This window comes from Paraburkholderia sp. CNPSo 3076 (genome assembly GCF_026343935.1).
Lineage (GTDB): Bacteria > Pseudomonadota > Gammaproteobacteria > Burkholderiales > Burkholderiaceae > Paraburkholderia > Paraburkholderia nodosa.
This window is the reverse complement of the sequence record NZ_JAPMAL010000028.1, coordinates 1-56,713: the sequence shown is the minus strand read 5'-3', so window position 1 is coordinate 56,713 and position 56,713 is coordinate 1. Positions and strand designations below refer to the sequence as shown.

At 64.5% G+C, this 56,713-nt stretch carries 48 protein-coding genes, 1 tRNA gene and 2 pseudogenes (1 of these 51 cut by a window edge); 15 read left to right on the top strand and 36 right to left on the bottom strand.

Going from position 1 to position 56,713, the window contains the following annotated elements:
* From M3A49_RS29490 to M3A49_RS29475, 4 genes are all read right to left on the bottom strand, one after another.
* On the bottom strand, positions 1-417 hold the 5' end (the start) of the coding sequence (locus M3A49_RS29490; protein ID WP_266232201.1) for a branched-chain amino acid ABC transporter permease. The gene continues 858 nt to the left of window position 1, outside the view; the window shows 417 of its 1,275 coding nt (coding positions 1-417); it begins with the start codon at positions 415-417; its stop codon lies beyond the left edge, outside the window.
* A 39-nt stretch (positions 418-456) separates the two neighbouring features.
* Positions 457-1,404: a branched-chain amino acid ABC transporter permease gene (locus M3A49_RS29485; protein WP_254356402.1), complete on the bottom strand. Its 948-nt coding sequence runs from the start codon at positions 1,402-1,404 to the stop codon at positions 457-459.
* A 40-nt stretch (positions 1,405-1,444) separates the two neighbouring features.
* Positions 1,445-2,689: a branched-chain amino acid ABC transporter substrate-binding protein gene (locus tag M3A49_RS29480; RefSeq protein WP_266232157.1), complete on the bottom strand. Its 1,245-nt coding sequence runs from the start codon at positions 2,687-2,689 to the stop codon at positions 1,445-1,447.
* Positions 2,690-2,893: 204 nt separating this feature from the next.
* Positions 2,894-3,865 (bottom strand): AraC family transcriptional regulator, encoded by a 972-nt coding sequence (locus M3A49_RS29475; RefSeq protein ID WP_266232156.1) that lies wholly within the window; start codon positions 3,863-3,865, stop codon positions 2,894-2,896.
* A 99-nt stretch (positions 3,866-3,964) separates the two neighbouring features.
* Between M3A49_RS29475 and M3A49_RS29470 the strand changes: the two genes are divergently transcribed.
* On the top strand, positions 3,965-5,209 hold the full coding sequence (locus M3A49_RS29470) for a DUF1479 domain-containing protein (protein WP_266232155.1): 1,245 nt from the start codon (positions 3,965-3,967) through the stop codon (positions 5,207-5,209).
* Positions 5,210-5,216: 7 nt separating this feature from the next.
* On the opposite strand, the gene M3A49_RS29465 is transcribed toward M3A49_RS29470, so the two are convergent.
* Both M3A49_RS29465 and M3A49_RS42770 read right to left on the bottom strand, forming a co-directional pair.
* Entirely contained in the window at positions 5,217-6,953 is a 1,737-nt protein-coding gene (locus tag M3A49_RS29465; RefSeq protein WP_266232154.1) for an ATP-binding protein, read from the bottom strand.
* Between the two features lie 178 nt (positions 6,954-7,131).
* A complete protein-coding gene (locus M3A49_RS42770) occupies positions 7,132-7,482 on the bottom strand; it encodes a response regulator (protein ID WP_416339032.1) in 351 nt (116 codons plus the stop codon).
* A gap of 322 nt (positions 7,483-7,804) precedes the next feature.
* On the opposite strand from M3A49_RS42770, the gene M3A49_RS29455 reads away from it, so the two are divergent.
* Complete coding sequence (locus tag M3A49_RS29455) at positions 7,805-8,080, top strand: hypothetical protein (RefSeq protein ID WP_266232152.1); 276 nt, start codon at positions 7,805-7,807, stop codon at positions 8,078-8,080.
* Between the two features lie 6 nt (positions 8,081-8,086).
* On the opposite strand, the gene M3A49_RS29450 is transcribed toward M3A49_RS29455, so the two are convergent.
* Positions 8,087-11,137: an FAD-binding and (Fe-S)-binding domain-containing protein gene (locus tag M3A49_RS29450; RefSeq protein WP_266232151.1), complete on the bottom strand. Its 3,051-nt coding sequence runs from the start codon at positions 11,135-11,137 to the stop codon at positions 8,087-8,089.
* A 114-nt stretch (positions 11,138-11,251) separates the two neighbouring features.
* On the opposite strand from M3A49_RS29450, the gene M3A49_RS29445 reads away from it, so the two are divergent.
* The gene (locus M3A49_RS29445; protein WP_266232150.1) at positions 11,252-12,169 is read left to right on the top strand and encodes a LysR substrate-binding domain-containing protein; all 918 of its coding nucleotides are present in this window, start codon (positions 11,252-11,254) and stop codon (positions 12,167-12,169) included.
* Positions 12,170-12,288: 119 nt separating this feature from the next.
* Here the strand turns inward: M3A49_RS29445 and M3A49_RS29440 are convergent, their stop codons facing one another.
* The 8 genes from M3A49_RS29440 to M3A49_RS29405 all read right to left on the bottom strand — a co-directional run bounded on the left by M3A49_RS29440 (position 12,289) and on the right by M3A49_RS29405 (position 21,858).
* Positions 12,289-13,635: an MFS transporter gene (locus M3A49_RS29440; RefSeq protein WP_266232149.1), complete on the bottom strand. Its 1,347-nt coding sequence runs from the start codon at positions 13,633-13,635 to the stop codon at positions 12,289-12,291.
* Positions 13,636-13,974: 339 nt separating this feature from the next.
* The gene (locus M3A49_RS29435) at positions 13,975-14,844 is read right to left on the bottom strand and encodes an alpha/beta fold hydrolase (RefSeq protein WP_266232148.1); all 870 of its coding nucleotides are present in this window, start codon (positions 14,842-14,844) and stop codon (positions 13,975-13,977) included.
* A 65-nt stretch (positions 14,845-14,909) separates the two neighbouring features.
* Positions 14,910-16,157 carry a 3-(3-hydroxy-phenyl)propionate transporter MhpT gene (gene mhpT, locus M3A49_RS29430; protein ID WP_266232147.1) on the bottom strand — a complete coding sequence of 416 codons (1,248 nt, stop codon included), beginning with the start codon at positions 16,155-16,157 and terminating at the stop codon, positions 14,910-14,912.
* Between the two features lie 94 nt (positions 16,158-16,251).
* Positions 16,252-17,277 carry a 4-hydroxy-2-oxovalerate aldolase gene (dmpG, locus tag M3A49_RS29425; RefSeq protein ID WP_266232146.1) on the bottom strand — a complete coding sequence of 342 codons (1,026 nt, stop codon included), beginning with the start codon at positions 17,275-17,277 and terminating at the stop codon, positions 16,252-16,254.
* Between the two features lie 4 nt (positions 17,278-17,281).
* A complete protein-coding gene (locus tag M3A49_RS29420) occupies positions 17,282-18,229 on the bottom strand; it encodes an acetaldehyde dehydrogenase (acetylating) (protein WP_266232145.1) in 948 nt (315 codons plus the stop codon).
* A gap of 13 nt (positions 18,230-18,242) precedes the next feature.
* The gene (gene mhpD / locus M3A49_RS29415) at positions 18,243-19,031 is read right to left on the bottom strand and encodes a 2-keto-4-pentenoate hydratase (protein ID WP_266232144.1); all 789 of its coding nucleotides are present in this window, start codon (positions 19,029-19,031) and stop codon (positions 18,243-18,245) included.
* Positions 19,032-19,060: 29 nt separating this feature from the next.
* Complete coding sequence (locus M3A49_RS29410) at positions 19,061-20,005, bottom strand: 3-carboxyethylcatechol 2,3-dioxygenase (RefSeq protein WP_254358084.1); 945 nt, start codon at positions 20,003-20,005, stop codon at positions 19,061-19,063.
* Positions 20,006-20,007: 2 nt separating this feature from the next.
* Positions 20,008-21,858 (bottom strand): bifunctional 3-(3-hydroxy-phenyl)propionate/3-hydroxycinnamic acid hydroxylase, encoded by a 1,851-nt coding sequence (locus tag M3A49_RS29405; protein ID WP_266232143.1) that lies wholly within the window; start codon positions 21,856-21,858, stop codon positions 20,008-20,010.
* A gap of 191 nt (positions 21,859-22,049) precedes the next feature.
* Here M3A49_RS29405 and M3A49_RS29400 point away from each other — a divergent pair, with 191 nt between their 5' ends.
* Positions 22,050-22,853 carry a DNA-binding transcriptional regulator gene (locus tag M3A49_RS29400; protein WP_254337365.1) on the top strand — a complete coding sequence of 268 codons (804 nt, stop codon included), beginning with the start codon at positions 22,050-22,052 and terminating at the stop codon, positions 22,851-22,853.
* On the opposite strand, the gene hcaR is transcribed toward M3A49_RS29400, so the two are convergent.
* The gene (hcaR, locus tag M3A49_RS29395; RefSeq protein ID WP_266232142.1) at positions 22,850-23,728 is read right to left on the bottom strand and encodes a DNA-binding transcriptional regulator HcaR; all 879 of its coding nucleotides are present in this window, start codon (positions 23,726-23,728) and stop codon (positions 22,850-22,852) included. The genes M3A49_RS29400 and hcaR overlap by 4 nt on opposite strands.
* Positions 23,729-23,852: 124 nt before the next feature.
* On the opposite strand from hcaR, the gene hcaE reads away from it, so the two are divergent.
* The 7 genes from hcaE to M3A49_RS29360 all read left to right on the top strand — a co-directional run bounded on the left by hcaE (position 23,853) and on the right by M3A49_RS29360 (position 29,472).
* Positions 23,853-25,208, top strand: a complete 1,356-nt coding sequence (hcaE, locus tag M3A49_RS29390) for a 3-phenylpropionate/cinnamic acid dioxygenase subunit alpha (RefSeq protein ID WP_266232141.1) — start codon at positions 23,853-23,855, stop codon at positions 25,206-25,208.
* A complete protein-coding gene (gene hcaF, locus M3A49_RS29385) occupies positions 25,205-25,753 on the top strand; it encodes a 3-phenylpropionate/cinnamic acid dioxygenase subunit beta (RefSeq protein ID WP_266232140.1) in 549 nt (182 codons plus the stop codon). The genes hcaE and hcaF overlap by 4 nt, the downstream gene beginning before the upstream one ends.
* Before the next feature lie 2 nt (positions 25,754-25,755).
* The gene (gene hcaC / locus M3A49_RS29380) at positions 25,756-26,076 is read left to right on the top strand and encodes a 3-phenylpropionate/cinnamic acid dioxygenase ferredoxin subunit (protein ID WP_266232139.1); all 321 of its coding nucleotides are present in this window, start codon (positions 25,756-25,758) and stop codon (positions 26,074-26,076) included.
* A complete protein-coding gene (gene hcaB, locus M3A49_RS29375) occupies positions 26,076-26,891 on the top strand; it encodes a 3-phenylpropionate-dihydrodiol/cinnamic acid-dihydrodiol dehydrogenase (protein WP_266232138.1) in 816 nt (271 codons plus the stop codon). Before hcaC ends, hcaB begins: the two co-directional genes overlap by 1 nt.
* Before the next feature lie 13 nt (positions 26,892-26,904).
* On the top strand, positions 26,905-28,131 hold the full coding sequence (hcaD, locus tag M3A49_RS29370; protein ID WP_266232137.1) for a 3-phenylpropionate/cinnamic acid dioxygenase ferredoxin--NAD(+) reductase subunit: 1,227 nt from the start codon (positions 26,905-26,907) through the stop codon (positions 28,129-28,131).
* An 88-nt stretch (positions 28,132-28,219) separates the two neighbouring features.
* Positions 28,220-28,296 (top strand) — tRNA-Val (locus M3A49_RS29365).
* Between the two features lie 213 nt (positions 28,297-28,509).
* Positions 28,510-29,472: a TauD/TfdA dioxygenase family protein gene (locus M3A49_RS29360; RefSeq protein WP_266232136.1), complete on the top strand. Its 963-nt coding sequence runs from the start codon at positions 28,510-28,512 to the stop codon at positions 29,470-29,472.
* 28 nt (positions 29,473-29,500) lie between these two features.
* Here M3A49_RS29360 and M3A49_RS29355 read toward each other — a convergent pair whose 3' ends face one another.
* Positions 29,501-30,748 carry a D-amino acid dehydrogenase gene (locus M3A49_RS29355; RefSeq protein ID WP_254358087.1) on the bottom strand — a complete coding sequence of 416 codons (1,248 nt, stop codon included), beginning with the start codon at positions 30,746-30,748 and terminating at the stop codon, positions 29,501-29,503.
* A gap of 166 nt (positions 30,749-30,914) precedes the next feature.
* Positions 30,915-32,546: a methyl-accepting chemotaxis protein gene (locus M3A49_RS29350; protein ID WP_266232135.1), complete on the bottom strand. Its 1,632-nt coding sequence runs from the start codon at positions 32,544-32,546 to the stop codon at positions 30,915-30,917.
* A 330-nt stretch (positions 32,547-32,876) separates the two neighbouring features.
* Between M3A49_RS29350 and M3A49_RS29345 the strand changes: the two genes are divergently transcribed.
* The gene (locus M3A49_RS29345) at positions 32,877-34,100 is read left to right on the top strand and encodes a YeeE/YedE family protein (RefSeq protein WP_266232134.1); all 1,224 of its coding nucleotides are present in this window, start codon (positions 32,877-32,879) and stop codon (positions 34,098-34,100) included.
* A 109-nt stretch (positions 34,101-34,209) separates the two neighbouring features.
* On the opposite strand, the gene M3A49_RS29340 is transcribed toward M3A49_RS29345, so the two are convergent.
* The 7 genes from M3A49_RS29340 to M3A49_RS29310 form a co-directional block, all read right to left on the bottom strand.
* On the bottom strand, positions 34,210-34,797 hold the full coding sequence (locus M3A49_RS29340) for a YSC84-related protein (protein WP_266232133.1): 588 nt from the start codon (positions 34,795-34,797) through the stop codon (positions 34,210-34,212).
* A gap of 197 nt (positions 34,798-34,994) precedes the next feature.
* On the bottom strand, positions 34,995-35,939 hold the full coding sequence (locus M3A49_RS29335; RefSeq protein WP_266232132.1) for a DUF2950 domain-containing protein: 945 nt from the start codon (positions 35,937-35,939) through the stop codon (positions 34,995-34,997).
* A 26-nt stretch (positions 35,940-35,965) separates the two neighbouring features.
* Positions 35,966-37,309: a DUF3300 domain-containing protein gene (locus tag M3A49_RS29330; protein ID WP_266232131.1), complete on the bottom strand. Its 1,344-nt coding sequence runs from the start codon at positions 37,307-37,309 to the stop codon at positions 35,966-35,968.
* Between the two features lie 226 nt (positions 37,310-37,535).
* Positions 37,536-38,894, bottom strand: coding sequence for a TAXI family TRAP transporter solute-binding subunit (locus tag M3A49_RS29325; RefSeq protein WP_266232130.1), 1,359 nt, complete (start codon positions 38,892-38,894; stop codon positions 37,536-37,538).
* A 127-nt stretch (positions 38,895-39,021) separates the two neighbouring features.
* Positions 39,022-39,456, bottom strand: coding sequence for a MarR family winged helix-turn-helix transcriptional regulator (locus M3A49_RS29320; RefSeq protein WP_158760710.1), 435 nt, complete (start codon positions 39,454-39,456; stop codon positions 39,022-39,024).
* A 50-nt stretch (positions 39,457-39,506) separates the two neighbouring features.
* Positions 39,507-40,691: a thiolase family protein gene (locus tag M3A49_RS29315; RefSeq protein ID WP_266232128.1), complete on the bottom strand. Its 1,185-nt coding sequence runs from the start codon at positions 40,689-40,691 to the stop codon at positions 39,507-39,509.
* Between the two features lie 153 nt (positions 40,692-40,844).
* Entirely contained in the window at positions 40,845-41,381 is a 537-nt protein-coding gene (locus M3A49_RS29310; RefSeq protein ID WP_254358093.1) for a carboxymuconolactone decarboxylase family protein, read from the bottom strand.
* 155 nt (positions 41,382-41,536) lie between these two features.
* Between M3A49_RS29310 and M3A49_RS29305 the strand changes: the two genes are divergently transcribed.
* On the top strand, positions 41,537-42,472 hold the full coding sequence (locus tag M3A49_RS29305) for an AraC family transcriptional regulator (RefSeq protein WP_266232127.1): 936 nt from the start codon (positions 41,537-41,539) through the stop codon (positions 42,470-42,472).
* Between the two features lie 29 nt (positions 42,473-42,501).
* Here M3A49_RS29305 and M3A49_RS29300 read toward each other — a convergent pair whose 3' ends face one another.
* The 6 genes from M3A49_RS29300 to M3A49_RS29275 all read right to left on the bottom strand — a co-directional run bounded on the left by M3A49_RS29300 (position 42,502) and on the right by M3A49_RS29275 (position 50,002).
* The gene (locus M3A49_RS29300; RefSeq protein ID WP_416339034.1) at positions 42,502-43,935 is read right to left on the bottom strand and encodes an efflux transporter outer membrane subunit; all 1,434 of its coding nucleotides are present in this window, start codon (positions 43,933-43,935) and stop codon (positions 42,502-42,504) included.
* 38 nt (positions 43,936-43,973) lie between these two features.
* Positions 43,974-45,509: a DHA2 family efflux MFS transporter permease subunit gene (locus tag M3A49_RS29295; protein WP_254358099.1), complete on the bottom strand. Its 1,536-nt coding sequence runs from the start codon at positions 45,507-45,509 to the stop codon at positions 43,974-43,976.
* Positions 45,510-45,573: 64 nt separating this feature from the next.
* The gene (locus tag M3A49_RS29290; RefSeq protein WP_266232124.1) at positions 45,574-46,659 is read right to left on the bottom strand and encodes an HlyD family secretion protein; all 1,086 of its coding nucleotides are present in this window, start codon (positions 46,657-46,659) and stop codon (positions 45,574-45,576) included.
* Positions 46,660-46,750: 91 nt separating this feature from the next.
* On the bottom strand, positions 46,751-47,176 hold the full coding sequence (locus M3A49_RS29285; protein WP_254358100.1) for a MarR family winged helix-turn-helix transcriptional regulator: 426 nt from the start codon (positions 47,174-47,176) through the stop codon (positions 46,751-46,753).
* A 90-nt stretch (positions 47,177-47,266) separates the two neighbouring features.
* Positions 47,267-48,196: a LysR family transcriptional regulator gene (locus M3A49_RS29280; protein ID WP_266232200.1), complete on the bottom strand. Its 930-nt coding sequence runs from the start codon at positions 48,194-48,196 to the stop codon at positions 47,267-47,269.
* Between the two features lie 78 nt (positions 48,197-48,274).
* Complete coding sequence (locus M3A49_RS29275) at positions 48,275-50,002, bottom strand: ShlB/FhaC/HecB family hemolysin secretion/activation protein (RefSeq protein ID WP_266232123.1); 1,728 nt, start codon at positions 50,000-50,002, stop codon at positions 48,275-48,277.
* 14 nt (positions 50,003-50,016) lie between these two features.
* Here M3A49_RS29275 and M3A49_RS29270 point away from each other — a divergent pair, with 14 nt between their 5' ends.
* Positions 50,017-50,259, top strand: a complete 243-nt coding sequence (locus M3A49_RS29270; protein ID WP_266232122.1) for a hypothetical protein — start codon at positions 50,017-50,019, stop codon at positions 50,257-50,259.
* Positions 50,260-50,867: 608 nt separating this feature from the next.
* On the opposite strand, the gene M3A49_RS29265 is transcribed toward M3A49_RS29270, so the two are convergent.
* Both M3A49_RS29265 and M3A49_RS29260 read right to left on the bottom strand, forming a co-directional pair.
* On the bottom strand, positions 50,868-51,278 hold the full coding sequence (locus tag M3A49_RS29265) for a hypothetical protein (RefSeq protein WP_254358098.1): 411 nt from the start codon (positions 51,276-51,278) through the stop codon (positions 50,868-50,870).
* 106 nt (positions 51,279-51,384) lie between these two features.
* A complete protein-coding gene (locus tag M3A49_RS29260; protein ID WP_266232121.1) occupies positions 51,385-51,645 on the bottom strand; it encodes a hypothetical protein in 261 nt (86 codons plus the stop codon).
* A gap of 247 nt (positions 51,646-51,892) precedes the next feature.
* Here M3A49_RS29260 and M3A49_RS29255 point away from each other — a divergent pair, with 247 nt between their 5' ends.
* On the top strand, positions 51,893-52,069 hold the full coding sequence (locus tag M3A49_RS29255) for a hypothetical protein (RefSeq protein ID WP_266232120.1): 177 nt from the start codon (positions 51,893-51,895) through the stop codon (positions 52,067-52,069).
* A gap of 1,193 nt (positions 52,070-53,262) precedes the next feature.
* Here M3A49_RS29255 and M3A49_RS42765 read toward each other — a convergent pair.
* The 3 genes and pseudogenes from M3A49_RS42765 to M3A49_RS29240 all read right to left on the bottom strand — a co-directional run.
* Positions 53,263-54,945 (bottom strand): annotated as a pseudogene (locus M3A49_RS42765) (hemagglutinin repeat-containing protein); the annotation flags it as partial.
* A gap of 34 nt (positions 54,946-54,979) precedes the next feature.
* On the bottom strand, positions 54,980-55,378 hold the full coding sequence (locus M3A49_RS29245) for a hypothetical protein (protein ID WP_266232118.1): 399 nt from the start codon (positions 55,376-55,378) through the stop codon (positions 54,980-54,982).
* 10 nt (positions 55,379-55,388) lie between these two features.
* Positions 55,389-56,713 (bottom strand): annotated as a pseudogene (locus M3A49_RS29240) (cell surface protein); the annotation flags it as partial.

Below are 56,713 nucleotides of genomic sequence, written 5' to 3'. Positions count from 1 at the left end.
ACTCGCCGCCACCATTTCGCCAATGCCGAGCGTGATCATCGCAAAGGTGGTGCCCGACTTGCGCGTGGTCACGTAGCCGAACAGCACGCCGAACAGCATGCCCCCGAGCCCGCCGAACAGCGGCAACAACGAAACGGGCAACGGGAAATGGCTCGCGCCGATCTGGTTGAGCACATGCGCCGCGACGAATGCGCCGAGCCCGGAGTACACCGCGTGCCCGAACGAGAGCATGCCGGTCTGACCGAGCAGCATGTTGTACGAGAGCGCGAAGATGACCATGATGCCCATCTGCGACAGCAGCGCGATCGCGAAGCCGCTGGAAAACACGAGCGGCAGCACCAGCATCACGAGCACCGTGGCGCCCCAAATGATCCAGCGCAGCGAATGCGCAGATTGCAGCCATCCGCGGCGTTGCATGGCCGAACCGGCGCTGGCCTGAATGAGCGGTTTCATCGGTCAGCCCTCCCGCTTGCCGAGCAACCCGCGCGGTCGCAGGATCATCATGAGCACCATGAGCAGATAAGGCAGAATCGGCGCGACCTGCGAGACCGGCATGCGCCACAGCGACGAGAGCGTCGTGCCGTCCGTGACCGTCACGCCAACGAGTGAGAACAGATCGGAGAGCGAGGCATCGATCGTGACGGCGAAGGTCTGCATGATGCCGATCAGCAGCGACGCGATGAACGCGCCCGGCAGCGAACCCATGCCGCCCACCACGGCGATCACGAACACGATGGTGCCGACCGACTCGGCCATCGAAGGCGACGTGACGAACGCGTTGCCGCCAATCACGCCGGCGAGGCCCGCCAGCGCGGCGCCGCCGCCGAACACCAGCATGAACACGCGCTGCACGTTGTGCCCGAGCGCCTCGACCATTTCCGGGTGCGTGAGCGACGCCTGAATGACGAGACCGATGCGCGTGCGTGTCAACAGCAGATACAGCGCCGCGAGCATGGCGATCGAGATGAGCATCATGAAGGCGCGATACTTCGGAAACTCCGACGTGTACACCTTGAACAGCGCCCCGTTCAGTTCGGGCGGAATGGCGTACGGCACCGCCGCCAGTCCCCAGACCAGCTTGACGCCCTCCACGATCAGATATGACAGGCCGAAGGTGAACAGCAATTCCGCCACATGCCCATACTTGTGCACGGTGCGCAAGCCGAAACGTTCGACGAGCGCGCCGACACACGCCACGAGCGCCGGCGCCACCACGAGCGCCGGCCAGAAACCGATCTTGCTGGCAATGGTGTAGGCAAAGTAGGCCCCGAGCATGTAAAAGCTGGCGTGCGCGAAATTGAGCACGCCCATCATGCTGAAGATCAAGGTGAGGCCCGAGGAAAGCATGAACAGCAGCAGCCCGTAGCCGATGCCGTTCAACAGAGAGATGGTCAGGAATTCCACTGCCCGATGATCCTTGTGAAGTGTCGTAGCGAGAGCACGTTCAGCCCGGGCGCTTCATCTGGCAAGTGGTCGGCTGCGTTGCCGCGGTCGGCCCAAGCTGGACGTCGGTGCGCCAGCCATAGCCGGTGTTCTCCTGGTCGTACTTTACCGTTTTGCCGTCCGCCTTGGTCCATGTCGCGATCACGAGCGACTGTTGCGCCTGGTGATCGGCAGCGCGCATCGCCACCGGACCGTTCATGCCGTCGACCGTCATGCCCTCCATGGCCTTGGCCACCTTGACGGGATCGGTCGACTTCGTTGCGTTCATCGCCTTGCTCAGCATTTCGATGGCGGCATAGGCCGTCGCCAGGTAATAGTCGTCGTTGTACTTCTTCTTGTAGCCCTCGATGATCTGCCCAACCACGGGCGGGTTGTTCGCCGTGTTCGGGCCGAACACGCCCACGTACTTCACATGGTCGGCGCCAGACGCGCCCATGGCCGTCGGCACGCCGGTCGTGCCTGCGTAATAGGTGTAGAAGTTGGCCGTCACGCCCGCGTCCTTGCTCGCCTTCACGAGCAATGCGAGGTCGCTGCCCCAGTTGCCCGTGACCACCGTGTCGGCGCCGGACGCCTTGATCTTGGTGGTGTAGGGCGAGAAGTCCTTCACGCGCGCGAGCGGATGAAAATCGTCGCCGACGATCACGATATCCGGGCGCTTGCTTTTCAGGTCCTCGCGCGCCACGCGCGAAACGTCGTGTCCAAACGAGTAGTCCTGATTGATGAGGTAGACCTTCTTGATGTCCTTGTCGCGCGCGAGGAACGTGGTGAGCGCATCCATCTTCATGTCGGCGTTGGCGTCGAAGCGGAAGTGCCAGTAGTCGCACCGGGCGTTGGTCATGGCCGGGTCCACCGCGGCGTAGTTCAGGTAGACGATTTCCTTGCCCGGATTGCGCGAGTTGTACTTGGCGACCGCATCCTCCAGCGCGAGGCCGACCGACGAGCCGTTGCCCTGCACGATATAGCGAATGCCCTGGTCGGCAGCCTGGTTCAGCAGGGTCAGGCTTTCCTGCGGCGAAAGCTTGTTGTCGAATCCGACCACCTCGAACTTCGTGCCGTTTGCCCAGTTGTGCTCGTTGGCGTATTCGGCCGTGTATTGCCAGCTGTGCAGCTGATTTGTTCCGAGTGACGCCATCAAGCCGGACAGCGGATCGATAAAGGCAATCTTGACCGTCTGCGCTTGCGCGGCCCCTCCCGACAACGACGACGATACCACCGCACCAACCAGCAACGAGCGCAACATCCTCATGGACTGTCTCCTTTGTTTGGGCATTTCTTATCGAGCGTGAATTTTCTGTCCGACCGTGCGATTTTTCGCTATATCACCACATTCCTGGCGCTAATGACAGCACTCCAGGGAAATCGCTGACGCGAGCAGGCATAGCGAATCATTGCGACTGGCTTACGGTTAGCCTCGGTCCGTTTGCGATGGCTCAACCCCGCGTTCGGGACCTCAGGCCCGGCGCAACCGGGGCTTGACGCCCGCCATCCGCCGCGCAGGCTCGAGAGAAGGCGAGCGCTCGGTCAGGGACGGCGCAGCATGATCCTCGTCAAGCTTTGCACCCTTGAATTGTTGTCGGTAGGCCACCGGCGTCAACGCTTTCGTGGCCTTGAACTGCCGGTTGAAATTCGCGGCGTTGGGAAACCCCGAGCGGGTGGCGATCACGGAGATGGGCATCTGCGTGTCGGACAACAGCCGGCAGGCGTGGCCGATTCGCACCCGCGCGATGTACTGCCCCACGCTTTCGCCCGTGTGCTGCACGAAATGTCTCGTCAGCGTGCGTTCGGACAGACCCGCGGCCTTGGCGAGCGTCGAAAGCCGCAAGGGTTGCGAGAACTGCGTTTCGATCAGCGCAAGCACCCGGTTCAGTTGCTCGGGCTCGTAGCCCGAAGACGCGCCAACGCGGCCTTCGAACGCGCTGGGCGTCGCCAGCTGGGTAGCCGGTAAATCGGACAGCCAGGCGAGGATCTCCAGCACGGCAGCCAGACGCCCGCGCGGGTCCGCCGACAAAAGATGGTCGAGATAGCCGCGCATGTGCGCGCCGGCGCCCTCTTCGAAGACCAGTCCACAGGCCGCGCGACGCAGCAGGTTGCGCAGGTTCGCGTATTCCGGGCAAACGTCGGCGAGGCGCTGCACCCAGCTGCCTTCGAACCAGATGACGATGGCGACCTGCGAATCCGCCGGGTCGATCGAGCGATTGGACGACCACGTGTGCGGCATGTCCGGCGGGACCAGGACGAGATCGTCGGCGCCATAAACGTTGACCGAGTCGCCGATATAGCGCTTGCCCTGGCTGTTCATCGTCAGCGTGAGTTCGTATTCCGGGTGGTGATGCCACTCGAACGGAATGCGCGGCAAGCGCCGGTGGTAAACCCGCACCGAACACCTGCTGCCGAAGTCGACGTGCTCGTACGCTGCTTTCATGGCCGAAACTACAAAAAGATTGACTTGATAATATCACCGGCCAAGGCTGCGCCGGCGTACGCTCCCATCATTCGAAATCACCAAGGTGGAGACAACGACATGGCTTTGCATATCGACGACCTGCCCGCGGCTATCCGCCAGGCCAAGCAGGAACTGCGGGAAAAACTGCCCAACTACCAGGCCGTGTTCGCCGAGGTCGAATCGGCCATGCACGAACAGGCGCATCGCATTGCCCAGCTTCGCGACCGGGGTGAGCCGGTTATCCCCGAAATCGCCTTCGCGGACATCGTCGGCAACCGGGTGAGCGCGGAGCAGATCGCGCTCGTGAAGGCGCGCGGCGCCTGTGTCATCCGCAAGGTCTTCGACCGCTCGCTCGTGGAGCAGTGGGACAACGAGATTGCCGACTATGTCGAGCGCAACGATCTCGACCGCAAGCTGCTTCATCGCGCCGAAGACAAATACTTCGGCCAGCTGGCCTCGAGCAAGCCGCAGATCTACGGTGTCTACTGGTCGAAGCCGCAAGTGCTGGCGCGCCAGTCGCCGGAACTCACGCAGGCGCGCGTGTTCCTGAACCGGCTGTGGCGCACCGAGAGCGAAGGCCGCGTGCACTTCGACCCGGATCACGTGCCGGTTTATGCAGACCGGCTGCGCCGCCGGCCGCCAGGCTCCGAGTCGCTGGGGCTTTCCGCGCATTGCGACGGTGGTTCAGTCGAGCGCTGGATCGAAGCAAACTTCCGCAAGGTCTACCGCCACGTGTTCTCCGGAAACTGGCGCGACTATGACGCGTTCGATGCGGCGTGGCGCACCGCGGTCGAAGAGATTCCATCACCCGCTGTCTGCTCGATGTTCCGCACGTTTCAGGGCTGGACGGCGCTCACGCAGCAAGGCCCCGGCGACGGCACGCTGCAACTCGTGCCTATTGCGAACGCGATGGTCTACATCCTGCTGCGCGCGCTGCAGGACGACATTGCCGACGACGACCTGTGCGGCGCGATGCCGGGCCGGGCGCTCTCGATCAAGCCGGAGTATCACGCGCCGCTTTTCCACGCGCTTTCGTCGATCCCACTGATGCAACCGGGCGATACCGTCTTCTGGCACAGCGACGTCATTCATGCCGTGGAGGATGCGCATCGCGGCAAGGGCTACAGCAACGTGATGTACATCGCGTCGGCGCCGTCCTGCGCCAAGAACGACGCGTATCTCGCGCGGCAACTGCCGAGCTTCCTCGAGGGCAAGAGTCCGCCGGACTTCCCGACGGATCATTTCGAAGTCGATTTCCTCGGGCGCGCAACAGTCGATGACCTGACGCCACTCGGACGCATGCAGATCGGGCTGAAGACCTGAGCTTGCGTCAGTCGGTCTTGTTGAGCGCATTGCGCACCGCAACGGCAAGCTCGTCGTATCGATAAGGCTTGCTAATGAGCGCGACGCCTTCGTCGAGCTTGCCGTCGTGGAAAATGACGTCGCGCGTGTAGCCAGAGGCAAACAGGACCTCGGCGTAATACGGCGGCCCGCTCGCAATACGAGCCAGTTCGCTGCTTCTCACCGTGCCCGGCGTCACGACATCCGTGAACAAAAGGTGGAAACGCTGGCCGCTCTGGATCAGCTTGAGCGCGCTTTCGCCATCTTGCGCGGAGAGCACCTTGTAGCCGAGCTGGGCCAGCATTTCGATCGCGGCAATGCGCACGTCGGCATCGTCTTCGACCACGAGAATGGTCTCGCCGCCGCGCTCCTGTCTCGCAACGGTCGGCTTGTAAGCGTCGTATTCCGCCTCCAGGCTGCGCGGGAAATAGAGGTTGACGGTCGTGCCCTGGCCTTGCGCGCTTTCGATGACAACGTGGCCCGAACTCTGCGCCACGAACCCGTGCACCATGCTCAAGCCCAGTCCCGTCCCCTGGCCCTCGGCCTTGGTCGTGAAGAACGGCTCGAACACGCGCGCTTTCACGTGGTCGGGCATGCCGCTGCCCGAGTCCGAAACGCACAGACGCACATATTCGCCCGCTGGCACGCCGTCGCGGCGCGCCAGTTCGTCGTTGCCTGCATCGATGTTCGCGAGACAAACGCAGATGCGTCCCGGTCCGTCTATCGCGTCGCGCGAGTTGATGACCAGATTCAACAGCGCGCTTTCCAGTTGACTTCGGTCTGCACAGATATTCCAGCTCTCCTGCGCGGGCACGATGGCGAGTTCGATCGTCTCCGGCAAGGTCCGGTGAAGCATCTCGGCGATGCCTTCGACCAGCCGGAAGGGATTCAGAACGGCCGGCGCGAGCGGTTGCCTGCGTGCGAAGGCCAGCAATTGCGCGGCGAGTTTCGCGCCGCGCGACACCGCGTTGCTGACCGCCGCCACGCGCCGCTCGAGCGCGACGTTGCCTCGCGTGGAAAGCTCGATGAGTTGCAGGTTGGCGGAAATGACCTGCAAGACGTTGTTGAAGTCGTGCGCCACGCCGCCCGTGAGACTGCCGATCGCCTCCAGCTTTTGTGCCTGACGCAGCCGCTCCTCCATTGCCACGCGCGCGCCCACCTCCTCGGCGACGCGCTGCTCCAGTGTCTGGGTCAGTTGCAGCAGCGCGTCTTCGGCCACCTTGCGCTGCCTTTCCGCCTGCACCTTCGCGGTCGTTTCGAACACGATGGCGATGACGCCCGCCGGCCGCTCGTCGTCTTCGAAAACCGGGCTGTAGCTCAGGTCCAACCAGACGTCTTCGGCGTGACCTTCGCGATACAGCACGAGCTGCTTGTCCTGGAAGGCCAGCGTTCCACCGGCGAGGCACGTATCGACGACATTGCGGTTGAACGCCGCCACCTCTGGCCAGCCGGTTTCGACCGGTTTGCCGAGCAGGAACGGATGCCGGCCGCCCGCGAAAACCGCGTAGGCGTCGTTGTAGACCATCGTGCCTTCGTGTCCCCAAAGCATGACGAGCGGAGAAGGCGAGGCGAGGAGCATATTGATCGCGGCGACGAGGCTCGCCGACCACGTTTCGCGTGGGCCGAGCGCCGTGTCGCTCCAGTCGAATGCGGCGATGCGCTCCGCCATTTCGCCCGGCCAGCGGGTCAAGGGGCGCTCGATCGGCGGTGGAACTTCCTTGTTCATGACGCGACTCGGCTCCCGGGAGACGCTGCTGGATTTCGGAACGGCGATGTTCGTGGAGGATTCGACGCTGCGCACGAGCGAGGCAGGGTGCGCAATTCTCGTTCCAGCACCCGGCGCGAGCCGTCAAGATCGCCACGGAGGGCAACCGGTGCCGAAGCGGCAGCCGGTCAGACCGGCGTCACAGGCAGGCCAGCAGGTCTTCGAGCCGCACGGGTTTCGTCAGACATTTGTCGAAACCGGCTGCTGCAGCCTTGGCCGCGATGTCCGGGTCGGTGTGTCCCGACAGCAGAACGTACCGGGTATGCGACAGAGCGGGGTTGAGCCGAAGCTGGTCCACCAGTTCGCCGCCGCTCATGTCCGGAAGCCTCCAGTCCACGAAGGCAAGTTCGGGAAGGAACAATCCGGCAACGAGCAGGGCCTCATGTCCATTGGCGGCGCATCGGGCTTGATGACCGTCGAACTCGACGAGCGCCGCGAGCGCATCTGCGACGTCGCGGTTGTCGTCGACTAGCAGGATTCGTTTTGGCATCGGGTACAAAAAACTGGCTGGAGAGCGGGAGCGACACAGTCAGGACTCGACCGTGGGTCGCCTTCGAGTGTACCCGGATTCCGTCAATGGCAAACGCCCGCGCCGCCTCGCGCCGGGGGTCGGTGTGCAGCGTGCTCCATCATGCAGAATTCATCGATGTACTGAGCAATATGCAAAACGATTGGCGGAGTGGCAACGCAGCAGGCGCATAACTCGTTGTTACCAATCTCGCAGCGCCGTTGCACTTGTGTCCGGGGGCGGCGCCTACACTCGAAACCGTGCTCATCAAAAAAACGCACGCAGCGTGCGAAGGAGTTGCGATATGAAGAGGACGATTCTCGGCCTGGTCCTGGGCGCAACGGCGTTGGCGGCTTCGACCGCTGCATTGGCCCACGTGGATGTGGCCGTGGGCGTTGGCGTGCCAGGCGCGGCCTATGCGCCGGCTCCCGTCCAGACCGACTGGCGAGGCGACGACGACTGGCGCGCGCGGCGTTGGCGGGAACACGAATGGCGCGAGCACGAACGTCGTGAGCATGAATGGCGCGAGCGGCAGTGGCGCGAACGCGAATGGCACGACCGGGGCCGTTGGGACTACTGACCCGGGTCAGCGCAGGGCGTCCAGCAGCGCCTGAATGGGATGACGCAGCTGGCGCCCGCGCAAGCGCTTCACCTGGCAGCGGCACGAATAACCCGTGGCGAGCAGTTCTTGCGCCCCCTGCGTCGACGTCGATGCCGCATCGACATGTCGCGCCCAAGATTGCTCGAAGATCGTTTCCGAGGTCGCGCGATTGCGCGCCTCGTGGCCGTAAGTGCCCGACATGCCGCAGCAACCGCTGGCCGGCGTCGTGAGCGTGAGGCCAGCCGCCGCGAAGACGTCTTTCCACAGGAGCGTGGCAGCGCTCGCGTTGGTGCGCTCGGTGCAATGCGGTAGCAGACTGAACGAGCCAGACGCTCGCGGCGATGTTGCACGCGTGCGCAATGCGCCGATCAGCCATTCCTGTGGCAACTGAACCTCGGGTACCGTTTCGATGCCTTCCACCTTGCGGTATTCCTGGCGGTACACGAGCGTCATTGCCGGGTCGATGCCGACCAGCGGCACACCCGTTCTGGCAAGCACGGCCAGTTGCGCCGCATTGCGCCGCGCAGCCCGGCGAAACTGCGGCAGAAACCCCTGTACGTGCAGTGGCTTGCCGTTCGGCAGATAAGGCGCGACGAAGACCTTGAATCCGAGCCGCGCGGCGACTTCCAGAAACGCGGCGGCGACCGGCGTTTCGAAGTAGCGCGTGAACGCGTCCTGCACCACGATCACGCTGTGCTGGCGCTCGGCAACGCCGAGCATCGAGAGGCGTTCGGGCGTTGCGACCTCCGCTCCCGAGAGGCGCAGCGCATCACGCCACGACACCGGGCTCAACAATGGGCTATCGATAAGGCCCAGACAGCGCGCAAGCACCGATTTGACGAGACCCGCGCCCATCACCGCGTTGTAGACGCTTCTCGCTCCTGGCAGCGCCGCGACACGCGGCACGGAGAATTCAAGCGCGCCAATCAAATAGTCGCGCAGCGGCCGCAAATAGCGCGTGTGATACAGCTCCAGAAAGCGGGCGCGAAACTCTGGCACGCTCACTTTCACGGGGCACTGCCCCGCGCATGACTTGCACGAGAGGCAACCCGCCATGGCGTCGTACACCTCATGCGAGAAGTCTTGCTCGCCCTGGCGTTTGCGTATGCTATTGAAGATGCGCACCGGCAACGCCGCCGCGGCTGGCACAGCCGCGAGATCCGCTCCGGCATCCTGTTGCCGGCGCAACCATTCACGCATCAGCGAAGCCCGCCCCTTCGGCGAATGCACGCGCTCGCGCGTGGCTTTCCACGACGGACACATGGCGTCGTTTGGGTCGAAGTTGTAGCAGGCGCCGTTGCCGTTGCAGTGAACGGCGTCGGCATTGGCCTGCCAGACACGCTCGTCTATGCGCCGGTCCAGTTCGCCGCGCAGCGTCGTCGCGTCGATCTTCAACAGCGCCGCACGCGCCCCCGCCGGCGTGGCGATCTTGCCAGGATTGAGCTGATTGTGCGCATCGAATGCCGCCTTGAGCCGCTGCAGCGCGGGATACAAAGGCCCGAAATACTCCGGCACATACTCCGAGCGGACGCCCTTGCCATGCTCTCCCCACAGCAGGCCGCCATACTTCATCGTCAAGGCGGTCACGGCATCCGAAATGGGGCGCACGAGTGCGGCCTCGTCGGGATTGCGCATGTCTAGCGCGGGGCGCACGTGCAGCACGCCGGCGTCGACGTGGCCGAACATGCCGTAGCGCAAACCAAAACCATCGAGCAGCGCCCGAAACTCCGCAATATAGTCAGCGAGATTTTCGGGCGGTACGGCCGTGTCTTCCACGAAGGGCTGCGGCCGGCTCGCGCCGCGGGCGTTGCCCAGCAGGCCCACCGCACGCTTGCGCATCGCATAGACGCGATGGATCGCCGCCTCGCCGTCGGCGATCGTATGTCCCAGGCGCCTGACGCTCGCGTCGGCGCCCAGGTGCTCGGTGAACGCCGCCACGCGCGCGCGCACTTCGTCCGCATCGTCGCCGCTGAATTCGACCATGTTGATGCCGCTCGCACCGCCTTCGACGCCTTCGTCGTCGGGGAAATAGTCGGCCACGCTTTGCCAGACGCTATCCTCGCGCGCCAGCCGCAGCACCGTGGCGTCCACGGTTTCGATTGAGAGCGGACGATGGGCCATCAACGCCCGCGCGTCGCGCAGGGCATCCATGAAACCCTCATAGCGGATATTGACGAGCGCGGCGTGCTTCGGAACCGGCAGCACGTTCAGCGTCGCCTCGACGATAAAGCCGAGCGTGCCTTCCGAGCCGCACAGCACGCCATTGATGTCGAAGCGCCCTTCGCCGTCACGCAAATGCGCGAGATCGTAACCTGTCAGGCAGCGGTTCAGTTCGGGAAAGCGCTCGCGTATCAGGCCGGCTTCGCGCTCGCTGATGTCCCGCGCGGTGCGGAAAACTTCGCCGACCTTGTCCTTGCGCGCACAGAGCGCCGTAAGTGCGGCATGATCGACCGGCGCGCTCGACAGACACTCACCGCCGACCAGGACCGTTTCCAGCGCGAGCACATGGTCGCGTGTTTTCCCGTAGGTGCAACTGCCCTGCCCGCTCGCATCCGTGCTGATCATGCCGCCGATGGTCGCGCGGTTCGAAGTCGATAGTTCCGGCGCGAAAAAGAGTCCGTGCCGCTTCAGTTCGGCATTGAGCTGATCCTTGACGACACCCGCTTCCACTCTGGCGGTACGCGCGACGGGATCGATTTCGAGGATCCGGTTCATATGCCTCGACATATCGACCACGATGCCTTCGGTCAGCGACTGCCCGTTCGTGCCCGTGCCGCCGCCGCGCGCCGCCACCGCCACGCCGTGGAACGCCTCGCGCCCGAGCAGGCTCGCGAGGCATACGACGTCCTGCGCATGGCGCGGAAACACCACCGCTTTCGGATAGCGCTGATAGATCGAATTGTCCGTGGCCAGCACCGTGCGCGTCGCGTGAGTCGCATCCACCTCGCCTTCGAAGCCCGACGTCTTCAATTCATGCAAAAATTGACGGATCAGCGGGTTGCTGAATTCGCCGATGGCAAGCGGGGCAATTGTCATATCGTTCTCGAAGTCTCGCCTTGGGCGTACCATTCCCTTTCTGGCAAGGCATTGTCGCGTTCCCGCCGGCACCGGGCAAACGTATATTCGTTGGGTTGATCATGAGGTTTATGAATGAATTTCCGCAAGCTCACGCCTTCCATGTCGCTGCTGCTCGCGTTCGAAGCGTCCGCGCGGCATGAGAGCTTCACGCGTGCGGCTGAGGAGCTGTCGCTCACGCAGAGCGCCGTGAGCCGCCAGGTTCAGGCGCTCGAAGCGATGCTCGAGCTTGCGCTCTTCACGCGCGAGGGCAAGCGCATCATCCCGACGGATATCGGCCGCGCCTATATGGCCGAGATCTCGCACGCGCTCACGCTGATCCGCAGCGCGACGCTGCAGGCCCTCACCTCCAACGCGCCGAAAACGCAGCTGCGCGTCGCGACCCTGCCGACGTTCGGCGCCAAGTGGCTGCTGCCGCGCCTGCGCCGCTTCTATCAGGCGCACCCCGATTTGCAGATCGATCTCGATTCGCGCATCGAGGCCGCCGATTTTTCGACCCAGGACCTCGACGCTGCCATCGTGGTGGGCGACGGCCGCTGGCCGGATGTGACGGCGCACCGGCTCTACGCGGAAGAACTGGTGCTGGTCGGCAACCCTGCCGTGTTGCCCCTCGCGCGAAAATCGAGGCGCAGGGCCGCCGCGCCAACCATCGAATCCCTCGAAGGGCTCACGCTGCTGCGCGTGCGCAGCTTTCCCGACGCGTGGCGCGAATGGTGTGCGCACTTCGGTTTGCCTCACGACGCGCTGCGGCCGGGCCCGAGTTTCGAGTTGACCTCGCATTTGATCCAGGCAGTCTTGGCCGGTATCGGCGTAGGCCTCGTGCCGCGCATGCTGGTGGAAGACGAATTGAGGGAAACCCGGCTTCTGAGCCCATTCGAAGCGGTGCCAAGCTCGCGCTCGTATTACCTCGTCTACCCGGAGCGGGTTCAGCGCCATCCCGTGCTGGTTGCGTTTCGCGACTGGCTGCTCGAGGAGCTTGCGGGGCAGCAGTGACTTCAAGGTTGCATTCGCAAGGGGATGCGGAATGAAATTTGCTGCGCCACCACCATTGCGAATGTTCAGCAGGCGCTGGCCGAGCTGGCGCACGCTACTCATGCCTGCGTGAGGTGCGCTCAGCGGCCAGCCTTCACCGCCGGCACACCAACCACCAACGCCGCACCACTCACTACCAGCAATGCCGCGAGCAGATACAGCGCGTTATCCATGCTGCCCGTATGCGTCTTGATGAGCCCGATTGCCCACGGGCTCACAATGCCGCTCGTAATGCCGATACTGCTGATGAGCGCGATGCCCGCAGCGGCGGCCTTGCCCGAGAGATACGCCGAAGGCACCGCCCAGAAGATCGGCAACGCGGCGAAGATCAGCACCGCTGCGATCGAAAGAATCGCCATCATCGCGGCGAAGCTCGCGAGATGCAGCGTGAGCAGCGCCAATGCCATGCCGCCGCCTACCGTGCACGCCGCGAAATGCCAGCGCCGTTCGCCACGCCGGTCCGAGCGGCGCGCGATCCACATGAGGCCCGCCGCACCCACCGCATTTGGAATGACGGTGTAGAGGCTGATCGCCAGCACATCATGCACGCCGAAGTCGCGAATCATGAGCGGCATCCAGAAGTTCAGCGTGAGCGAGGCACAGGTCAGCGAGAAGTAGATGAACGCGAACAGATACACGCGCGGGTTGCGCAGCGCCGCCCCGAACGAACGCGTGGAATGCGCGTGATCGCCTTCGCCGTCGCGTTGCGCGAGGAGGTGGGCCTTTTCCGCATCGGTCAGCCAGCGCGCCTTTTCGGGGCCGTCCACGAGCCAGAACGCTGCCATGAGGCCGAGCAGCACGGCCGGCAGCCCTTCGATCAGGAACATCCAGCGCCAGCCGGCAAGTCCCGCCACGCCGGCCATGTCGCGCATGATCCAGCCCGAGATGAGGCCGCCCAGCACGCCCGCCACCGCCACGCCCGCGAAGAAGATCGAGAACACGGCCGCACGGCGGCGCGCCGGATACCAGTACGTGAGATAGAGCACGATACCGGGAAAGAAGCCCGCCTCGAACACGCCCAGCAAAAAGCGCAGTGCATAGAACTGCGTGGGGCTCGACACGAACATCATGCTGGTCGAGGCAATGCCCCATAGCAGCATGATGCGCATGAACGTGCGGCGCGCGCCGAAGCGCGCAAGCAGCATGTTGCTCGGCACTTCGCACAGCACGTAGCCCACGTAGAACACGGCGGCACCGAGGCCGTACATCGCGTCGCTGAAGCCCATGTCGTGCTTCATCTGCAACTGCGCGAAGCCGATGTTGATGCGGTCGAGGAACGAGACGACGTAACAAACGAACAGGAACGGGATGACGCGCGCGGAGACCTTGCGATAGAGCGCGTCTTCTTGCTGCGAGGAATGTTGCGCGGACGTAGCGTACGCGCGCGCGGCTTCGGACCGGCGGTCCGGGGCAATCGATTGGGGCATCTGCCTGTCTCCAAACATGACTCCGGTTCACCCAGGCGGGCCCGGGCAGACCGTTGATGCGCGGCGTCTTGTGCGCCTTGCGCGGCTCGCCGGGACGCGTACGGTTCACGCGTCTCCAGGCATTGAGGCCGATCATAGGTGGGGCAGGTTTAATTTGTCAATGGCGAATCGCTTTGCTTTACGCTAATTATGGTTTGTCTTTAGATGAACATGTCGACGGTACGTTGACCCACGGCTTCGTCACACAAAAGCCGGTTTGCAAACGCAATGCGCTCGCCCCAATAAAAAAGCGGCGCACCGCGAGGTGCGCCGCATCGTTACCGCGAGGGCTTTCGCGTCCTAGTGCTTCAGGAAGTCGATCACCATGCGGTTGAAGGCTTCCGCATGCTCCCATTGTGCCCAGTGGCCGCAACGGTTGAACACGTGCAGTTGCGCGTTCTGCATGCCCGCGAGCAAACGCAGGCCGATATCCATCGGCACGAAGCGGTCGTCGCGGCCCCAGATCACGAGCGTGGGCGCGGCGATTTCGCCAAGGCGCGGGCCATAGTCGCTGAACTGCTTCGGGAAGGCGGCGAGGCTCTTCACGAAGTTTTCCAGGTGGTCGCGGCGCGCGAGCATATTGTCGAGGCGCGTTTGCATCAACTCGTCGGTGAGCGCGCTCGCGTCGTACACGAACACGTTCATCATGCGCTTGAGGTTCTCGATCGTCGGATCGCGATAGAGACCTTGCAGCAGCTTGATGCCTTCGGTGGGCATCGGCACGAAGCTGCTCGGGCCGCCGGTGCCGCCGCCCATCAGCACGAGCTTGCCCACGCGTTGCGGGTTCGCCAGTGCGAACGCAACGGCGCTATGCCCGCCCATCGAATTGCCGAGAATATGCACGCGCTCGATGTCGAGCACGTCGAGCAGGCCCTTGAGCACGCGGCCGTTCAGGTCCGAGCGCGAGCTCGTGCAGACGAGCGGGTCGCTCTTGCTCCAGCCCGGGCAATCCATCAGGATCACGCGGTAGCCGGCCGCGACGAGCGGTTCGACGTTGCGGTTGAAGTTGGCCCAGCCGCTCGCGCCCGGACCCGAGCCGTGCAGCATCACAACGGTTTCGGCGCCAGCGCCTGCGTCGTTGTAGTGAATCTGGAACTCGACCTCGCCGTCCTTCACGCGCGCGAACCTGCTCGTCGAGGCTTCGGTGATTGCTTGTGCCGTACCCGTCATGATGACCACCCTTTAAAACGTATTAACCCATGCGGGAGAAGGCGCGTGCCTTCTCCCGTTCACATTCACGCGCCCTGTGCGCCCAGCGCGCTGCGCTGCCTGAATGCACCCACCACGCTGAGCGCGGCAAGGGCCGCGATCACGACGAGCGGAATGCTCGAACCCACCAGCATCGACGGGCTCTGGCCGAGTGCAAACAGCTGTCCCGCCACGAGCGGCCCGAGAATCGAGCCCAGACGCCCCACGGCCACTGCCGCGCCCACACCCGTGCCGCGTACTTCCGTGGGGTACGCATGGCCGGCGAGTGCATACAGCACCGACTGGCCGCCCACGATAAAGAAGCCGCACAGCAGGCCGCCCACGGCCGTCGAGCTTGCGCCGCCCGCGCTTGCGAGCACGGTGAGCGCCGCCACGATACCCACGTACATGCCGATCACCGTGCCGCGGCGCCCAAAGCGGTCCATGATCGTTGCGATCGCAACGGCGCCGATGCCACCGCCGATGTTGAACAGCATCAGCACGAGGTTCGACTGCACGCGCGTGAGGCCGCGCGCGAGCACCATCGAGGGCAGCCAGTTCATCAGGAAGTACAGCACGATCAAGGTGCCGAGGTAGCTGATCCACAGCGCAATCGTGGTCCGCGCGCGGCCCTCTTGCCAGAGCGCTTGCGTCACGCTCGGTGCGCTTTCCCTCGCGACCTTCGACGCTTGCGCGGCGACGAACTGCTGCGACTCGCGCAGGAACAGGCCAAGCAGCGGCACCATCACGATCGGGCCGAGTCCGCCGACGTAGAACACGTGGCGCCAACTCGCGTCGCCCGCGCCGAGCATGCCGATGACGGCGGCGATCGCCGCGCCGAATGGCATGCCGCAATACATCGCACCCACTGCCGTGCTGCGCTGCTGCTCACCCGCTGCCTCCGAGCACAGCGCGATCAGGTTCGGCATGGCCGCGCCGAGACCGAGACCCGTGAGCAGACGCGCGACGAGCAGGCTTTCGAAATTCCACACCATGGTCGTGGCGAGCGAGAAAAGGCCGAACAGCGCCACCGACCACATGAGCACGCGTTTGCGGCCAAAGCGGTCGGCAAGCCGCCCGCCCAGCGCCGCACCCGGCAGGAGGCCGATCGCGCCTGCGCTGAACGCCCAGCCCATTTGCGCGACGGCGAGATGAAACTCCTTCGCCATACGCGGTCCCGCTACGCCCGCCGATTGCAGGTCCAACCCTTCCAGCAGCGCAATCGCCAGACACAGGGCGATGGTTGCCTTGCTGCTCGTTCCACTTCCTCCAGCACTACGGTTTCGCGACGTCATAAAAAGTCTCCATGTATATATACGAGCCGCTCTTTCCGGCGGCTATAAGTGGCAACGCCGCGCACCACCCGAAGGCGATGCGCGGCGCGCTTGATCAGGACTGCAATCCTTGCTGGCGCTTTTTCAGATCGAGCGCCACGTCGACGATCATGTCTTCCTGACCCCCCACCATCCGGCGCTTGCCCAGTTCGACGAGAATGTCGACCGTCTTCAGGTCGTACTTCTTCGCAGCCACTTCGGAGTGGCGCAGGAAGCTCGAATACACGCCCGCATAGCCGAGCGCGAGCGTTTCGCGGTCCACGCGAACCGGGCGGTCCTGCAGCGGACGCACGATGTCATCGGCAGCGTCCATCAGCGTGTAGAGGTCGGTGCCGTGGTTCCAGCCCATGCGTTCCGCCGCGCCGATGAACACTTCGAGCGGCGCGTTGCCCGCGCCAGCCCCCATGCCGGCAAGCGACGCATCGACGCGGTCGCACCCTTCTTCCACTGCGACGATCGAGTTCGCCACGCCCAGCGAGAGGTTGTGGTGCGCGTGCATGCCCGTTTGCGTTTCGGGCTTGAGCACTTGTTTGACGGCACGGAAACGGTCGCGCACGTCGTTCATCGTGAGCGCGCCGCCCGAATCGACCACGTAGAGGCAGGTCGCGCCGTAGCTTTCCATCTTCTTCGCTTCGACGGCGAGGTTTTCCGGCGTGGTCATGTGGCTCATCATCAGGAAGCCCACGGTGTCCATGCCCAGCTCGCGTGCGTATTCGATGTGCTGCTTCGAAATGTCGGCCTCCGTGCAGTGCGTGGCGATACGCACCACGCGCGCGCCCGCGTTGTACGCGGCCTTCAGGTCGTGAATCGTGCCGATGCCGGGCAGGAGCAGCGTGGCGATCTGCGCATGCGTAACCACGTCGGCCACGGCTTCGATCCATTCCAGGTCGCTGTGCGCGCCGAAGCCGTAGTTGAAGCTCGAGCCCTGCAGGCCGTCGCCATGAGCAACTTCGATGCTGTCCACCTTCGCACGGTCCAGCGCACGGGCGATGTCCTGCACGTTCTGGATCGAGTACTGGTGGCGGATGGCGTGGCTGCCGTCGCGCAGCGTCACGTCGGAGATGTAGAGTTTCTTGCTCATGGTCTTATCCCTGCACGCTCAGAAGCGTCTGCGCCATGCGTTCGGCGGTGGCGAGCGCGGCGGAAGTCATGATGTCGAGATTGCCTGCGTAAGCGGGCAGATAATGCGCGGCGCCTTCCACTTCGAGGAACACCGAGGTCTTCAGGCCGCTGAACTTGCCGAGGCCCGGAATATTCAAGGGCGCGTTCGCGGGAATCTCGTCGAATTGCACCTTCTGCTTCAGGCGATAGCCCGGCACGTAGGCGTGCACCTTCGCGACCATCGCTTCGATGGACTGCTCGACCTTCTCGCGGTCAGCCATCTCGGAGAGCGTATAAACCGTGTCGCGCATCATGACCGGCGGCTCGGCCGGATTCAGCACGATGATGGCCTTGCCCTTCGCCGCACCGCCCACCACTTCGATCGCCTTCGACGTCGTTTCGGTGAACTCGTCGATGTTGGCGCGCGTGCCGGGGCCCGCCGATTTGCTGCTGATCGAGGCGACGATTTCGGCGTAGTGGACCTTCGCGACGCGCGACACAGCCGCGACCATCGGAATCGTGGCCTGGCCGCCGCACGTCACCATGTTGACGTTGGGCGCTTCGATGTGTGCGTCGAGGTTCACGACCGGCACACAGTACGGGCCGATGGCTGCGGGCGTGAGGTCGATCACGCGAATCGACGGCTTGAACGTGCGCAGCAGCGCGTCGTTCTTCACATGCGCGCCGGCCGACGTCGCGTCGAACACGAAGTCGATGTCGTTGAAGCACGGCAGGCGCGTGAGCCCTTCCGCACCCTCATGCGTGGTCGCGACGCCGAGGCGCGCGGCGCGCGCGAGACCGTCGGAGTTCGGGTCGATGCCGACCATCGCCGCCATCTCCAGATGCTTGCTGTGGCGCATGATCTTGATCATCAGATCCGTGCCGATGTTGCCGGAGCCGATGATCGCGGCCTTGAGTTTTTCGGAAGCCATATGAATTCCTGTATCAGGCTGAGAAAGTTGCGCGAACGCTGCCGAGGCCTTCGATCTGCGCGGTGTACGTGCCGGGTTCCTTCACGGCGACCATGGGCCCGAGCGCACCCGTGAGCACCACGTCGCCCGCACGCAGCGGCGTGCCGAGCTGGACCATGCGGTCGGCGAGCCACACGGCGGCGTTGAGCGGATTGCCCAGGCATGCGGCGCCATTGCCGCGCGAGAGCACTTCGCCGTCGCGCGAGAGTTCCATCGCGCAGGCGGTCAGGTCGATTTGCGGGAGCGGCACCGGGCGGCTGCCCACCACGAAGCGTGCGCTCGAGGCGTTGTCGGCCACCGTATCGACAAAGCGGATGTCCCAGTTCTGGATGCGGCTGTCCACCACTTCGATAGCCGCAAGCGCATACGCGCTGGCGCGCAGGATATCGACGAAGGTGTGCTTTTCGAACGTGAGGTCGTGCTCCAGCACGAGCGCGATTTCCGCTTCCACCTTCGGCTGGATCAGTTGCGAGAGCGGAATCGCTTGCGCATCGCCGTAAGCCATCGAAGCGAACAGCGCGCCGAAGTCAGGCTGATCGACGCCGAGCTGCTTTTGCACGGCGAGCGACGTGAGGCCGATCTTGCGGCCCACGATGCGCTCGCCGTTCGCCACGCGCAGATCGACGTTGGCTTGCTGAACGGCGTAAGCGGTGGCGATATCGTCCAAAGCGATCTCGCCACGCACTGGTTCGATCACGTTGCGAGAGGCTTCGGCTTCGTGCAGGCGCGCGGCCAGCGCCGCGACGAGTTTCGAATCTGACATGTTGATTCTCCGGAGTCCGTACTGTTCTATCAAGCTGCGTCGGGCATGCCATGCATGGTGGCGAAACCCGCAATCCACTCGGGAATTTCGCGGTAGTAATCGAGCGAAGCGCGATACGGGCCGTAAGCGGCCAGCACGCCGAATGCCGCGACCCACGTGCGGATCTCGTGCGCCGACTTGCCGCCGTCGCGCGTAATGGCCGCGTTGGTCATACCGTCCACGGAAGTCAATTCGCCCGACTCGAGGCGCGCGAGGAATGCGCGGTCCCACTCGGGGTTGAGCGGATGCAGATGGCTGTCGCCCGCCGTGAACGACTTCGCCGCGGCCACGGTGCGCGCCTGGCGCGCGGCGCGCGAATCCGCCGAGGGGTTGCGGCCCGCGATCAGGCGTTCGGCCACTTCCGGCGTCGCGCCTAACAGTTCCGGCACCGGCGGTTCGTGTGAAATGCCGCCCGAGCCCACCACGAGCACGCGCTTGTCGCTGCGCGAGAAGAAGCGGCCAATCGCATCGCCGAGCAGACGCGCGCGGCGCAGCGTCGCCATGGGCGGCGCCACGGAGTTGATGAACACCGGAATCACCGGGTAGCGGTCAAGGCCGCCCGTGAGCACTTCCAGCGCCTGCGCGCAGCCGTGATCGACCTGCATGCGGTACGAGAGCGCCACGTCGATATCGGCGTCGAGCACGTTTTCGGCGAGCTTGTGCGCAAGGGCTTCGGGCACCGGCAGCGTACCGGCCATGCTCTTGAAGTCGCCGATGGCCTCGGCACGCGCGCCGATGCAAAACGGCGGCATCACGTCATAGAAGAAACCGTTGAAGTGATCGGGGGCGAACGCCACGATCACATCGGGGTTGAAGGCCTCCACGCGCTCGCGCGCGGCGCGGCCGACCCGTTCGACTTCCGCCACCACGTCAGGCAGCGGATCAAAATAGCCATGCAACGGCGTATGCGACAGACATTCGAGGTGAATCGGCATGCTCATGCTCCTGCTGTGCGCGCAACGGCCACGCCGCGCACGGGACGGTGTTGCGGGGCAGCGGCGCTCGCCCCATGCAAGGCGGCGTCAGTCATGCCGAGCTTGCCCGCGAGTTCGACGATCGAGTCCGATACCTGTTGCGGCGTGCACACGCCCGCGACGAAGCGGTCCGGACGCAGCAGCAGGACGGATTCGGGCAGACGGCTGAACCACTCCTTCAGGCGGCCCTGCACGTCACCGAGCGCGAGCACGCCCTCGGGCACGTCGTCGGCGTAGTCGAGCTGCACATCGGGCTTCGCAAAGACGAAGCGCGCGCCAAGGCGCTCCCACAGCGCGCGAGCTTGCGGCGTGAGGCCGAAGGTCGGGTCCGCGCCCCAGGCGAGCACCGCGAAGCCGTTGCCGATCGCGTCGTCGAGGCGCACCACGCGGCCATCGGCAAGGCGCACGCGCGGCTGGATGAACATGCGGCCCACCGGCGAGGCCGCGAGCGGATCGCGACCGTACGCGAGGCGCCCGATCAGCGAGTCGCGCTTCTGGCTCATCAGGCCGAGCAGGCGGCCCGGCGCCGAGTTGCCCGAGCGCTCCAGCAGGCTTGCGAGCCAGCCGCCCGTCTTTTGCGGCGGCGGCAGCAGCACGACGCCCGCTTCATAGCGCGGCATCGGCTTGAAGCGCATTTCCACGAAGTAGCGCTTCACCGCGGGGAACACATTCATGTAACGCACGAACGTGTCGCGAAAGCGCGCGCCGAAGCACGTGGTGGGCGCGAAGATATCGCCTGCCACTTCGGAGAGGTGAATCATCGAGCGCGCGTGCGCGCGGCGCTCCACGGTATAGCTGTCGAGCAGGCGGCCATCGGCCTGGCCCTTCGCGACCATCGCGAGCTTCCAGCCCAGGTTATTCGCGTCGCGAATGCCGCTGTTGTAGCCCTGGCCCTGCCACACGGGCATGATGTGCGCGGCGTCGCCCGCGAGCAGAACGCGGTCCACGCGGAACGTTTCGGCGAGGCGCGCGTTGTGCGTGTACACACGCTTGCGGATGTAGTCGACCTTGTCGGGGTCCGCCACCACCTTGCGGATCAGCGCGGCCATGTTCTCGGGCTTCGAGAGTTCTTCCTCCGTCTCGCCCGGCATCACCATGAATTCGAAGCGGCGAATGCCGTGCGGCAGCGCAGCCGACACATACGGGCGCTGATGATCGCAATGCATGTAGATATGCGGCGAGCCGATCGGGTCGTTGCGCACGTCCACCACGATCCATTGATTCGGTTTCGTACGGCCTTCGAACGGCACGTTCAGCGCGCGGCGCACGAAGCTGTGGCCGCCGTCCGCACCCACGAGGTACGCTGCACGGATCGTGCGGCGCTCGCCGTTCGCGTCGCTCACGTCGACCGTCACGCCCTGCGCGTCCTGCTCGAATGCGTTGACCGCGTGGCCGAACAACACGTCCACATGCTCGAAGCGCGCGAGCCCTTCATACAGCACGCGGTCGGCGAGCGGCTGAATGAACGCGTTGCGGCGCGGCCAGCCGAATTCGTCGGTGCGCGGCTCGATCGAGGCGAAGCAATGGCCGTCTTTCGTGACGAAGCGCATCCAGTGGTCGGGCGTGGTGTGCGGCAGCAGCGCATCGGCAAGACCAATGGACTGAAACACGCGCAATGCTTCGTCATCCAGACCAATGGCGCGCGGGTAGTCGATGATCTGGTCGAGCTTCTCGACGAGCGTGACACGCACGCCTTGCAGGCCGAGAATATTGGCGATCATGAGGCCGACCGGACCCGCGCCGATGATGGCGACGTCGGTGGCGATCTGGCGAGGGCGGACGGTATCCGCCTCGTGGGCGAGGGGGGTGTTCATGTGTCTCCTTCTCGCGCGGCTTATGGAGCCGCTGCGGATGCTGACAGGGGTGCCTGAAAACGGATCACCGGGTTGGACGTTTTGTCACAGTGCGGTGAATGGAAGCGAGTCTAGGTTCCGCCCGATGCGCGCTCAACATTTTTAGAGAAATGTGCATAGAATGCACATAGTTGATTTTTAAGGAGTTTTTTATGACGAAGTATGCAAACGTGCGGGGGCTGGCGCGCGGCCTGCAGGTGCTCCAGGCGCTCAACGCCATGGAGAACGGGCGCGCCACGAGCCAGCAGCTGAGCGAAGCAACGGGCCTGCATCGCACGACCGTGAGGCGCCTGCTGGAAACCCTGGTCGAGGAGAAGTTCGTGCGCCGCAGCGCTTCCGACGACAGCTTTCGTCTGACGATGAACGTGCGCGGCCTGAGCGAAGGCTTCACCGACGACGAGCTGATCGCGACCATCGCGCCGCCGATCATGGCGCAAATGCTCCAGCGCACCGTGTGGCCTTCGGACCTCACGACACCCGATGGCGACTCCATGGTGATACGCGAGACCACGCACCGCTTCAGCCCGCTTTCGTTTCACCGCGCGATGGTGGGCCGCCGCCTGCCGATCCTGCTCACGGCGGCCGGCCGCGTGTACTTTGCGATGTGTCCCGAGGCGGAGCGCGAAGACATCCTGGAACTGTTACGCGCGGGTGCGGGCGGCGAGCAACAGCAAAAACTGGCCAGCGACACGGCCTATATCCGCAATCTCGTGCGCCAGACGCGCGCGGACGGCTTCGGCTCGAACCACGGCGACTGGGCGGACCAGCGCAAGATCGGTGCGCTCGCAACGGCCATCGAGGCGCATGGGCGCGTGCTCGCAAGCCTGAATGTGATCTACCTGGAGCAGGCCATCAATCCGGCGGAGGCCGTGCGCCGCTTCGTGCCCGAGTTGCAGCGCGCCGCGCAGGAAATGGTGACGGCGTTAGAGGCGCAGGAGGAAAATACGAAGCGTTAAGCTTCGTTCTCGCGCACGAGTTCGAACAACGCTTCCAGCTCCGCTGCATGCGGCTCTTTGCGCGACACCATCAGCAAGTCGATGGTGGGCGGCTCGCCTTCGAGCGGGCGCGTGCAGATCGCGCGACTCGTGAGCGACGAGACATACGCGGGCAGGAGCGCATAACCGAGCCCCATCCCCACGAGATTCAGATTGAGCAGAATATTGGTCGCGACCTGCGCCACCTTGCGCTCGATCCCGTGCGCCTCGCAATACGCCTCGACCACGCTGTGCACCTGCCCCGAAAACTGCGGATGCGTGCTGATGAACGGCTCGCCGCTTAGTTGCGCCGGTGCGATGCGCTTTTGCTTCGCGAGCGGATGACCGCTCGGCAGCACCACCACGAGCGGTTCGGTGAGCACGACTTCGCTGCGCAATTCAGGCGAAACAACGGGCCGGCGCATGAACGCCACGTCGATATCGCCGCGCAATAGCGCGTCTTCCTGCTCGGCCGTCGGCAGGCTGCGCAACTCGACATTCACCTCGGGAAAACGCAATCGCAAACGCGGCAAAATCACCGGGAAAACCCGGATCTCCGCTGCGGGCACGAAACCGATCGTCACCGTCGCGCGCCCCTGCCCCACCTGGCGCGCACGCGCCACCGCGCGGTCGGCCTGCGCCACCACGAGGCGCGCCTCGGCGAGAAACACCTTGCCCGCGTCGGTCAATTCCACCTTGCGGCGCGTGCGCTCGAAGAGCGGCGTGCCCACTTCGTCTTCGAGGTTGCGGATCTGCTGGCTCAGCGAGGGCTGCGCCGTATGCAGGCGCTGCGCCGCGCGTGTGAAGCTGAGTTCGTCGGCAACGGCAATGAAGTAGCGCAGGTGTCTCAGTTCCATGCTCGAGTTATCGTTTCGAAGTCTTAGTGGCAACAAACAAAATATTTCACAACGGCCAAGCGAGCAACGATCATCCGTCTGCGTTCTCCGCCAAAAGGGGAATGCTGCCACGGAGGAGACTCGCATGTCCGCAATCATCGACATCGATGCACTCGTAGACGCGCAAAATGGCCGCGTCACGTCGTCGATCTATACCGACCCCGACATTTACGCGCTCGAACTCGAGCGTATTTTCGGCCGCTGCTGGCTCTTTCTCGCCCACGTCAGTCAAATACCGAAAGCCGGCGACTTTTTCAATACCTACATGGGCGAAGACCCCATCGTCGTGGTGCGCCAGAAGGACGGCTCGATCAAGGCCTTCCTCAATCAGTGCCGCCATCGCTCGATGCGCGTGAGCCACGCCGATTGCGGCAACACGCGCGCGTTCACGTGCCCGTATCACGGCTGGTCGTACGGTGTGGACGGCGCGCTCATCGACGTGCCGCTCGAACCGCGCGCCTATCCGCAGGGCCTGTGCAAGGAGAAATGGGGCTTGCAGGAGGTCACGCGTGTGGCGGTGTACAAGGGCCTCGTGTTCGGCAACTGGGATGCAAGCGCGCCCGAGCTCGAAACCTATATGGGCGACATCGCCTGGTATCTGGACGGCGTGCTCGACCGCCGCGAAGGCGGAACCGAGATCGTGGGCGGCGTGCACAAGTGGGTGATCGACTGCAACTGGAAATTTCCAGCGGAGCAGTTCGCGAGCGATCAGTATCACGCGCTCTTCACGCATGCGTCCGCCATCGAAGTGCTCGGCGCGAAGGAAGGCGCAGCCGACAAGGCGCTGGGCACGGGTCAAACGGCGCGCCCGGTGTGGGAGACCGCGAAAGACGCGCTGCAGTATGGGCAGGCGGGCCATGGCAGCGGCTTCTTCTTCACCGAGCAGCCCGACGCGAACGTGTGGGTGGACGGCGAAGTCTCGCAGTACTTCCGCGACACCTATGCCGAAGCCGAAGCGCGCCTCGGCAAAGTGCGCGCGATGCGCCTCGCGGGCCACAACAACATGTTCCCGACGCTGTCGTGGCTCAACGGCACGGCCACGTTGCGTGTCTGGCATCCGCGCGGCCCCAACCAGGTGGAAGTGTGGGCGTTCTGTATCGCCGACAAGGCAGCGTCCGATGAAGTCAAGGCCGCCTTCGAGCGCAGCGCGACGCGCGCGTTCGGGCCAGCAGGCTTTCTCGAACAGGACGACTCGGAAAACTGGGCCGAAGTGCAGAAGGTGCTGCGCGGCAGCCGCGCGCGCAAAACGAAGCTTTGCCTCGAAATGGGTCTCGGCAACGAGCGCGTGCGCGAAGACGGCATACCTGGCATGACGAACTACATTTTCTCGGAGACGGCTGCGCGTGGCATGTACCGGCGCTGGGCAGACCTGCTGATTTCCGAAACGTGGGACGAGGTGAACGAACGTACCGCGCGCTACGAAGCGGAGGTGCTCAAATGAGCGAAGTCGCCGAACCGGTTTTCACGCCCGCGCGAGTGGGTCTCGAACTGCATCACGAAATCGAGCAATTCCTCTTCGAAGAGGCGGCGCTGCTCGACGGCTGGCGCTTTCGCGCATGGCTCGACCTCATGTCGAAGGACATTCGCTACACCATGCGCACGACCGTCAACGCGCAAACGCGCGACCGCCGGCGCGGCGTGCAGCCGCCCACCACGTGGATCTTCAACGACACGCATTTCCAGCTCGAACGCCGCGTGGCGCGCCTCGAAACCGGCATGGCGTGGGCAGAAGAACCGCCTTCGCGCACGCGCCATCTCGTGACGAACCTGCGGGCGTTCACCACCGAAACGCCCGGCGAATACGAGGCGCAGGTGAACTACGCGCTCTACCGCTCGCAGAAGGAACGCGACGAGACGTTCTACGTGGGCCGCCGCATCGACCGCGTGCGCCGCGTGGAGGGTGCGCCAGGCTGGCAGGTGTGCAACCGTGAGATCACGCTGGACCAGGCGGTGCTCACTTCCCATAACCTGAGTGTGCTTTTCTGATCATGGCCCGTATTTTTGTCTGCCAGGACGATGCGTTGTCCGATGGCGAAGCGATCAAGGTGGACGGCCCGTCCGCCGCGATCGCCGTATTCAAGGTGAACGGCGAACTGTTCGCGCTGAACGACCGCTGCTCGCACGGAAATGCTTCGATGTCCGAAGGGTATGTCGAAGACGATGGCACCGTCGAATGTCCGCTGCATGCCGCGCGTTTCTGTCTGAAGACAGGCACGGCGCTGTGCCAGCCTGCGACCGAAGCGCTCAAGACGTTCCCGGTCACGCGCGTTGACGGCGCAGTTTTTGTCGACGTAGCGGAGGCCGCGTAATGGGCTGGCTCGACAACGAAGTTGCGCTGATCACGGGCGGCGGCTCGGGACTCGGCCTCGCACTCGTCGAGCGCTTTCTCGACGAAGGCGCGCGCGTGACCGTGCTCGAACGCTCGGCAGGGAAAGTCGCGGCGCTGCAAGCGCGCTTCAGTGCGCAAAACGTCGTCGCCGTTCAGGGCGACGTGACCTCGTACGCCGACAACGAGCGCGCCGTGAGCGCCGCCGTCGATGCGTTCGGCAAGCTCGACGCCTTCATCGGCAACGCGGCGATCTGGGATCACGCTTCGAGCCTCGTCGATCTCTCGCCTGCGCAACTCGACAGCGGTTATGAAGAGCTTTTCTCGATCAACGTGAAGGGCTATCTGCTCGGCGCGAAAGCAGCGGCGCGCGCGCTCATCGCGAGCGAAGGCAGCATGATCTTCACGCTCTCGAACTCTTCGTTCTATCCGGGCGGCGGCGGCCCCTTGTACACGGCGAGCAAGCATGCGGCCGTGGGCATCGTCCGCCAGCTGGCCTATGAACTCGCGCCGAAGGTGCGCGTGAACGGCGTCGGCCCTTGCGGCATGGCGAGCGATTTGCGCGGCCCCGCTTCGCTCGGCCAGCAGGACCTGCGCATCATGGATTCGCGTTCGCCCGAAGCGATTGCGTGCATCCTGCCGCTGCAGTTCTTCCCGCAGCCTGCGGATTTCACCGGGCCTTACGTGATGCTCGCTTCGCGCGCGAACAATCGCGTGCTGAGCGGCGTGATGATCAATGCGGACGCCGGCCTCGGCATTCGCGGCATCCGTCACGCGGCGGGCGGCCTGCATCTGTAACGGGAAACGGATCATGAACGCTTCGACTTTCGTCATCGTCGGTGCGGGCCAGGCGGGCGCGCTCGCCGCCGCCGAATTGCGCCAGCAAGGCTATGCGGGGCGCGTCGTACTGATCGGCGAGGAAACGCACGCGCCTTATGAACGGCCGCCGCTTTCGAAGGACGTGCTGCTGCAACCGCAAACCGCGCGCTGCGCGATTCACGGCGAAGGCTACTACGCGGCGCAAAACATCGAGTTGAAGCTCGGCGTGGCCGTGACCGCGCTCGACGCACAGGCGCGGATCGTTACGCTGGCGAACGGAGAATCGATCGCTTTCGACGAACTGCTGCTCGCCACGGGCGCGCGCGTCCGGCGCTTGCCGATGCTCGACGCGCTCGGCGAGAGCGTCTACACGCTGCGCACGCTAGAGGACGCGCAACGCCTTCTGCCTGTGCTGCAACAAGGCAAACGCGTACTGCTGGTGGGCGCGGGCGTGATCGGTCTGGAACTCGCTTCGAGCGCGGTCGATCTCGGCGCGGAAGTCACCGTGATCGAACAGGCGCCGCGTGCGATGGCGCGTTGTGCTCCGCCGCTGCTCACCGAGCCTCTGTGCGATGTGCATCGCGCGCGGGGCGTGACGCTGCATCTGGGCTCACCGCTTGCGTCGGCCACGCGCGAAAACGGCGAACTCGTGCTGACGCTCGAAAACGGCACGCGCATTGCCGGCGACGCGGTGATCTACGGCATCGGCGTCGAACCCGAGACCTCGCTTGCACAGGCGGCGGGACTGCGCGTCGACAACGGCATCGTGATCGATGCACGGTGCCGCACCTCGCACGCGCACATCTACGCAGCCGGCGACGCCGCCAGCCAGTGGGACGAAGCAAGCGGCCGTCATCAGCGCCGCGAAACGTGGGAGAACGCGAACCGTCAGGCGCAGACGGCCGCGCGCGCGATGCTCGGCCTCGAACCCGAAGCCTGCGAAGCGGCCTGGTTCTGGACCGATCAATGCGGTCTCAACATCCAGTTCGCGGGCGACATGGCTGCGCCTGAATGGCTCACGCGAGGTTCGCTGGAAGCGCCGCCCTGCGTGCTGTTCGGCCTCGACGACGAAGGTGCGCTGGTTGGCGCGATCACCGTGAATCAGGGTCGCGACATGCGCAGCGCGAGGGCGTTGATCGGCAAACGCGCGCGCATCGCCCGCGAAACCCTCGCCGATCCTGCGCAAAACCTGCGCAATCTGGCGCGCGAGTTCGCGTAGAGGCACGCCCGAAAAACACGGCGTTTCGGCCGATTCGAGAAAAGCGCTTGCAAGCGCGCGCGAGTGTCTCTATAATTCGCGCCTCGACAGGCTCGTAGCTCAGTTGGTTAGAGCACCACCTTGACATGGTGGGGGTCGTTGGTTCGAATCCAATCGAGCCTACCAACGAACATGCAGTAAAGAAGCCGTACCTTGCAGCATCTTGTGAATGACGCATTCCCTCGCGGGTCTGCGTCATTTTCTTTTGGTGCGTGCTAATCACGCGCGCAGCTATCCATAGCGCGCCACCGCGCGCATAGCTTCGCAGAAATCGTCAGTTCTTCTCGCGGCGCAAGCCTGCTTGAATGGGCGTTCCACGTCCAGCCGAGGAGACTTTCGATGTCCGACGTTCACACGCAGCGCCCCGCCGTTTCCGTTCCGTCCGCACATTTGCATGCCGGCACAAAGCAACACGCCGATATCGCACTCGACCTCCATCAGGTCGCGGGCCGCATTGGCGCGCGCATCGACGGTGTGCGCCTTCACGCCGATCTCGACAGCGCCACGTTCGACGCGATCAACGCCGCCCTGCTGCGTCACAAAGTGCTGTTCTTCCGTGGCCAGCAGCATCTCGACGATACCGCACAGGAAGCCTTCGCGCGGCGCTTCGGCGAAACGGTCGCGCACCCCACGGTGCCCTCGGTGGAAGGCGGCAGCCTGCTGGAACTCGATTCGCTGCACGGCGCGCGCGCCAACTCGTGGCACACCGACGTCACCTTCGTCGACGCCTACCCGAAAGTCTCGATCCTGCGCGCCGTGGTGATACCGCCGTTTGGCGGCGACACGGTGTGGGCCAATACGGCCGCCGCGTACGCGCAACTGCCCGAGCCGCTGCGCGCGCTCGCCGACACGCTCTGGGCACTCCACACCAACGCCTACGACTACGCGTCCACGCATACGAACGCGGACAGCGCGCAGCTCAAGCGTTACCGCGAAGTCTTCACGTCGAAGCTCTACGAAACCGAACATCCCGTGGTACGCGTGCATCCGGAAACGGGCGAGCGCACGCTCGTGCTCGGCCACTTCGTGCAGCGGCTCAAGGGTCTATCGTCTTTCGATTCGGCGCACCTGCTGCAGGTGTTCCACGAGCATGTCACGCGGCTCGAAAACACAGTGCGCTGGAACTGGCAGGAAGGCGACGTCGCGATCTGGGACAACCGCGCCACGCAGCACTACGCGCTCAACGACTACGGCGACGCGCGACGCATCGTCCGGCGCGCGACCGTGCGCGGCGAAGTGCCGGTGAGCATCGACGGACGCACGAGCGTGGTCGTGCGCGAGGAAGGCGCGACGCTGCAGTAACGCCTCGTTGATAAATCAGTGAGCGAGGTCAGCGGCCCGGCGCGAAGGCGTCGCCGTTGATCGGCAACTCGCGCGCCGCCAGCAGATCGGCGAGCAGTTGCGCGCTGCCTGGCGCGAGCGTGAAGCCGAGCGCGCCGTGCCCCGTGTTGAGCCACAGGTTGCGAAAGTGCGTGGCTCCAATCACAGGCTTGCTGTCCGGCGTGGCGGGACGCATGCCGGTCCACGTCTGAATGGCTTCGTAGTCGCCGGCGTCGGGGAAGGTTTCGCGCGCCTGGCGCGTGAGCAGCGCGATGCGGGCATCGTCGGCGTGCGGGTTCATGCCCGTGAGATCGACCATGCCCGCAATGCGCAGGCGCTCGCCGAGCGGGGCATAGACGACCTTGTGATGCGCATCCGTGACCGAGACGCGCGGCGCGCCCTGCGCATTCGCGTTGGGGAGCGTGAGGCTGTAGCCCTTGAGCGGATACACGGGCACGTGCACGCCGAGCGAGGCGAGCATCGGCTGGCTCTGGAAACCGAGGCACACCACGAAGGCGTCGGCTTCGATGTCGCCCCGCGAGGTCTGCGCGGCGAGCACCCGCGGCCCTTTCGTTCGCAGTCCGGAAAACTCGGTGTCAAGTTGCAGAGTCACGCCGTCGCGCTGCGCCGCGCGTGCGAGGCCGCGCGTGAACTGATCGCAGTCGGCGGCCTCTTCGCCAGGCGTGTGAATGCCGCCCACGATCCCTGCGCCGATATGCGCGAGCGCAGGTTCGAGCGCGACGCACGCCGCGCCGTCGAGCGCGTGCTGCACGCAGCCCAGGTTCGCCTGGTATTGCGCCTGCCGGCGTGCGCCCGCAAAACCTTCCTCGTCGCGATACACCACGAGCTTGCCGTTGCGCACGTAGTCGAATGAAAGCGCTTCGCGCTCGACCACCTCGTGCATGAGACGCTGGCTCAAAAAGCCGAGGCCGAGCAGTTCGGCCGTGGTCGCGCGGCTGCGTGCGCGCGTGCACGCACGCAGGAATGCGGCGCACCAGCGCCATTGGTGCGGATCGAGCCGCGGCACGAAACGCAGCGCGGCGTCGCGCGAGAAGAGCCATTGCGGCAGCTTGGGCAGCACGGAGGGGTCCGCGAGCGGCGCGACGTAGCTGTAGCTGAGCTGGCCGCCATTGGCGTGGCTCGTTTCGCGCGCCACGTCGGCATGGCGTTCGACGAGCGTGACCTCGTGTCCATCGCGTGCGAGCGCGTACGCCGTGCTCACGCCAATCACCCCACCGCCCAAAACACAAACTCGCATGATCCGTTGTTCTCTTTCGCTGACGGCCAAACCCTGACGGCCTATGCCGCCAGTCTCGCCGGGAACGATGGGGAACTCAATTGCGAATTGCGCGCGGGGTATAACCTCAGGTTAAAACCGCCGAAAGTTGTCCTTGCAACAGCAAGGACAACCCGCAATGGCTGGCTCAGGCCAGCGCCCGCGCCCCCCCGCGGCCTGCGCGCGTGTCCGCCGCAGCGGCATGCGCCGGGCGCGCACCTGCCTGCCCCGCGCCACCCAGGTTGAACACCGCTACGGCCTCGCGCAGCAAATCGGCCTGCGATTCGAGCGACTGCGCGGCCGCCGCCGCCTCCTCCACGAGCGCCGCATTGCGCTGCGTGACCTCGTCGATCTGCGCAATCGCGCGGTTCACCTGCTCGATGCCATCGCTCTGCTCGTGCGTCGCGGTCTCGATCTCGGTCATGATCCTGCTCACGCGCGCCACCGCACTGCGCGCCTCGTCCATGGTGCGGCGCGCGTCTTCCACGAGGCGCGCGCCCGCACTGACAGTCGCCGCCGAGGCCGCGATCAGCTCCTTGATCTCCTTGGCCGCCGTGCCGGAGCGCTGCGCGAGACTGCGCACCTCGCTCGCCACGACCGCGAAGCCGCGGCCCTGCTCGCCCGCGCGCGCCGCCTCCACCGCCGCATTGAGCGCGAGGATGTTGGTCTGGAACGCAATGCCCTCGATGATGCCGGTGATCTCCTCCACCTTCTGCGACGAGGCCGTGATGTCGCTCATCGTCGCGTTCACGCGGGCCACCACGTCGGCGCCGCGCGTGACCGTTTCGAGCGCGCTCTGGGCGAGCCCGCTCGCCTCCTTCGCGCCGTCCGTGTTCTGGCGCACCGCCGCCGAAAGCTCCTCGATGCTCGCCGCCGTTTCTTCTAGCGCCGCCGCCTGCTGCGCGGTGCGGTCCGAGAGATCGACGTTGCCCGACGCGATCTGCTTCGCGCCCTGCGTGATTTCGTGCGTGCTGCCGCGCACGCGCGAGACGGTGCCCACGAGGCCGTCGCGCATGGTCTGCAGCGCGCCCAGCAGTTGGCCCATTTCGTTCTTCGAGCGCACCCGCACGTCCACCGTGAGGTCGCCCGCGGCGATGCGCTCGAAATGGCGAATCGCATGGTTCACCGGCTTGACTACGGCGGCGGCGAGCCCCACGCGCGCGAACACGCCAATCGCCACGCCCACCACGCCGATCAGACCGAACACGATGAGCGAAAGGCGAAAGCGCTGCGCGGCGGTGTCGGCGTCCTGCTGCTGGCGCGCGGCCTGCCAGCTCTCGAGCGCGTCGATCGCCTTCGCGTAGGCGCCGTAGTAGCGGTCGGCGGTTTCGCCCTGGATCGTGCGGAAGGTGTTGAAATCGTTGTCGACGAGCGACTTGTACTCGGGCTCGAGCGCCTGCGAGACGAGCGCCTCGCGCGCACTGCTTACGCCCTGGGCGAGGCGCGCCTCTTCGGGGTCGTCGAACGGACCGGCGCTGTAGAGCGCGAACTCCTTGTTCGAATTCACGAGCACCTGGTGCGCCTTGTCGAGCAAGCCGTCCGTGGCCTTGCCGACGCTGAAGAGCGTCTCGTAGCCGCCAAGCGCGAGGCGCACCTGGAGCAGGCGTTCCGAACTGGTCTTGAGGGCGTCGAGCGACTGCGCGCTGCGCTGGGCGTCGTGCAGGCTGTCGTTGGTGATCTTGAGCGCGCCATACGACACGCCGATCACCGTCAGCAGAAACGCGACGAAGATACCGATGACGAGCGTTAGCCCGCGGCGAATGGTGATGTTTCCCAGCATGAGGTCTCCGTTGCGTTTTTTATCTTCCAGCCAGTGCGAATCCGCGCGGCCCGACGCGCCTTCGCACCTCGTCTCGCGTAACGGCACACTGCGCGCGGCGCTAAATAGGGGAAATCCATGATGACCGCAGGGCTACGCGAGGGTTAGCGCCGGTTCGTCCCACTGTCTGGGAAAGCGCCGTCTGGACGGGGTTTGCGGCGATTTCTCATGGCCCCGCGCGAGTCGCGAAAAGCCGGCCCGGGGGCTCGGCCAGACCGATTTGCGATTCGTGCTATCGTTTTGCTTTCGCCGATTGTTTTTCCTGGCGGTCTTCCAGGCTGCCCCGCTCCCATGTCCGACCTCTCCACGCCGTTCGCGCGCGCGCCGCGCCGACTTGATTCCATTAATCCCAGGCCGCTAGGCATCGCGCTGTTGCTCGTCGCGCTCGGTGCGGTGTATCTCGCGCAGACCGTGAGCGGACGTCAGGCGGCGCTCTACGTGGTCGGCGCGCTGCTCGGTATGACGCTCTATCACGCGGCGTTCGGCTTCACCTCGGCGTGGCGCGTATTCATCGCCGACGGGCGCGGCGCCGGCCTGCGCGCGCAGATGGTCATGCTTGCGATCGGCGTGCTGCTGTTCTTCCCCGCCCTCGCGGCAGGTTCGCTGTTCGGCCATCCGGTCACGGGACTCGTTTCGCCTGCGGGCACGTCGGTCATCGTCGGCGCGTTCATGTTCGGCGTGGGCATGCAGTTGGGCGGCGGCTGCGCCTCGGGCACGCTCTATACCGTCGGTGGCGGCAGCACCCGCATGGTCGTGACGCTCATCGCCTTTATCGTGGGCTCCGTGGTCGCCACGGCGCACATGCCGTTCTGGACGTCGATGCCGCAATTGAAGCCGTTCTCGTTCGTGAACGCGCTCGGCGCCGCGCCCGCCATTGCGCTCAACCTCGTGGTGTTCGCGCTCATCGCCGCGCTCACCGTGGTCGTCGAGAAGCGCCGCCACGGCCGCCTCGTCAACGAGGCGCGCGCGCCGCACACCTCGCCGTGGCTGTATGGCCCGTGGCCACTGCTCGCTGGCGCGGTGGCGCTCGCGATCCTGAATTTCGCGACGCTCGCGCTCTCAGGCCGGCCCTGGGGCGTGACCTCGGCGTTCGCGCTGTGGGGCGCGAAAGGCTTCGCACCGCTTGGCATCGACGTGGCGAGCTGGAAGTACTGGATGGCCGGCCCGAACGCCGCCGCGCTCGCCGCGCCGGCGAGCCACGACGTCACCACGGTCATGGACATCGGCATCGTGTTTGGCGCCATGGCCGCGGCCTCGCTCGCGGGCCGCTACGCGCCGGTGTGGCGCATTCCGCTGCGCTCGCTCGTGGCGGCCCTGATCGGCGGGCTGCTGCTCGGCTATGGCGCGCGCCTCGCTTACGGCTGCAATATCGGCGCGTATTTCAGCGGCATCGTCTCAGGCAGCCTGCACGGCTGGCTCTGGCTCGTGTGCGCGTTCGCCGGCAATGTGCTCGGCACGAAGCTGCGCCCGTTGTTCGGCCTCGAAGTCGAGCGTGTGAAGAATACGGGCTGCTGAGGCCGTACGCGGCACCACCGGTTCGGGCCGCGCAGAAATGACGAAGGGCAAGGCTTGATCGCCTTGCCCTTTTTACATGATCCGGCGCTTTTTACCGGAGCGCGCCTTATCAGATGTTCAGACGCGTGACCTTGGTGCCCGCCAGCGAGACGTCGGCCATCAAGCCCGCGTTGGTCAGCACGAAGACTTCCACCGGGTGCGTGGCCGTGTTGGTGTCGACAACGCCGTTCGCGCCCACGGTCACGAGCGCGACCGAGGCGTCGGCGCCCGCCGCCCAGCCGTCCGTCGCGCGGAATTTGTCGAGCGAGTCCTGCGTCATGAAGGCGAAGATGAGCGCCTTCGACTGCGCGCCGGCCTGCAGGCCCAACGAGCCCGACACGGTGCTGTAGTAGCCGACCGAAGCGCCGCCCACGCGCAACGCGCCCTCGCCATACTGCGCGCCGACGATGAAGCCGGCCTGCAGCACTTCGGGGAACACCAGCACGCCGCGCGACTTCGCGAGCAGCTCATGCGAGCCTTTCACGGTCGAAAACAGCCGCGAGAGGGTGCCGTCCACGGACGCGTCGATCGACTGCCGCTTGGACATATTCTGCGACGCCGTGGAATTCGAATTCGTCGTGGTGGTGCAGCCCGCGAGCGTGAGACCGCCCGAGGCAAGGGTCACCGCCGCCGTTAGCATGAAGTTGCGTCGTTGCATTTGGTTATCTCCACACGAATGAGAGTGCGGGGAAGATTGAGCAAGCCACATGCCCGACCTCTCCGCTTCCGTTGGCCAAAGCCCGCATCGGGCGACAGCCACGTCGCCGTGGCTTGATTGTGCCCGAATTCAGTGTGAAGCGTCCGTCAGAGAGCGACATCAGCAGTCATGCCGTCCGACGGACGGCGGATCGCCGATCAGGGTTTGGTGGCCTGCCAGGACGAGTCGGGATCGAATGCCTTGATCGCCGCTGCCGTGTGCGCGCCGTTGGGCCCGAGGTTCTTCTGATAAAGCTGGCCGTCCTGATTGATGATGAAGCTCATCACACCGGTCTTGCCGTATTGCGCCGGCCAGGCCACGAGCGCAAAACCGCCGCTTAGGTCCCCGCTCTCGAGATAGCTGCGCGCACCACCGCTGGCATGCGGCCCCTGCGCGGTGAGAACGCGGAAGTGATAGCCGTGATACCCCTCGGTCGGCGTGATCTTCGCGTTGCCCGGCATGGCTGCCGCGAGCGGTCCGAGCGGACTTTCGGTCTCGCCCGGCTCGACCGGCCAGTACAAACCGTCGTGCGTGCCCGGCGTGCTTACGAGGCGCTGCGCATAGTGCTGCGTGAGCTTGCGATAGTCGTTCTGCGCGTCGACGTAGGCGAGCGAGGTGAGCATGGCAGCACGCTCGTTGCGGCCAATGCGGCGCGTGAGAATTTCGCTCGCGCCTTCACGCGGGTCGAAATGCCAGCCCTTGCCCGACTGCACGATGGGGATGGGCAGCGTCCAGCCGCTATCGCCCACCTCGACGTGAGCGCTGGCCTTGCCGGCAACTGGCGTGGCGTCGGGGACGACGCGATGACCCTTCGCCCAGGCGCCAAGGTAGTCGTCGATATCGTCCTGGCCGATGTTTTGCGTCGGGATGAACGCGGTGAAATCGTTGCCGAGCACATGCTTCATGGCGCCCTGGTCGTTGGTCGCGAGTGCGTCGGTGAATGCGTTCGCGGCGGCTTCGGGCGTGGCGAAGACGGCTTGCGCGTAGACGGTGGCACCGCCGAACTGGGCCGGCAGCAGCGCGGGCGCGCCAAAGAGCACGAGTGCCGTAGCGAGCGCGAGTGCGTAGTCGTGCGGCAGGCGGCGTGCGGAAATGCGGATCATTTTTAGACTCCTCATGATATTCAACGTTATCGACGGCCGATGTGACGTCCGCCACCCCCGCCGCCACCGCCGAACCCGCCGCCGCCACCACCATGGAAGCCGCCTCCGCCTCCGCCACCGCCGCCGTTGGCGCTGCCACGGGTCTGGAACGCTGCGCGGCTTTGCTGGCCGCGTTGTTGTTCGAGGCGCGCATTGGCGCCGTCGCCCGCGCCGCGTAACGCGTTGTCGCGATTCGTGCTCTGCGCCCGGTTGTTGAGATCGTTCCCGCGGTTTGCGTTTTGCGCGCCGTTTTGCGCGCGATTGTTGAGCTCGTTGCCGCGATTGCCGTTCGGCCCGTTGCCGCCGTTGGCATTCGGCCGCCCGCCTTCCTGGATGCCCTGGAGTCTCTGCTGGGCATTGCCGCTCATGTTCTGGCCAGTGCGATTCTGCAGGGTCTGCATGGCCTGCGTGCGCGACTGGTCGTAGCCCCGGTACTGGTTGCGCTGGCCGTTCAGGTTCGCGTTGTTGTAGTTCTGGCGGCGCTCGACATTGGCGTTGCGATTCCAGTTCGCCGTGCCGTTGGCCGAGTTGATGCGGTTGTTGACGTTGATGTTGTTGTAGCGATTGACGTTGATGTTCACGTCATGGTTGTTCCAGTTGAAGCCGCCCCACAACGAGTTCGCGACCGCGATGCCCGCGCCGAACGCGAGCCCGCCGACGAAACCCGACGCAATGGCGTAACCCGGAGGCGGCGGCATGTACACGGGCGGATAGGCCGGATACGGCCACACGCCATAAACCACCGTGGGGTTATAGGTCGGCACGTACACCACCTGCGGATTCGCAGGCTCGATTACGATGGTCTGCGTAGTCGAGGTGCTCGAGGCCGGCTGGACCACGACCTTCTGCTGCTCGTTGGACTTGAGGTTGCCCGCCTTCTGCGCCTGCACGCGCAGGCGCTGCACCGAGTCCATCACGTCGTTGGGCTGCGCGAGAAACGCGTTGCCGATCTGCTGGACCCAGTCGGGCTTCGAAGCCATGGTTTCGAGCACCTGCGGGAACGCCACGAGCGACTGCACGCTCGGGTCCCACGGCTGGGAGGCCACTGCCTTCACGGCGTCGTCGCCCTTGAGGTTCGGGTTGGACTTCGTCCACGCGGCAGCGGCGGACACGTCTTGCGGGAACGTGGCGGCCATGAGCACCTGCGCGAGCAACGCGTCGGGATAGAGCGCGATGGGCGCGGTGAGCGAATCGAGCTGCTGGTTCGAGAGATGCGCTGCGTTCTGCGCAAGCGCGGCAGTGGGCCCAAGCGGCCCCACGAAGAGCGGCGCGCCCGCAAGTGTGGCACACACGAGCCAGGCAAGGCGCTGGCTTGCACCGGATGTTTTCACGTTATGGTCCTCCCGGTTACAAACAATGGTTCTGATACGCGCAGGGATCGAACATTCGCAAACCTCAAGCGATCCTCACCGTCTCGAAGCCGCGACGGCGTGGCTACAAAAAATAAAGGGACGAGACTCGCAGTGTCAACCGAAGAAGTGTTGCAACACTGCGATTAAGCGACGTGCATCAACGAGACGGAAACTACGTTGAGCGTAACAATATCGTGAATACGAATTAGACCGCGCTGGAGTGCGATTGCGACTCGCCGGCATTCAAGTGCATACGCACGAAACCCACGTGTTCGCGCAACACGTAAAACGCATCGGCGAACGCGAGCGGCATGCGCAGGGTATTGAGCGAGCGCTCGATCTCGTCGAGTTCTTCGACCAGCGCGCGCCGCTGTTCTTCGTTCGTATGCTTGAGCGCGTCGCGCTCGATGGCGATGAGCGCGCCGTAATAGCGATAAATGCGCGAGCGCACGCGCCAGCGATACAGCGCCGGTATCGTGCGCAACGCGGGAATCACGAGCACGGCCAGAGGCAGCAGCAGCACGAGCAGGCGGTCCGTCACGCTCGCAAGCCAGAACGGCAGCGCGCGATAGAGAAAACTCTTGCCCGACTTGTAGTAGCGCGTGGCGTCCTCGCTCACGCGAAAGTCGTGCACCGCCGGGCTCGGAAACTGGCCCTCGCGCTGCAGGAGTCCGGGCGCGCCGTTCACCTCGCCCGCCGCTTCGATGAGCAGATCGGAGAGCGCGGGGTGCAGCGTATCGCGCGCGACGAGTTCGACGGTCGGGCCGATCAGGTGCACCGTTTCGCGTGGCTGGCGCCTGCGCAGATCGAGCACGCCCGGCGGCAGGTCGACGTTCTCCAGATACGGAAAGAGCCGCGTATAGGCGGCCGCTTCGTCGAAGCTCATGACCGAGATGCCGGGGATGTCGAGCAAACGCAGCATGAGCCCACGCGTGGTCGAGTCGCCGCTCAGCATCGCCGCCTCGACGCGGCCGGAGACGAGCGCCGTGGCCGCGTCCATGCCGTCGAGCGGCAGGAAAGTGGAGTCGCCGCCGGGGTCGATGCCGTTCGCGGAGAGCAGCTTGAGCGCAAGCTCGCGCGTGCCGCTGCCCACGCGGCCAATGGCGATGCGCTTGCCGTCGAGTTCGGTGAGCCGCGTGAGGCCCGAGCCGCGATAGAAAACGACGATGGGCAAATAGGCCACGCTGCCGAGCGACATGAGCGAGCGTGTGTCTTCGCCGTCGGCGACGCCGCCCTGCACGAATGCGAGGTCCACACGTTGCTTCGGATCGAGCAGGCGCTGCAGGTTCTGCACCGAGCCGTCCGATTCGAGGATTTTGAGCTTCACGCCGTTGCGCGCGAGGATCGTGCGGTAGGCTTGCGCCATCTGCATGAAGGAGCTGTCGGCGGGGCCCGCGCTGATCGTGATCGTGTGCGGCGGCGCCGGGTCGACTAGCCAGAAGACAAGACCGACCACCACCGCGCAGAACAGGGCCACGGGCAGCGTGGTCAACGCGATATCGCGCCAGGCTGGATGCGCGTGGTCACGCAAAAAATTGGGCGGCGGCGGTCGATATCGTCTCATGAGAACCCGGCGGCAGAGCGTCAGACTCCTGGAATTCTCATGATGCCATTTTCGCGCCAGATCTGATCGCCGGCGTGGCCGCCTTACCCGGAGAGCTTACGAAATGTGTGTTTGCGTAAGTGTCGCGTCAGCCCGCGGCGGCCTTCGTCAGGGCAAACAGCTCGGTGCGCAGCGCCTTCGCGCGGTCGCGCTTCATGTGCTGCTCGAACTCGGCCTGCGCGTCGAGCCATAACGCATGCGCCTTGTCGTAGCGGCGCAAGCCCGCGGCCGAGAGCCGGTAGACCAGCGTACGCGTGTCGTGTTCGGCCGCCGCCGTGAGCACGAGGCCGTCGCGCTGCAACGGCTTGAGCGCCCGCACGAGCGTCGTGCGGTCCATCACGAGGTCGTCGGAGAGTTCGGCGGCCGTGGCGTCGGGCCGGCCCGCGAGGCGAGAGAGGATGGTGAACTGCGCGGCCGTCACGTCGGCCTGCGAGAGGTGCCGCTCGTACAACTGCGTGACGAAACGCGCGGCCTGCCGCAGCGCAAAACAGTTGCATTCCTCGCGTGTGATCCGCTTCGTCATCGTATTCCCCGCCTGTATCCCAGTCCAATTCGCCTCACGTAGCCCGGCCATCATACTTTCTCGAGCGCGAGCGCGATACCCTGGCCACCGCCGATGCAAAGCGTCACGACGCCGCGACGCAGCCCGTCGCGCTGCATCGACCATGCGAGGCGCGTGGTGAGAATCGCGCCCGTCGCGCCGATGGGGTGGCCATGCGCGATCGCGCCGCCTTCCACGTTCACGATGTCCTCGGGAATGCCAAGTTGCTTTATGACCGCGAGCGGCACTGCCGCGAATGCCTCGTTGATCTCGAAGCGCTCGACGTCGGCCAGCGACCAGCCGGCGCGCCCCAGCGCGAGTTGCACGGCGGGCACGGGGCCAAGGCCGAACAGGCCCGGCTCCACCGCCGCGACGCCCCACGCCACGAGCTTGACCATCGGCGAGAGCCCCTCGGCTTCGGCGAAGCCGCGCTCCGCCACGAGCATGGCGCTCGCCGCGCTGTTCAGGCCGGGCGCGTTGCCCGCCGTGATCGTGCCGTCCGGGCGAAACGCGGGACGCAGTTTCGCGAGCCCTTCGAGCGTCGTCTCGGGACGCGGCGCCTCGTCGGTATCGATGCGCTCCATGCCCTTCTTGCCCTTCACTTCCACCGCGACGATTTCTTCCCTGAAGCGTCCCGCCGCTTGGGCGGCAGCAAAGCGCTGCTGCGAACGCGCGGCCCAGTTGTCCTGCTCTGCGCGCGTGAGCGCGGCCCGCGTCACGAGGTCTTCCGTATGCCAGCCCGAATGCTGGCCCGAAAACGCATCGACGAGGCCGTCGCGCAGCATGCTGTCGTGAATCTCGGCGTTGCCCATGCGATAGCCCCAGCGGCCGCCGTCCAGCAAATACGGCGCGCGGTCCATGTTCTCCATGCCGCCCGCGAGCGCGACGTCGGCAAGACCCAGCATCACCTCCTGCGCGGCGCTCGCAACAGCTTGCGCGCCGGAGCCGCATACGCGATTCACCGTGAGCGCGGGCACCTGAACCGGCACGCCGCCGCCAAGCTCGGCCTGCCGCGCGGGATTCATCTTGTTGCCTGCCTGGATCACGTTGCCGAGCACCACGGAGCCGAGCCGCGCCGGGTCGAGCTTCGCGCGCGCGAGCGTTTCGCGCACCGCCGCCGCGCCTAGCTCCGTAGCCGGCACGCCCTTGAACGCACCGTTGAATCCGCCAATTGCCGTACGCACCGGCTGGCACAAAACGATCTCGCGTGTACTCATGGTCGACTCTCCTTTCATATGCGCCGTTCCATCTACATTCTATGTATGCGTATGCACACTTTCAAACGCTTTTGTGGAACAAGCACTCGCGTGCGCTGGCACGATTGATGTCGTGTCCAGCGCACGCGGGGTGGTAAAACCGTTGCCGCTACGTTACGGTGCGGCCGGGAAATCCAGCGTCGTATCGTTGATGCGGTTCACGAGGTTCGTGAACGTAATCGACGTCACGGCGAGCGCAATTTCCACGATCTGGCGCTCGGTATAACCGGCTTCGCGAATCGCGCTTACTTCCGCTTCAAGCAGCGTGCCGTGCGTGGTCACCAGCACGCGGACGAAGTGCACGAGCGCGTCGCGCTTTGCGTCGCCGGTCGCTTCGCCTGCGCGGACCGCCTTCATCGTTTCCGGCGCGAGCCCGGCGAACTTGCCCGCCAGCGTGTGCGCGGCGAGACAGTAATCACAACCCGCCACTTCGCTCACCGCGAGCTTGATCGCTTCGATATCGGGCTTCGACAGCGTGCCGGCCGAAATCACGGCCTCCATGTTGAGCAGCGCGCCCAGCGCTTCGGGGCTATGCGTGCCGATGGTGGCGTAGGCGTTGGGCACCTTGCCTACGGCCTTGCGGATCTTTGCAAAGATTTCAGCGGCGGCGCCGGTGGCGGCTTCAGGCTTGATGGCGGAAAGACGGGACATGTTTTGCTCCTTTAACGTTGCATGGTCGCGAGCGGGTGTCGGTGTCGGTGTCGCGCTGCCATCGTCGATGGCATGGATGCAGTCTAGTCGCGCACCGTCGCGCTTTTAATGCCAGAATGGCGCGACTTCATGCTCAATCGTCTCACTCGCCCACCATGGATCTGCTGAGCCGCCTTCTCGCGCTGATGCCCGTTGCCGGCCGCCTCGACGTGCGCTGCCATTTCGGCGCGCCCTGGCGCATCGATGATCCCGCTGCGAAGGCGCGCGAGATCCGTTATCACGTACTGCTTGCGGGGCGCGCCATCGTCGAGGATGCGCACGGTGCGCCCGTCGCGCTCCATGCGGGCGACATCGTGCTGTTTCCCTCGGGCAGCGCGCACGTGCTGCACGACGGCAGCGGCGCGGCGCCCGCCGCCGTCGCCAAACGCATGGAAAACGGCGTGAGCATCGAAACGAATGTGGGCGACGGCGCCATCGCCGACGTCCTGTGCGGCCGTTTCCTGCTGCCTGCCGTGCCGCAGCGCCTGCTGCGCGAGAATCTGCCTGCGCGCCTCGTCGTGCATAGCGCTCGGGACCGCACGGAAGCACCCGAACGTCTCGTGCGCCTGATCGCGCTGTTGCGCGACGAAGCGTATGAGGCGGCGCCGGGCAGCGAGTCGCTCGTGAACCATCTTTCCGGCGCGCTCTTCGGGCTCACGCTGCGCTACGCCAGCGCCGGCGACGCCCCGCCGCGCGGCCTGCTCGCGCTCGCGCAGCGGCCGCGCCTGCAACCCGCCATCGACGCCATGTTCGAAGCGCCCGGCAAGTCCTGGACGCTGCCCGAGCTTGCCGAGCTTTGCCACATGTCGCGTGCGACGTTCGCGCGGCACTTCGACGAGGCCATCGGCCGCTCGGCCGCCGACGTGCTCACCGATATCCGCATGACACTCGCGGGCCGCATGCTCGCGCAAAGCAACGATAGCGTGGCCGAGATCGGCGAGTTCGTCGGCTACCAGTCGGACGCCGCGTTCCAGCGCGGCTTCAAGCGCCACGTGGGCATGACGCCCGCACAGTGGCGCTCGCTGGCTCGCGAGGCGGCTTCCGGCGCTTGAGCGCAAGGTCACGGTTCTGTCCGTGCCGTTTAGCCGCCGTGCGCCGGCGTTTCCTGCGCGAGCACCACATCGCCGCTCTGGCTCCAGCCGCCGCCCAGCGACCGGTAGAGCGCCACCGCCGCGAGCGCGCGCTCGCGCTGCGCGTCGTTGAGCAGGTCCTGATCGGCGAGCAAGGTTTGCTGCGCGCTCAGTACGTCGAGAAAGTCCGCGGCGCCGCCCTTGTACAGCTGGTTGGCCAGCTTGAGCGATTGCGCCGATGAAGCCAGCGCGTCGTTCAACTGCTGCGTCTGGCTCGCCGTGCTCACGAGATCGCTGCGGCTGTCTTCCACTTCGCGCAAAGCCTGCAGCATGGTCTCCTGCAGATTCAATTGCGACTCGCGCATGCGGCTCTCGCTCTGGTCGATGTCGGCCGTGATGCGCCCCGCGTTGAAGATCGGACTCGTCGCGCCGATCGCCGCGCTAAAGAGGTTATCCGTAAGCGTGGGCATGCCGAGATAGGACGCCGCGAGAATACCATCCGTGAGATTGAGCGTGAACTTCGGATAACGCTCGGCGCGCGCCACCCCCACTTCCGCCGCGCGCTGCTGCACGGTCGCGTAGGCGGCCTGCACGTCGGGGCGGCGCAGCAGCGCTTCGGAGGGCAGCGTCTGCGGCACGCTCGTGGGGACACCGGGAATGGGCGCCGTTTGCGCGAGCGCGAGTTGTGCCACGGACTCCGGCGTGCGCCCCGTATACACGGCGATCAGGTTCAACTGATGATCGATGCTCGCCTGCGCACGCGGAACGCGCGCTTGCAGCTCGCTTAGCTGCGTTTGCGCGCGCGCCACGTCCAGTTGCGTGGAGAGGCCGTATTTCAGGCGGTCTTGCGTGAGCAGCAAGGTACGCTTGCGAATCTCCAGGTTGTCCTGAAGGATCTTCAACTCTGCCTGCGCATAGCGCAGATCGACGTACGCCGAGGCCGTATTCGCCGCGAGCGCGAGACGCACCGCATCGAGCGCATGCTTCTGGCCCACGAGATTCGCTTGCGCCGCGAGCAGGTCGAGCCGCTCGCCGCCGAACACGTCGGGCGACCAGCTCAACGCGAGGCCCGCGCCCGCCTGCTTCACATAGCCGAGCGGCGGCGGCGTGTTCTGCCGCGTATAAGCGCCATGCGCGGTGAAGTCGAGTTGCGGCAGCAGCGCTGCGTGCTTTTGCGTCGTGATCGATTGCGCCTGCTTCACGCGTTCGGCGGCAGCCTGCAAGTCGAGGTTGCCTTCGAGCACCGTGGCTAGCAGCGTATCGAGCGTCGGATCGCCGAATTGCGCCCACCAGGCGCGCGCTTCGATGGCGTCCTGCGGCGCGTCGATGCGCCATGCCATCGGCGCCGTTTCGTGCACCGTGGCGGGCAGATCGGGATGCTGCGCGGGCTGCACCGCGCACGCGGCGAGCACGGCAGCGGAAAGCAGCGAGAGTACGAGGCGCATGGGAGTCGATGAGCGTTCAGGGGTTTTCATGGGTCACCTCAATGGGCGTCGGGCGGCGGGCCACCCAGTGAAATCGGCTTGGAGAACGCCACGCTCGCAATGGCGACCAGGAAGCAAAGCGAGAGCACGAAGAACGTATCGGAGAACGTCATTACGAGCGCTTCGCGCAGAACCAGTGCGTGCAGTTGCGCGAGCCCCGCTTCCGCGGCATCGACGGCATTGCCCGCCACGGACGACCAATATGCGGTGCGGCCCGCCAGCAGCAACTGCACCTGCGGCGCGCCGCCGGTCACGCTCTCGTTCAGGCGCAGATAGTGGAAGTTGAGCCGGTCGTTGAGCATCGTCGCGCTCACGGCAATGCCGATCGCGCCGCCCAGATTGCGCATGAGGTTGAACAGACCGCTTGCCGACTTGAGCCGCGAAGGCGGCAGCGAGCCGAGTGACATCGTGACAATGGGCGGAATGGCGAATTGCTGGCCAATGCCGCGCAGCGCCTGCGGCACGAGAAACTGCTGCCAGCCCCAGTCGTGCGTAAGCGGCACATACAGGTAGCAGCCGAGCCCGAAGCAGATCAGCCCGAACAGCATGAGCGCGCGCATGCTGAAATAGCGCGTGGCGAAGGCATAAACGCCAAGCGCGAGCAACTGGAACACACCCACCGAAAGCAGCGACAAACCGATTTGCAGCGAACTATAGCCGCGCACTTCCGCGAGAAAGAGCGGCGTGAGATAAACGGCCACGAAAATGCCGATGCCCGTGACAAACGAAAGCAGACTGCCAATGCCGAAGTTGCGTACGAGCAGCGCGCGCAGATCGACGATGGGGTCCTTCGCCGTAAGCGCGTGGACGATGAAGAGAAAGCCGCAGATCGCCGAGATCCACGTACAGGCAACGATCACGTCGTCGCCGAACCAGTTCTTGCGCGGGCCTTCTTCGAGCACGTATTCGAGACAGCCGAGAAAGCCGCACATGAGCGCAATGCCGAGATAGTCGCCCCGCTTGAGCAGCGAAAGATCGGGCTTGTCGATGTTCACGTACTTCGGCACCAGCGCGGCCACCGCAATACCCGGCACGAGGTTCAGATAGAACAGCCAATGCCACGACCATTGATCAGTGATCCAGCCGCCGATCACGGGCCCGAGCGTGGGCGCGAGCGAGGCGAGCGCGCCAATGGTCGTGGAGGCGACGAGGCGCTGCTTGCCGGGAAAGAGCACGAAGGCCGTGGTGAACACGGTGGGGATCATCGCCGCGCCGAGTGCGCCTTGCAGGCCGCGAAACACGATCATCGAGTTGATGTCCCAGGCGAGGCCGCACAGCATGCTCGTGATGGTGAAGCCCACCGCGGAGGCCACGAAGAGCCAGCGCGTGGAGAACACCTTCGAGAGCCAGCCCGACATGGGAATCACCATGATCTCGGCAATCAGATAAGCCGTTTGCACCCATGACAGCTCGTCCTGGCTCGCGGAGAGACCGCCGCCGATGTCGCGCAGCGACGAAGCGACGATCTGGATGTCGAGCGTGGCCATGAAGAAGCCGACACACATCAGCGCGAAGGCGAAGGCGCGCTGCGCCATCGGCTGGAGATGCGGGGCGAGTGTCGGGTCGGCGCTGTGCGTGGCGTTCATCGTCGTAGCCTCTTCAATGCGCTTGCGCGAGATGCACTTTCACGGTCGCCGAAAGGCCGGGGCGCAGCGCGCCTTGCAGGTCCGCCGGCGCAGTAGCGTCGATGCGGATGCGCACCGGCACGCGCTGCACGATCTTCGTGAAGTTGCCCGTGGCGTTCTCGGGCGGCAGCACGCTGAAGGTCGCACCGGTGGCGGGCGCGAGGCTCTCCACGGTGCCGTGCAGCGTCCCGCTGGCCGCGTCGAGCATCACGTCGGCGCGGTCGCCCGCGTGCATCTTCTTCAACTGGTCTTCCTTGAAATTCGCGTCCACCCACAGGCCCGTGGCGGGCACCACGGTAAGCAGCGGCGCGCCCACGTTGGCAAGCGTGCCCACCCGCGCCGTGCGATTGCCGATGTAGCCATCCACTGGCGCAGTCAACGTCGTGTATTCGACGTTCAGTTGCGCGAGGCGCTGGTTGGCCTCGGCCGTTGCGACACGCGCCTGAGCGTCGTTGATCTGCGCGGCCAGTACGTCGAGCTGGCGTTGCGCCGCCAGGACCGCCGCGCCGCTTTGCGCAACCGACGCCTGGGCCTTCGCGTAGTCGGAGTCCGCACGCTCGACCAGCTGGTTGGAGACCGCGTCGTCCTTCACCAGCTCGCGGTAGCGCGTCTGGTCCTGACCGCTGCGCGTGAGTTCCGCGTTCGAGGCGCGCACTTCCGCCTGGTGCTGGTTGATCACCGCTTCCTGCAACGTGCGCCTCGCCTGCAACTCGTCGACCGCGGCGCGCGCGCTCGCAAGCTCCGCGTTGGCCTGGGCGAGCTTCGCGTCGTAGTCGCGCGAGTCGAGACGCAGCAGCACCTGGCCCGCGTGCACGCGCTGGTTGTCCTGCACGGGAATCTCGGAGACGAAGCCGCTCACGCGCGGCGCCATCACAGTGACGTTGCCGCCCACGTAGGCGTCGTCAGTGCTCTCGACGAAGCGCAGCACGAAGGACCAGTAGCCGGCGGCAGCCGCCAGCACGAGAGCGACCGCGCCTAGCGCGAGACGCATGCGCGAGATGCGCGTACGCTCTCTCGCTTGCGTCGGCTCGGCCGCGACGGGAGTGGAAGGACTCGACATGACGTTTACCTGTGCATATACACTTCTGAAGATGAAAAAAACGCCGCGATGGGAAGAAGCGCGACGCAACCCACAAACTCAATCGAAAACACTAAACCGCCCGAGTGATGCGAAACAACTCGCGCCGCAGCCACGCGGCGCGGCGTGCGCCAAAGCGGCGCTCGAATTCGTCCTGCGCCGCGCGCCAGTGTTCGTGCGCCGCGTCGAGCCGCGTACGGCCCACTTGCGTGAGCGCGAGGCGGCGGCGGCGTTCGCCGCGGTCCGGCGCATCGGCCACGAGCGCACCGCGTAACAGCGGCCGCAAGGCCCGCACGAGCGTGGTACGCTCCATCACCATCGAGCGCCCGAGTTCCGCCATCGTGAGGCTCGACGCGCGACCCAGCGCGCCAAGAATGCTGAACTGCGTGGGCGTGAGCCCCGCCGCGCTCAGGTGCCGCTCGTAAAGCTGCGACAGATGCCGAGCGGCCTGGCGTACGGCAAAGCAATCGTCGTGCTCGGGTGACTGGTAGATGTGCATATGCACAGAGTAGTCGCCAATCAGGCCCTGAACAAGCCTTACGCGCGGCATCAGATTATGGTCGCAGCGACAATAATCGCGGCCAAGCTTTCAATTAGCCTTCACTTCGGAGGGCGCCTCGTGCGTCACATCGTCGAAAAACGCCGTCGCATGGTCGATGAACGCGCGCACCTTCGCCGGCAGCAACGTGCGCGTGGTGTAGGCGAGGCGAATCTCGATCTGCGAGTCGATGAGCGGGAAGTCGTCGAGCACCGTCACGAGCTTGCCCGCCTCGAGTTCCTCCCTCACGAGCGCGACGGGGAGAATGCCGATGCCGAAGCCTTCCAGCACCATCTCGCGGTTGAACTCGGGGTTGTTCGAGGCGATTTCGTGGTGCAACGGCACGACGACTTCCTCGTCGTCCACACGAAACGCGATCGCGGGCTTGCGCATGGAAGGTGGCATCGGTACGAACACGTGGTCGACGAGGTCCGCGGGATGCTTCGGCGTGCCATGCGCTGCGAGATACGCGGGCGTCGTGACGAGCGCGAGAGGAATGCGCTCGAGCAGGCGCGTGACGGTCGATTCGTTGTTGAGCATGAACGGCAGCACGAGGCCGAGGTCGTAGCCGTCCGCGATCAGGTCAACGGGGCGCTCGGTGAGGATCACGTCGAGTGTCACCTTGGGATGCGCGCGCTTGAAGCTGGCGATGAGCGGCACGAGTCGATTGACCGTGGCCGTGGTGTGCGCGACCAGGCGCAGCACGCCGCTCGCTTCGCGCGTTTGCACGGTGGCGTCGGCCTCCAGCGCGTCGAGGTCGTCGAGCACGCGGCAGCAGCCTTCGTAGAAGCGCTCGGCCGCCTCGGTGAGCGACACCGCGCGCGTGCTGCGATGAAAGAGCCGATTACCAAGCCGCTTTTCGAGGCGCGCGATGGCGCGCGAGACGACCGGCGTGGTGAGGCTGTGCATGTCCGCGGCGCGCGTGAAGCTGCGCGCCTCGACGACGGAGCGGAAGATCCGCAGGCTGTCGATGTAGTCCATGGTCGTGAGGGGGATGGTGTTGGCGTAGCTTAACACCGGGGAACGCGCCCCACTCGCGCATGACGACGGGGTGATTTGTCAGAACTGTGCGGTTGCCTGCACGCCGACCGTCGCGCGTGACGTTGGGAAACCGCGAGGCTTGTAGATTGGCGTTCCCATGAAGAGGTCATAGCTGAAGCCTGCGTACTTCACGGGGATGCCGCCGCGGACGCCGATCACTGCGCCCGCGAGCTGCGTACCCGCGAGGAACGCCGTGCCCGGCCCGAACACGTGGCCGTAGTCGATGCCTGCGTAGAGCGTCTGCCCCGTCTGGAACACGGGCCATTGCACCTCGTTGCGCCAGTAGAAGCCGCGCTCGGCGGCCAGCATCGTATTGCCGTCGAAGCCGCGCACGGTGTAGCGGCTGCCGATGGTCAGGTCGTCGATATAGAAAAGCGCGTCGTTGGTGAACTGGCCGTGCATGGTTCCCACATAAGCGAAGCGCTGCGAGCCGACGGCGAACGGCACCGAGAGGGTGTCGTCGAGCACAGCCATGTGGAAGCGATAGGTAGGACCGTTCGCGTACGGGTCGGGTGTCGCGCCAAAGCCCCCGATGCCCTGGCGATACGCCAGCGTGCCGTCGAACTGCGCCGCGCCGAAGTAGTGACGATCGGTCACCCCGAGTTCGAGGAACGTGTTGTTGCGGGCCTGCGTGGGGATGGTCGTGTCGTCGATAAAGCTGTCGCCAAACCGCTTCGAGAGCTGCAGATACCCACCGAGGACATCGTTCTGGCCGCGCGCGATGACACGCGCGAGACGCAGCGCGGCAGTCTGCGAATCGCCGCTCGATACGAACGTCTGGTTCACGCCCGCGATGTTCTGGTAGTACGTGTTCGTGTTGCCCGAGAGCGTGGCCGCCCAGTAGGCCCACGGCACCGAATACGAGCCATTGAAGCCGTGCGAGCCCAGTGACTTGTTGGCGAACGAGAGGTCCTGGTTCGCGCCTACCGTGAAGATGTCGTTCAGGCCGAGCGGGTTGTCGATGCCAAGACTCACGTTGCCCTGCCACTTGCCCGTGGCGTCGGTGCCTGAGTTGTCCACCGAGGCAACGAACGTCCACGGCTTGCCGCGCTTGAGCGTCACGACCACATCGCTTTCGCCGGGTGCGCCGGTTGGCTCGATCTGCATGTCGGCATCCTGACTTGCCACGCGCTTCATCTGCTCCAGGCCCTGCTCGAGGTCGCGCAGGTTCAGCAGCGCGCCGCTTCCGGTGGGGAATGCCGTTTTCCACGTCCCCCACGTCGACGGATCGGCCAGCCGCACATGGCGCACGACGCCAGGCACGAGCGCAAACCTCATGACGCCCGAGGACAGGTCCTGCTCGGGCATCAGCGCACGCGTGGTGATGTAGCCGCGCGAGAGGATCGCCTGTTGCAGGCCCTTCACCAGCACGTCCATCCCGGCCTTGCCGATGCATTGCCCCTGGTAGTGGTCGAGCCACTCGAGCGCGAAGGCGAACGGGTCCTGCGGCAGCGCGGACGCGCCCTGTTTTCGTATGGCGTCGGACAGCGCGGGCGGCACGTCGAGCGTGAACGTCTCGATGCGGAAACAAGGCGTCTCCTGCGGCAGCTCGGGGTACGCCTGCGCCTGCGGCACGGCCGAGCCCACGGCGGGTGTCTGGACGGTGGCCTCACGATGCTGCGCGTCGAGACGCTGTTGCTGCATCTGCTCGGTTTCCATGCCGCCCAGGTTTTGTGCCGGCACGTTGGGCGCGAGTGTGGCCAGGGCTGTGAGCGGCAGCGCGGCCAACCTCTTTCGAATCTTCATGGTGACGATGGGGTGTGGAAAATCATACCTTGTTACTTTTGGAGTCCTTAATTATTGAGATAGCGCCCCGTGCGCGGAGGCTGTTACTACGAATTCTGCAAATTCATTTGTCTCTGGTGACTACAGGCAACACCTCGGCTGCGGCCTGGGGTGTTGTTTCAACCAAAGAAGATGTTTTTCACCACCACGTATACGATAAAACCCATGGTGGCGACGAAGACTCAACACCAGAGAATTCTTTGCAATCGCGTCTTTAGCGATGATGCAATTGACGACCCCATATTCCAACCAAAGAGGACGTTTTTCAGCTCCACATAATCGATGAAACCCATCATCGTCGTAAAGACGATCAGGCGTGCAGTTCGACTGCAACGCGATCGATTAGAATACGAGAACGGGAAGCAGGCATCACGTCACCATCTCGTCTGAGTTTGCCCGTGCTCAACGGAATATCCCGTGCTGCGCAGCTGTCTCAGGGATGGGACTGGCGCCTCACTGGGTCGAATAGATAGATACCGCCTGCGATGACCACGAGCATCACCAGCACAACGAGAAGTAGATTTCGCCATCCCCTGCGCGTTGCCGGAAGATCGCTTAGGCTCGCTCCCGCGCCCATTGATCCACTGAGGACTTCGAGAGCGATAAGCAGCAGTACAGCCATAATCATCGTCCCTTTCGCGATTCCACCAAAGAGCAGTTCAGCGAAATGACCGAGCCAAGTGGAGCGTCGTGGCCCTACTGATGGACGGCGAAACTCGGGATGTTTGTTGGAAAACATTGCAGTTGTCTGGACGCAGTTGTTTGTTGTACCGGTCGACGACGGAGCCGGAGTGTTCACGTCCGGCTACCCGGCGACGTAGTTGAGCTATCCGCTAACGGCGTTACGCCCTCTCCATAGGGAAACGATGCCCGCAAAGCAAAGACAGCCTGTCACTACCGGACTTGGGCCGGGTTGAGCAACCATTGTCAGAACGGTCATGCCAAGGTTCGTTAGAAACGCCCCTACTGCGATGCGCCAGACCAGTTTCGTACATCGGTACAAGCACCGTGCTAACAGGTAGTAGACGGCAGCGAAGGCAAGAACCATGACGACGGCGTTGACAGTTCCTGAAAAGCGTTGGATCGAAGTTGCCTGTTGCGGAAACGGGATAGAAGCACCACCTATCGCCAACATGACCGCCGCGACCACCTGGAGCACCGCCAAAATATAGAGCGCGACCTGCGCAACAGCGAACTTGTCTTCACCGACAAAGACGGTCGATTGTGACTCGATCATTTCTTTTCTCCTGGGTTGCAAGTTTCTTCGCAAGCTGATGTTCGTCGGTGTTAATGCTCGTGCCACTGTGCAACTGCCTGTTGTACAGGTCAGCAGTTTTGTGCTGCTACAACATCGCAACAAGGTATGAGCGCCCAAAAGGGAATGCGGCTGCCAAGCCGATGCTCACTAGCGCACCAATCCCGCCAAACGCAGTCGGTTCGTTATAGGAAAACCAAGCAAACAGCAGCGGCGCCATCGTCATCGTTGACTTCAGCCAATATAAAAACTTCGCTCTAAACGAATCCTCCAGGTTTCTACCGAAGAGAAGAAAGGTAACCAGCAGAACCGCAAGAGCAATTACGAACGCACCGATTTCCATGTTCATTTTTTCGTCTCCCCAAGCTGATCCCAAGTGTTTCTAATCCTCCACCACGGGTTGGTGAATGGATCAAACATAGGGTCAACCGATTGAGCCAACCCGGTCGAATTTCCCAGCGGAACACCTACTTGCTTCCAGCAGCAATCGTCCCCGTTTTTGTCGCGAAGAGAACGCTTGATTGCATTAGCGAACTTGTGCCGCCTGCCCATGTGCTCAAGGATTGACCGTAGATGCCCCCCAGAGCAGCCGCTGCGTGACACTGCGCACGACGCCAGACTACGGCCTGGCGCCACCCGCCGCGGGATTTATGCCGTCGACGCAGGTCGCCGGCCTCTACCTGCAACGCGCGGGCTTTGAACCCGGGCAACCCATGCGCCTGTCCTTCGACTACCGCAACAACTGCCTCACCATCTCGCCTGAGCGCTTCTGATGCCCACAAACTGCAAACCCAGCCTGAAGGCCGGGTTTGTTGCTATCGCACCCTTCTTCTAGACCAGACTATGAAGGTAATTGCAATCGCCAGAAGCGTTCCTCTTGCGAGTACGCCCCTAACATTGACACTCACCAGAAGGCTGTGAATGTCTAATTGGCCAAGACATCCCGGCATAAATACACAGTGGATGTATACGCTGATTAACCATGCGACACAGACACCGCAAAGGCAAATCCCCCAAGCCAGTAGAAACCCAATTAGCCATCTAATCATTTCTTTTGGCTGCCCGAATTTGAAGTTGGGATCATAGCCCCTGTTGCTTCTTGGCCCATGCCACCCAACACCGAGCCGCTAATTACGCCAGCACTATTTGGCCTGAACAGATTCCATCCGCTGCTCGCCCATACTCCGGTCGAAGCCCAGTTTGATGAATCTAGTCCAGGCTTCAGGAATGTATTCACTCCATTTTCAGCGGCCTTGCCAATTCCATAACCTAAGCCGGACAGGACTCCACTACTCAGCGCTGATCCGGCAACACTATCGCTCTTGCCTTGCATATAGTTGTTGATGGCCGTGGTTGCCGCTCCGCTGAATGCGTTGATAACCACGTTCCGAGCCAGACCGCCATATGAACCTGCCACGCCGGTTGCATACGCACCAGCCACATTTAGCCAGTTAATATCTCCGGTCTGAGCATACTGCGATCCCGCACTGATGGCCGCGCTAATTGCACCCGTGCCATTTGCCGACGCCAGCGCGGCTGAACCCATCGCCCCGCCTGTGCTAAAGATCGGTGCCCCTGGTATCGAGGCGAGCCCGGCAACGAGTTCCGGGCCGAGCCCTGCCGTTACAAGGCCACCGGCTATCGCCAGACCTGCCTTCGGATTCGGTACTGCCCCAGGCAAGGCGTTTTGTTCTGGCGTGCGCGAGCCATCCTTGTTGCCGTACATGAACGGACTGTTGTACTCGGCAGACGTCGCCCGGAGCATATTGCTCCCGGCATTCTGGCTGATAAACGCCGTCGCATATCTGTTTCCGTCGGGCGCCGGTCCCGCGCTGGCCGATGCATCGACCAGCCTGTAGCCGCTGGCCAGCAACATCTGCTGCGCCTGATCGGTCGTGATCGTCTGTCCAGTCTGGCCTTCGTAAAACTGCGCGAACTTGCCTGCATTGTCCTTCGCCCACTGCCGCTCGTCTGGATGCAACTGCCTGTTGTAAAGATCCACGGTCGAGCTGGCAAACGCGCCCGCGCCACCTACTGCCGCACCCGCGCCTGTCGCGATGACGTTCGCGACGATGTTGCCGAGCGCGGCGTTCATGTTCGCATCGCCGGTCAGGTTCGACGCCGCAATCGAATCACTGAGCTTGTTCAGCTCGCCCCCCATCTTCGAGCCAATACCCGCGCCTGCTGCACCCGCGACAGCACTGCCCACGCCGCCGCCCAGACCCGCTACGACCGCCGCGCCCGCCGCCTGCATCTCCGCACGCTTGCTGCCGCCTTCAGCCCAAGCGGAGTCACCCGTCGCCCTGGCCTGCGCATCCGCGTAGTCCCCGATGCGCTGCGCCACCGCCTGCCCAGCGGCCTGTGCAGCGTTCATGCGGTCGCCCTGCTGGTTCAGCAGGGCGCTTACGTCAGGCAGCTTCGACACACTACCGTTCGTGTTCGTCGTGTCCCGGGAGAGATTCGCGACGTCCTGCCTCTGGTTTGCCCCGTCCGTCACAGTGATCGCACCTGCACTCACGGCGCTGCGCGTGGTCGCACTCGCCGATCCGCTGTCGCTCTGCGGCAGCATCGGCGCCACGCCGCCCCTGTTCGACCCCGAGCCGGGGCCTACCGCCTTGCCCGTATTTGCAACCCCCACGCCCGCACTGATGCCGTTGCTCGTCGCATCGTAGTGCGAGTGGTTTGCGATATCGCTGTACGTCAGCGTCCCGGTTGTCAGGCTGTTTTGTGCTGCGTCTGCCGCACTCGTTATCACGCCGCCCTTCAGGTCCGTGTTCCCCCTCACGTTGATATCGAAACCACCACTACCCGCATTGATCCCCGCCTGCTCGTTCACGCCCGCATAGTTCGAATCCGCATGGCCGTTCTGCGCGCTGAAGCTCGCGCTGCCGCCGCCCTGGCTGATCGTGAAGCCGCCGCCCGCGCTGCTCTGGTGCGCGGCGCTGTTCGTCACGTCCTGCACACTCGCGATATTCAGGTTGCCGCCCACGTCCGCGATCACCTTGCCGCCGTTGATCTGCGAGCCGGTGACGTTCGTGTCGCCGCCCGAGATCACCGTCACGCTGTTCACGCCGTTCACGTGCGAGGCATTCTGGATCGCCGCGTCGCTGTTCGCGTCTCCGTGCGCGTTCGCCATCGCAGCCGACACACCAAAGCCGCCGCCCAGCGTGTACTGCACGCCAACGCTCGCGCTACTGGAGCTGTTCGAGCTGCGCGTCGAATCGGTGTTCGTGGTGTTGACCACGTCCACCTGGTTCTTCGCGGCCAGCAGCACGTCGTTCGCGCTCACGTTCGAACCGGCAATCGTGACGTTGCCGCGGCCGGGTGTACCGTCGCCCGTTGCGACGAACGCCGCCGCACCGCCCGCCGCCACGTTCGAGCCTCGCTGCGTCGTGATGTCCTCCGACGACTGGCTTTGGCTCTTGCTCGCACCGATGCTCACCTTGATGCCGATATCGGGCTTCCCACCATCGGCAAGGGCCTTCACCCCCGTGCCTGCCATTGCCGCATCGCTCCCCGCTGCAATCGCATGCAGCGCCGCCGCGCGGTCATTGCCGCTGCCCGCAGAGTGGCTGACGGCGCGACCTTCCGAATACGCGCTGTTGATCGCATCGCCCACCGAACCGGCGAGGCCAATCGTCAGGCCGCTGCTTCCCGCCGGAACGCCCCGTTCAGCGGCAGTTTTAAAACGGCCCGATATCGTCGAGTACTTCGGCTCGGCTTAGGCGACCGATGCGCAACAGAACATCAACTTCGTCACCTTCGTTTACTCTTTCGTATTTCCAATCTGATGGCCCAATCACAAACAAGTGGCCCTCCACGTCCACCTCCAGCATATTTCTAGCCGGCACCTTGACCAAAAGCCGACCTTGCTGCTCGGTGTGTTCCGGCACGACGAATTTTCGTGTTACCCGGCCCTTCTTTGTTGCCGGACTCACGACACTGAAGTTGAGTAAGCCAAGTGAGATTTTGAAAACGATGAAAACTAGCAATAACCCTATAGCGAAAAATAGGCACCCGACAACGGCGCTTAGCCCGCCTTGATTGATCAGTTCGAACGGAAAAACTAGCAAGCGACTCATGAGAGCGATCTCATTTTGAGGAATTCGGATTGTTCAAGCTATTCTGGACCTTCGTTTGCGCTGGCCCGGAGAGAATTTGGACAACGTGGTTTGCAATATTGCCCGTGAGACCGGGGAGCCAAATTTGCGCTGCCGTGCCAACGCCATACGCGGTTGCCGAAGTCGCTGCGAAAGCGGACGGATCGCTCGATGGATTGACCATTCCGCCCCCTGCGAACGCTCCCGTCGCGCTTACAAGCCCGTTGTAGGTGCCGACCGCGATCTTCGCTCCGATACCACTTCCAAGTGTATCCAGAGGAAGTCCAAGTGGTGTCAAGGCGGCGGCCGCACCTCCAACTATCAGAGACTTCCCAGCGTTCGGGGCGTCGCTGCTCGTATGGGTAAGGTAACTGATCGCGTCACCTGAGAAATCGTAGGCGGTATTAAGAGCCCAAGCTCCTGCGAGCAATGGCGAAACAGTACCGACTGCGACCATCGCGAGAGCGCCTCCTGCTGCAACGCCAACTTGCGGATGAGCGTCGTGTCCTGGCAGGGCCTGTTGTTCCGGCGAGAGCGAATGGTCCGCGTTGCCATAGAGGAACGGACTGTTGTACTCAGTTGGTGCCGCACGGAACATGCTTCCACCATTCTGGCTGATGAACGCCGTCGCGTATTGGTTTCCGTCCGGCGCCGGTCCTGCGCTTGCTGCGGCATCAACCAACCGGTAGCCGCTTGCCAACAACATCTGCTGCGCCTGGTCAGCCGTGATCGTCTGTCCGGTCTGATCTTTATAGAACTGCGCGAATTTGCTTGCGTTGTCCTTCGCCCACTGCCGCTCATCCGGATGCAACTGCCTGTTGTAAAGGTCCACGGTCGAACTGCCAAACGCACCCGCGCCACCCGCTGCCGCACCCGCACCAGTCGCGATCACGTTCGCCACGATGTTGCCGAGCGCGGCGTTCATGTTCGCATCGCCGGTCAGGTTCGACGCCGCAATCGAATCACTGAGCTTGTTGAGCTCGCCCCCCATCTTCGAGCCAATACCCGCGCCTGCTGCACCCGCGACAGCACTGCCCACGCCGCCGCCCAAGCCCGCTACGACCGCCGCGCCCGCCGCCTGCATCTCCGCACGCTTGCTGCCGCCTTCAGCCCAAGCGGAGTCACCCGTCGCCCTGGCCTGCGCATCCGCGTAGTCCCCGATGCGCTGCGCCACCGCCTGCCCAGCGGCCTGTGCAGCGTTCATGCGGTCGCCCTGCTGGTTCAGCAGGGCGCTTACGTCAGGCAGCTTCGACACACTACCGTTCGTGTTCGTCGTGTCCCGGGAGAGATTCGCGACGTCCTGCCTCTGGTTTGCCC

What these genes read in the sequence shown, in the direction of transcription:
- M3A49_RS29410 (WP_254358084.1), bottom strand. Translation starts at nt 20,005, where the DNA reads ATGCCGATTCACCTCGAATGTCTGTCGCATACGCCGTTGCATGGCTAT.
- M3A49_RS29470 (WP_266232155.1), top strand. Translation starts at nt 3,965, where the DNA reads ATGGCTTTGCATATCGACGACCTGCCCGCGGCTATCCGCCAGGCCAAG.
- M3A49_RS29300 (WP_416339034.1), bottom strand. Translation starts at nt 43,935, where the DNA reads ATGCGCCTCGTACTCTCGCTGCTTTCCGCTGCCGTGCTCGCCGCGTGC.
- M3A49_RS42770 (WP_416339032.1), bottom strand. Translation starts at nt 7,482, where the DNA reads ATGCCAAAACGAATCCTGCTAGTCGACGACAACCGCGACGTCGCAGAT.
- M3A49_RS29445 (WP_266232150.1), top strand. Translation starts at nt 11,252, where the DNA reads ATGAATTTCCGCAAGCTCACGCCTTCCATGTCGCTGCTGCTCGCGTTC.
- M3A49_RS29325 (WP_266232130.1), bottom strand. Translation starts at nt 38,894, where the DNA reads ATGAGACGATATCGACCGCCGCCGCCCAATTTTTTGCGTGACCACGCG.
- M3A49_RS29480 (WP_266232157.1), bottom strand. Translation starts at nt 2,689, where the DNA reads ATGAGGATGTTGCGCTCGTTGCTGGTTGGTGCGGTGGTATCGTCGTCG.
- M3A49_RS29280 (WP_266232200.1), bottom strand. Translation starts at nt 48,196, where the DNA reads ATGGACTACATCGACAGCCTGCGGATCTTCCGCTCCGTCGTCGAGGCG.
- hcaE (WP_266232141.1), top strand. Translation starts at nt 23,853, where the DNA reads ATGTCCGCAATCATCGACATCGATGCACTCGTAGACGCGCAAAATGGC.
- M3A49_RS29405 (WP_266232143.1), bottom strand. Translation starts at nt 21,858, where the DNA reads ATGAACACCCCCCTCGCCCACGAGGCGGATACCGTCCGCCCTCGCCAG.
- mhpD (WP_266232144.1), bottom strand. Translation starts at nt 19,031, where the DNA reads ATGTCAGATTCGAAACTCGTCGCGGCGCTGGCCGCGCGCCTGCACGAA.
- M3A49_RS29420 (WP_266232145.1), bottom strand. Translation starts at nt 18,229, where the DNA reads ATGGCTTCCGAAAAACTCAAGGCCGCGATCATCGGCTCCGGCAACATC.
- M3A49_RS29290 (WP_266232124.1), bottom strand. Translation starts at nt 46,659, where the DNA reads ATGTCGAGTCCTTCCACTCCCGTCGCGGCCGAGCCGACGCAAGCGAGA.
- dmpG (WP_266232146.1), bottom strand. Translation starts at nt 17,277, where the DNA reads ATGAGCAAGAAACTCTACATCTCCGACGTGACGCTGCGCGACGGCAGC.
- M3A49_RS29260 (WP_266232121.1), bottom strand. Translation starts at nt 51,645, where the DNA reads ATGAACATGGAAATCGGTGCGTTCGTAATTGCTCTTGCGGTTCTGCTG.
- M3A49_RS29335 (WP_266232132.1), bottom strand. Translation starts at nt 35,939, where the DNA reads ATGATCCGCATTTCCGCACGCCGCCTGCCGCACGACTACGCACTCGCG.
- M3A49_RS29440 (WP_266232149.1), bottom strand. Translation starts at nt 13,635, where the DNA reads ATGCCCCAATCGATTGCCCCGGACCGCCGGTCCGAAGCCGCGCGCGCG.
- mhpT (WP_266232147.1), bottom strand. Translation starts at nt 16,157, where the DNA reads ATGACGTCGCGAAACCGTAGTGCTGGAGGAAGTGGAACGAGCAGCAAG.
- M3A49_RS29350 (WP_266232135.1), bottom strand. Translation starts at nt 32,546, where the DNA reads ATGCTGGGAAACATCACCATTCGCCGCGGGCTAACGCTCGTCATCGGT.
- hcaC (WP_266232139.1), top strand. Translation starts at nt 25,756, where the DNA reads ATGGCCCGTATTTTTGTCTGCCAGGACGATGCGTTGTCCGATGGCGAA.
- M3A49_RS29400 (WP_254337365.1), top strand. Translation starts at nt 22,050, where the DNA reads ATGACGAAGTATGCAAACGTGCGGGGGCTGGCGCGCGGCCTGCAGGTG.
- M3A49_RS29285 (WP_254358100.1), bottom strand. Translation starts at nt 47,176, where the DNA reads ATGCACATCTACCAGTCACCCGAGCACGACGATTGCTTTGCCGTACGC.
- hcaB (WP_266232138.1), top strand. Translation starts at nt 26,076, where the DNA reads ATGGGCTGGCTCGACAACGAAGTTGCGCTGATCACGGGCGGCGGCTCG.
- M3A49_RS29245 (WP_266232118.1), bottom strand. Translation starts at nt 55,378, where the DNA reads ATGAGTCGCTTGCTAGTTTTTCCGTTCGAACTGATCAATCAAGGCGGG.
- M3A49_RS29465 (WP_266232154.1), bottom strand. Translation starts at nt 6,953, where the DNA reads ATGAACAAGGAAGTTCCACCGCCGATCGAGCGCCCCTTGACCCGCTGG.
- M3A49_RS29310 (WP_254358093.1), bottom strand. Translation starts at nt 41,381, where the DNA reads ATGTCCCGTCTTTCCGCCATCAAGCCTGAAGCCGCCACCGGCGCCGCC.
- M3A49_RS29305 (WP_266232127.1), top strand. Translation starts at nt 41,537, where the DNA reads ATGGATCTGCTGAGCCGCCTTCTCGCGCTGATGCCCGTTGCCGGCCGC.
- hcaD (WP_266232137.1), top strand. Translation starts at nt 26,905, where the DNA reads ATGAACGCTTCGACTTTCGTCATCGTCGGTGCGGGCCAGGCGGGCGCG.
- M3A49_RS29435 (WP_266232148.1), bottom strand. Translation starts at nt 14,844, where the DNA reads ATGACGGGTACGGCACAAGCAATCACCGAAGCCTCGACGAGCAGGTTC.
- M3A49_RS29345 (WP_266232134.1), top strand. Translation starts at nt 32,877, where the DNA reads ATGTCCGACCTCTCCACGCCGTTCGCGCGCGCGCCGCGCCGACTTGAT.
- M3A49_RS29295 (WP_254358099.1), bottom strand. Translation starts at nt 45,509, where the DNA reads ATGGCGCAGCGCGCCTTCGCCTTCGCGCTGATGTGTGTCGGCTTCTTC.
- M3A49_RS29455 (WP_266232152.1), top strand. Translation starts at nt 7,805, where the DNA reads ATGAAGAGGACGATTCTCGGCCTGGTCCTGGGCGCAACGGCGTTGGCG.
- M3A49_RS29315 (WP_266232128.1), bottom strand. Translation starts at nt 40,691, where the DNA reads ATGAGTACACGCGAGATCGTTTTGTGCCAGCCGGTGCGTACGGCAATT.
- M3A49_RS29450 (WP_266232151.1), bottom strand. Translation starts at nt 11,137, where the DNA reads ATGACAATTGCCCCGCTTGCCATCGGCGAATTCAGCAACCCGCTGATC.
- M3A49_RS29360 (WP_266232136.1), top strand. Translation starts at nt 28,510, where the DNA reads ATGTCCGACGTTCACACGCAGCGCCCCGCCGTTTCCGTTCCGTCCGCA.
- hcaF (WP_266232140.1), top strand. Translation starts at nt 25,205, where the DNA reads ATGAGCGAAGTCGCCGAACCGGTTTTCACGCCCGCGCGAGTGGGTCTC.
- M3A49_RS29355 (WP_254358087.1), bottom strand. Translation starts at nt 30,748, where the DNA reads ATGCGAGTTTGTGTTTTGGGCGGTGGGGTGATTGGCGTGAGCACGGCG.
- M3A49_RS29475 (WP_266232156.1), bottom strand. Translation starts at nt 3,865, where the DNA reads ATGAAAGCAGCGTACGAGCACGTCGACTTCGGCAGCAGGTGTTCGGTG.
- M3A49_RS29320 (WP_158760710.1), bottom strand. Translation starts at nt 39,456, where the DNA reads ATGACGAAGCGGATCACACGCGAGGAATGCAACTGTTTTGCGCTGCGG.
- M3A49_RS29265 (WP_254358098.1), bottom strand. Translation starts at nt 51,278, where the DNA reads ATGATCGAGTCACAATCGACCGTCTTTGTCGGTGAAGACAAGTTCGCT.
- M3A49_RS29275 (WP_266232123.1), bottom strand. Translation starts at nt 50,002, where the DNA reads ATGAAGATTCGAAAGAGGTTGGCCGCGCTGCCGCTCACAGCCCTGGCC.
- M3A49_RS29340 (WP_266232133.1), bottom strand. Translation starts at nt 34,797, where the DNA reads ATGCAACGACGCAACTTCATGCTAACGGCGGCGGTGACCCTTGCCTCG.
- hcaR (WP_266232142.1), bottom strand. Translation starts at nt 23,728, where the DNA reads ATGGAACTGAGACACCTGCGCTACTTCATTGCCGTTGCCGACGAACTC.